This is a genomic window from Kribbella sp. NPDC051936, assembly GCF_040680955.1.
Lineage (GTDB): Bacteria > Actinomycetota > Actinomycetes > Propionibacteriales > Kribbellaceae > Kribbella.
This window is the reverse complement of record NZ_JBFAXS010000002.1, coordinates 397326-454680: the sequence shown is the minus strand read 5'-3', so window position 1 is coordinate 454680 and position 57355 is coordinate 397326. Positions and strand designations below refer to the sequence as shown.

The following is a 57355-nucleotide window of genomic DNA, read 5'->3' as shown; positions in this document are numbered from 1 at the left end:
CACGCCGTCCCTGCCGTAGAGCTCCCGACTGACCTCGCTCATGCGACCTCCTGCCGACCGGCCGGCAGTCTGCCGGCTCCACACGAGTAGTTGGTGTCGGCGGGCGCTGGAGTGCTTACGCCCTCCGGCGCCAGCAATCGTTGCTCCGTCCCGATAAGCTCTTTGCGTGCCCGAGACTGTGAACGAGCTCGATCGCCGGCTGACCGCCCGCGGTGCGGCCACGCGAGCCCGCATCGTCGCCGCGGCCGATGAGCTGATGTCTCTCAAAGGCGCCGCAGCGACCACGCTCGACGAGGTGACCGCGGCGAGCGGCACGAGCAAGTCACAGTTCTACCGGCACTTCAGCGACAAGAGCGCCTTGGTCCAGGCGGTGATCGCGCTGCGGGGCGGGCGTGTCCTCGAGCGCGAGGAGCAGTACCTCCGCAGGGTCGACTCGTTCAACGGGCTCGACCGATGGTGCAGGGCCATCCTCCAGCGGGTCACAGCACGCCGTGGAGCGCTGGGCTGCGAACTCGGATCCCTGTCGACCGAGCTCTCCGACCAGGACGAGGCGGCGCGCATCGATCTCGAGGCGCACCTGACATCGTGGATCTCCCTACTGACCGCCGCGCTCGAGCGGATGAAGGCCAACGACACGCTGTCCGAGGACGCCGACCCGGCGACGCTGGCGACGGGCATCATGGCCGCACTCCAGGGCGGCTACGTCCTTGCCCAGGCGGCCCGTGATCCCGCCCCGATGCGGATCGCACTCGAGCTCGCGATGGACTCGGTCCGAGCGCACGCGAAGTCGGCCGGCACCTAGATCCACGCCATGCGTCAGGCCGTCCGCGGTCTGCTGAGGATGTCGTCGTACTCAGGATTCTTCTCGACGAAACGGCGGACGACCGCGCAGTAGTTCGACACCGTCACGTCCCGCGTGCGGATGTCGTCGAGAGCGCGGCCGACCAGCACCCAGGAGAGTCCTTGTCCGCGGTACGTCGGTTCGACGACGGTATGCGTGATCGCCAGCTGCGAGCCGATCACGTGGTACACGAGCAGCCCAGCCTGGTGGCCGTCGACGAGCAGCTCGTAGTACTCGTCTTCCGGGTGGTGGACGACGATCACTGCCGGCCGGGGTGCGGGAGCTGGTTCAGCAACCGCGCCGTCGATGGTCAGCAGATCCGCCAGCGGAGCCAGCCAGCCCCGGCCGAACGCTTCGGGAGGCAGATCGGACTGCCAGGTGAGGCCCGATCCGGCCCGATCCCGGAAGCGGAGGACGAGCCGCCAGGCACCGTCGGCGTCCAGGGGTAGCGCTGCGGCGCGCGCTCTAATACGCACGCTGCTCGGAAGCGAGTTGAGCATCGCCGGCTGCGTCTGCACCGGCAGGGTCACCCGCCCGTCCTGCGAGCGTAGGCAACTCGTCTCTGTGCTGCTCCAGCTGGCCAGCACCACATCCAGGCCGTCACCACCGAACAGGCTCGCCGTGACACTCAAGTCGACTGGCCGGCCGATCGCGGGCACCGACAACTCGCCGTCGGCGAGGTGGTAGCCCGTTCCGTCGGGTCGCATCGCTACTTCCTCCTTGCTTCGCACTCAGTAGAGGACTATATCGTCCACTGATGAGTCTGTGTCACCAGGGGCCACGGGGATGTCTAGTTCTGAAGTGGACCGATGAGGCCTCTTCAGTCGGTGACTGGACCTCTGGTTGGACAAGATGCTGCATGTCGACGAGCCGGGAGGACGAATGGCGCGATTGGTGATCCGCAACGTGTCCGTGCTGGTCGTTCCCGAGGAGGGGGAGTGCCGCGTCGACGAGGCGCAGGACATCCTTGTCGAGGACGACCGGATCGTGGCCGTCGCACCGACGGGAACTCACGCTGTGCAGACGACCGACCCTGCAGCACCGTCCGAGGTCCTGGACGGGACCGGGTTGCTGGCGGTACCTGGGTTGGTGAACTCGCATACGCACAGTCCGATGGTGATGATGCGCGGGGCGGCCGAGGATCTGGCGATCGAGGACTGGTTCAACCAGCGGATCTGGCCGATGGAGGTGAACCTGACCCCCGAACGGGTGCGGGTCGGGGCTCGGCTGGCGTGTGCGGAGATGTTGCTGGGTGGGGTGACGACCTTTGTCGATCACTACTTCCACACCGACCAGATCGCCGAGGCCACGGTCGAGTCCGGGATCCGCGCGGACCTCGCGCCGACGTTCTTCTCCTCGGCGGGTGAGCAGGCCGTCAGCAATGCGTTCGAGACGACACGAGAGCTCGCGCAGCGGCATCCGCGGATCACCGCGAGCCTCGGCCCGCACGCGACGTACACGGTCACCGACGACGACCTCCGGCGTACGGCGGACTTCGCGCGGGCGGAAGGGCTGCGGATCCACTTGCATGCCGCCGAGACGGACGACCAGACGCAGGCCTCGCTCGACAAGCACGGCGTCACACCGATCCAGGTGCTCGAACGGACCGGTGTCCTCGACGCAGGTGCCCTCGTCGCGCACGGCTGCGGGATTGACGCGGACGACCTGCCGATCCTGGAGCGGTACGCCGGGACGGCCGTCGCGTCCTGCCCGAAGGTGTACCTGAAGCTCGCGATGGGCGAGGTCACCCCGATCAAGGCCTTGCGCGCAGTAGGCGTCGACGTCGGCATCGGCACCGACGGCGCCGCAGTGCACAACACCCTCGACGTGTGGGAAGCGATCCGCATGGTCGCCCTCACCCAGAAGCAACGTGAACACGACGCCGAGTGGATGACGCTGTCCGACACCCTCCGTCTGGCCACCCGGGGCAGTGCCGCGGCCGCCGGCCTCGCCGACCGCATCGGCGTACTCGAGCCGGGCCGACAGGCCGACATCGTCCTCGTCGATCTGAGCGCACCCCACAACCAGCCGCTGCACGACCCCCGCGCAGCGCTCGTGTACTCGGTCCGAGCTTCCGACGTGGTCACTGTCCTCGTCGCCGGTCAGGTCGTGGTGCGCAACCGCCGGCTGACGACCATGGACCTGGCCGGGGTCCTGGCCGATGCGAGATCCCTCGCCCACACGCTCGTGGACCTGTCCGCGGGCGGCGCCGTGCAACACTACGCGCCATGACCGCGGATCTGGCCTCCTGGCGGAGGGCGCCGTTCGCCGGTGCCGGCCTGACCTACGACTGCTTCGAGAAGGGCGAGGGGCCCGGTGTCGTCCTGATCCCCGAGATCCCCGGGCTGACCCCGGAGGTGGCCGCGTTCGGCGAGCATCTGGTGCGCGAGGGGTTCACCGTCGTGATCCCGTCGCCGTTCGGTACGCCGGGACGCGCCGAGACCCCTGGTTACACGCTCGGCGTGATCGCCCGGTTGTGCGTCTCGAAGGAGTTCCGGTGCTTCGCGGCGAACGCGGAGCGCCCGATCACGAGGTACCTGCGGGCCGTCGCGACCGATCTGGCCGCGCGGACACCGGGCCGCGGCGTCGGTGTGGTCGGGATGTGCTTCTCCGGCGGGTTCGCGCTCGCGACCGCGGTCGAGGACGTGGTGACCGCGCCGGTGCTGAGCCAGCCGTCGACGCCGTTCGCGGTGACGCCGAAGCTGCGGCGGGATCCCGGCCTGTCGCCGCAAGAACTCGACAAGGTCAAGGAGCGGACCCGGGCCGGCGGGCTCTGCGTCCTCGGGCTGCGCTTCAGCCGGGACCGGATGTCGCCGGCCGAGAGGTTCGTCACGTTGCGTGCGCAGCTCGGCGACGCGTTCGAGGTGATCGAACTGGACTCGGCGCCCGGCAACCCCGACGGGTACGGGCGGTCCGCGCACTCGGTGCTCACCCGGGAGCTGCGCGAGGATCCGCCGAACTCGGCGTACCACGCCCGGACCCGAACCGTGGACTTCCTCCGTCGGCAGCTGACAGCGACCATGTGACGACGCTCCGTACGGAAATGCAAAGATCGCGTTCGGTAACACGAACGGTGTGATTCAGTGGCCCTCCGGCGGGGAATCCTCGGTTTTGCTGGGGGTGTTCGTTGCTGTCTGCGAAAGTGGGGGAGCGGTGGGTCACGCTGTCGTTTTTCCTCTGGTCCTGGGTACCGGACGCATGGCACGATCGGCCACCGAGGCACCACAGGGGACTGGGACGAGTGAGGCTCTATGAACGGGCGGACAGCGCAGGAAAGCCGGCTCCCGAAGAGCGGGGGCGCAGCGGCGAACGGCACCAACGGTCACGCTCCGCAATCAGCTCCTCACAGTGAACCGGCGTCCGAGTGGCAGCCTGGGCAGCAGGTCGGTGAGATCCAGCTAGGTCGGCCGGACGACGTCGTACGGCGTTCGGAGTGGCTGTCGGAGGTGCGCGACCGGCCGCGGGACACGTCCGGCACGACGCTGCGGCAGTTCAACACGCCGGTCCGGGTCGACGAGATCGCGGTCGCGGCGATGACGCTCGCCGAAGACCTGCACGCCGCGACGCAGAACATGCCCGAGTCGGTCGAGCTGCGCAGGTTCCGGCAGGACCTCGACCAGGCCGCGACCACCTTCCGCGACCTGGCGAGCAGGCTGGAGGTCACCGCCGGCAAACTCGTCCGCCTGGCCGCGAACGAGGGACAGGCCTGTGGCGTCGGCTGGGGTGTCTGCCCCGAGCACGGCCTGACGCTGATGAACGTCGGCGAGACCGTCACCTGCCATGTCCTCGGCTGCGGCCGTGAGAACGAGGGTGAGGTCGAGCGCTGCGAGCACCCGGTCGCGTACCGGGTCGTCGACGCCGCCGGGCCGGCCCTGCTCACCTGCACCGGCCACGCGATCGCCTGCCGCCTCTACTTCGACAACCCGGTCATCACGGCCACCGCCGACAGCATGGAGCTGTTCTAGGAGATCCGGCAGGACGATGGTCGTTCGCGTTCGGCGTCAGCGCGACGAAGTTCGGCGTGTCCGCGGTCCGTTGCCCTTGGCAAGTACGGCGCCGGCCGCGCCGCGGTGGTCCACGCGCTCGTAGAAGATCACGCCGGCGCCCGGTGCGGGCATCGGTACGGTCGAGCGCGTCGCGGTCAGCGGCGCCTGCCGTGAGGTTGTAGTACTGGCGCCACATCAGGTGAACCGCTGCAACGCGGCCGTGTCGCAGCCGTTCTGCTGCATCCACTGGAAATGCGTGTTCACCGTCTGCTGGTCGTACGACGAGAACAGCCGCGCCGGCTGCCCGTTGCCGAGGTTGGGGTACGCCGTCTGGTACGTCGCCGTGAAATCGCGGACGTCGGGCCAGCTGACGATCGCGGTGTTCGTCGGCGACGGCGGCTGGCCCCAGTTCTGGCTCCAGTGCCACCAGCCGTTGATCGGGGCACCGTCGCCGGCGCAGGCGAACCAGCCCTGGTAGCCGACGGCGACTTTGCCGACGACGACGGGTGAACTTCATGGGCGGGCTCCTGGCGGGGGCGGGCAGGAGAAAGCTCCGCGAGCGTACAAAACCCTACAAAGCGCTGCAAGAACTCGACTGTTACGAACTCTTGACGATGAAAAGGCGTGGACTTAGTTTGTTGGATCAACAGACAAAGTCTGCACAGTCTGCACAGGGGGTGCTCGCATGACCTTGACCGACGGCCGCCGCCCGGGAAGCCGGGGCGTTGCCGCCGATCACGTGTCGCTGCGGCGCAACAACCTCTCGGTGGTCCTGCGGCACGTCCGCGACCTCGGCCCGCGGTCCCGCGCCCGGATCGCCGAGGAGACCGGCCTGAACAAGGCGACCGTCAGCAGCCTGGTCGCCGAACTCGTCGAGCGCGGCCTGCTTCGCGAAGGCTCGGCCGACTCCAGTCGCGCCCTGGGCCGCCCGGGCCAGCTCGTCGAGCTCGACGGCACCGGCGTCTGCGGTGTCGGCGCCGAGATCAACGTCGACTACCTGGCGGTCGCGGCGCTCGACCTTGCCGGCCGCGTGGTCCTGGAGAAGCGCGTGCCTCTGGACGTCGCGCATCTCGAGCCGGCGACGACACTCGACCGGCTGGCCGACCTGGTCCGGGAGGCGCTCGCGGCGATGGATGCCCGGGGTGGGCAGCTCGCCGGCGTGACGCTGGCGGTACCAGGTCTGGTCGAGGGCGAGACCGGCGAGCTGAAGCTCGCACCGAACCTGGGCTGGGGCGAGGTCTCGGTCGCCCAGGAGATGCGTACCCGGCTGGGCGACCCCGGCTATCCGCTGCACGTCGACAACGAGGCGAACCTGGCGGCGCTCGCCGCGTACGCCGAGCTCCAGCACGCCGCGGACGCGGGCCAAGGTGGAGACAGCCCGCCCCACGACCTCGTCCTGCTCACCGGCGCGGTCGGTGTCGGCGGCGGCATGGTGTCGAACGGGCACCTCCTGCGCGGCGGCCGCGGGTACAGCGGCGAGGTCGGGCACATGCCGGTCGCCCCGCCCGGGCGGACCTGCGGGTGCGGGCGGACCGGGTGCTGGGAGACCGTCGTCGGGCTGACCGCACTGTTGCACAAGGCAACGGACAGGGACGACCCGGTGCGGGACCCGTCGCTGGACGTGGAGCAACGGCTGGCCGGGATCACCCGGCGCGCCGAAGCGGGGGACACGCGGACGCTGTCCGCGTTGAAGGACGTCGGCACCTGGCTGGGGATTGGGGGAGCGATCCTGGTGAACATCCTGAACCCGGACGTGCTCGTGCTGGGCGGCTACTTCGCCGTCCTCGGGCCGTGGCTGAAGGAACCTCTGGAGAAGGCGATCCGCGACCGCGTGATCGCACCGGACGGCGGCGGCTGCCGGGTCGTCCGGTCGGAGCTCGGTTTCGCGGCGGCCGTCCGCGGCGGGGCGCAGATCTCGCTCGACCAGATCTTCGTCGACCCGACCCGGATCGGGGTCGCGGCATGACCGATCTGCTGACCATGACGGGGATCGTCAAGGAGTTCCCCGGCGTCCGTGCGCTGGACGGCGTGGACCTCGACGTCCGCGCGGGTGAGGTGCACTGCCTGCTCGGACAGAACGGCGCCGGCAAGTCCACGCTGATCCGGGTGCTGACCGGCGCCCACCAGCCGGACGCGGGCACGATCCGGATCAACGACGAGCCGGTGCAGCTGAACAGCCCGACCGCGGCGATCCAGCGGGGCATCGCCGCGATCTACCAGGAGCTCGACCTGGTGCCCGAGCTGACCGTCGCCGAGAACGTCTTCCTCGGCCACGAACCGTCCCGCTACGGCTTCAGCCGGACCCACGAGGCGAACGCGAAGGCACGCACGATCCTGCAGGGTCTCGGCCACGCCGAGATCCCGGTGCACCGCACGGTCGGCTCGTTGCCGGCCGCCGGGCAGCAGATCGTCAGCATGGCCCGCGCACTGTCCCGTGACGCCCGCCTGATCGTGATGGACGAGCCGTCGGCCGTGCTCGACCCGGAAGAGGTGTCGAACCTGTTCCGGGTGATCCGCGGCCTGACCGACCGCGGGGTCGCGGTCGTCTACATCTCGCACCGGCTCGAGGAGATCCGGGAGATCGGCGACCGGGTCACGGTGCTGAAGGACGGCGCCACCGTCGCGACCGGCCTGGACGCCCGCGAGACGCCGACCAAGGAACTCATCCAGCTGATGACCGGGCGGTCGATCGAGTACGTCTTCCCGCCGCGCACCGAGGTCCCGGCCGCAGCGCCCGTCCTCCTGGAGGTCGTCGGCCTGAGCCGGCCGGGTGAGTTCTCGGGCATCGACTTCGAGGTCCGCGCGGGAGAGATCGTCGGCCTGGCCGGCCTGGTCGGCTCCGGGCGTTCCGAAGTACTCGAGACCGTCTACGGCGCCCGCCGGCCGGCGACCGGATTCGTGCGGGTCGACGGGGCCACGCTCCGGCCGGGCACGGTCCAGGCCGCCGTCAAGGCCGGGGTCGGGCTGGCCCCGGAGGAACGCAAGAGCCAGGCGTTGCTGCTCGACGAGGCGGTGTTCAAGAACATCACCGTGTCGACGCTGGGGCGGTTCGCCAGCACCGGATTCCTGAACAATCGGGCCGAGCGGGATGCGGCGGGGAAGCTGGCCAAGGCCCTGGACGTCCGCCCGGCCGGTGTCGATCACCCGGTGCGCAACCTGTCCGGCGGCAACCAGCAGAAGGTCGTGCTCGCACGCTGGTTGCTGCGGAACTGCCGGGTGCTGCTGCTCGACGAGCCGACCCGGGGAGTCGACGTCGGGGCCCGCTCGGAGATCTACGCGTTGATCCGGCAGCTGGCGTCCAACGGGGTCGCGATCGTGCTGGTCTCCAGCGAGGTCGAGGAAGTGCTCGGTCTGTCCGACCGGGTCGTCGTACTGCGGGAGGGGCGTGCCGTCCACACGGGGCCCGCGCAAGACATCGACGAGCACCAGGTGCTCGACCTGGTGATGGAAGGAAGTGCGAGGTGATGAGTGAGGACATCACGACAGAGGAGAGCGGCACTACGCAGTCCAGGCAGGACACCGTGTCCCAGCCGGCGGCGCAACGCTCGACGGGCCTGCTGAGGTCCGGCGCCGGGCGCAACCTCGGGCTCGTGGTTGCCCTGGTGCTGCTGTGCATCGTCGGCGTCGTCACCGCCGGCGACACGTTCGCGACCGGAGCGAACGTGCTGACGATCCTGCGACTGGCCGCGGTCATCGGCGTGGTCAGCGTCGGGATGACGTTCGTCATCACCGGCGGGGGGATCGACCTGAGCGTCGGCGCGATGGTCGCGCTGGCGTCGGTCTGGGCGACCACGCTTGCCACCCAGCAGCTGGCCGCCGACTACCACTGGATCTTGATGGTCACCACGGCGCTGGCGGTCGGCGCCGCGTGCGGCCTGGTCAACGGCCTGCTGGTTGCCTACGGCAAGATCGTGCCGTTCATCGCCACGCTGGCGATGCTCGCGGCGGCCCGCGGCCTGGCCGAGATCATCTCCGACCGGAAGACCCAGATCATCACGGTCGACTCGTTCGTCGACTTCTTCGGCGGCTCGCTGATCGGCGTGCCGGTGCTGGTCTGGATCTTCCTGCTGGTGGCCGCGGCCGGCTGGGTCGTGCTCAACCGCACCACGTTCGGCCGCCGTACCTTCGCCGTCGGCGGGAACGCCGAGGCGGCCCGCCTCGCGGGCATCAAGGTCCAGCGTCACACCGTGGCGCTGTACGTCCTGGCCGGACTCTGCTGCGGGATCGCCGCGGTGATGCTGATGGCCCGGACGACCACGGGAAGCTCCACCCACGGTCAGTTGTACGAACTGGACGCGATCGCGGCGGTGGTGATCGGCGGGACGCTGCTGTCCGGCGGCCGCGGCACGATCGTCGGCACCGTGTTCGGCGTACTGATCTTCACGACGTTGAACAACGTCTTCACCCTCAACAACCTGAGCATCTCCGCCCAGTCGGTGGCGAAGGGCGCGATCATCGTGATCGCCGTCCTCCTCCAGCAGCGTCTGGCGCGACGTTCCACAGGATCGTAGAAGGAGGACAACGATGTCCCGAAGTTCCGCCCGAACTCTCGTGATCGCAGGCCTGAGTGTGTTCGCACTGGCGGCCTGCACCAGCAACACCCCGAAGGCCGAGGAGGACACCGGCAACAAGCCGGCCGAGCAGGCCGCGGTGAAGAACGACGAGCCCGGCAAGAAGGTCAAGATCGGGTTCTCCGCGCCGGCGGCCGACCACGGCTGGATGGGTGCGATCACCAAGGCCACCCAGGCCGAGGCGAAGAAGTACTCCGACGTCGAGCTGATCGTCGCCGAGGGCACCAACGACGTGAACCTGCAGATCAGCCAGGTCGAGACGTTCATCAACCAGAAGGTCGACGCCATCGTCCTGCTGCCGTTCGACGGGGCCGCGCTCACCCCGGTCGCGACGAAGGCGATGGAGGCCGGTATCACGGTGGTGAACGTGGACCGTGAGTTCGACAGCCCGTTCGCGGCTCGTACGACGGTGCTCGGCGACAACCACGGGATGGGCGTGTCGGCCGGTACGTACGTCTGCCAGCAGCTGAAGGGCAAGAAGGACGCGGTGGTCGCGGAGATCGCCGGGATCGACTCGCTGCCGTTGACTCAGGACCGCAGCAAGGGGTTCAAGGAGGCGCTCGCCGACTGCGGGCTGAAGGTCAGCAACCGGGTGGCCGCCGAGTTCACCGTCGAGTCCGGTGAGAAGGCCGCCGCCAACCTGCTGCAGGCCGCGCCGAAGATCGACGCGATCTGGAACCACGACGACGACCAGGGCGTCGGCGTGATGGCCGCGATCAAGAACTCCGGCCGCAAGGAGTTCTTCGTGGTCGGCGGGGCCGGTTCGGCGAACGTGATGCGGGACATCAAGTCCGGCAACTCGTTGCTCAAGGCCACCGTCATCTACCCGTCCACGCAGGGGGCCGACGGTGTCCGCCTGGCCCGGCTGCTGGTGCAGAAGAAGGCCCTCGGCGACCTGGTGGAGGTGGAGGTGCCGCGGACCGTCCAGCTGTACGCGCCGGTGGTCACGAAGGAGAACGTGGACCAGTACCTGCCGACAGCATTCGAGAGCTGACAAGGAGAGTCATGACGAACCTGGGCATCGGCCTGATCGGCTATGCGTTCATGGGAGCGGCCCATTCGCAGGCCTGGCGGAGCGCGCCGCGCTTCTTCGACCTGCCGCTGGACCCGGCCATGAACGTGCTGGGCGGTCGCAACGCCGAGGCTGTGCGAGCGGCGGCGGCGAAGCTCGGCTGGAAGGAGACCGAGACCGATTGGCGCAAGCTGATCGCTCGCGACGACGTCCAACTGGTCGACGTGTGCACGCCGGGCGACAGCCACGCCGAGATCGCGATCGCCGCCTTGGAGGCCGGAAAGCACGTCCTGTGCGAGAAGCCGCTGGCCAACACCGTCGAGGAGGCCGAGGCGATGACCGCGGCCGCCGAGGCGGCCAAGGCCAAGGGGATCAGGTCGATGGTCGGGTTCACGTACCGCCGGGTGCCGGCCATCGGGCTGGCCCGGCAGCTGGTGGCCGAAGGCAAGCTGGGCACGATCCGGCACGTCCGCGCGCAGTACCTCCAGGACTGGATCGCCGATCCGGAGGCGCCGCTGTCGTGGCGGCTGGACAAGGAGAAGGCCGGATCGGGTGCGCTCGGCGACATCGGCGCGCACATCATCGACCTCACGGAGTTCATCACCGGCGACACCATCGGTGAGGTGAGCGCGCGGCTCGAGACGTTCGTGAAGGAGCGCCCGGTCGCCGCCGAGCACTCCGGTCTGGCCGGGACGGCGGGCACCGAACGCGGACCGGTGACGGTCGACGACGCGGCTGTGTTCCTGGCCACCTTCCGCTCCGGCGCGCTGGGCGTCTTCGAGGCGACCCGCTTCGCCACCGGCCGGAAGAACGCGATCCGGATCGAGATCAACGGAAGCCTCGGCAGTCTGGCGTTCGACTTCGAGGACATGAATCTCCTGCACTTCTACGACGCCACCGAAGACCCGAGGACGGCGGGTTTCCGCCGCATCCTCGCCACCGAACCCGCCCACCCGTACGTCGCCGCGTGGTGGCCGCCAGGCCACCTGCTCGGCTACGAGCACGGGTTCACCCATCAGGTCGTCGACCTGGTCACCGCGATCGCCGAAGGCGCCGATCCGGAACCGTCGTTCGCCGACGGGCTGCGAGTCCAGCGCGTGCTGGCCGCGGTCGAGGCCAGCTCGGCATCCCGACAATGGCAGGAGATTCCGGAATGAGTAAGTACACCCCGACCAAGGACGACAAGTTCTCCTTCGGTCTGTGGACCGTCGGCTGGCAGGGCGTCGACGTGTTCGGGACGGCGGTACGCCCGGCGATGGACCCGGTGCACGCCGTCGAGAAGCTCGCGGAGCTGGGCGCCGCGGCGGTCACGTTCCACGACGACGACGTCGTACCGGACGACAGCACCCGGGGCCGCACGCTCGAGCGCTTCACGAAGTCGCTGGCCGACACCGGCATGGTCGTCGAGATGATGACCACGAACCTGTTCGCGCACCCGGTGTTCAAGGACGGCGGCCTGACCGCGAACGACCGTCAGGTCCGGCGGTACGCGCTGGCGAAGGTGCTGCGCAACGTCGACCTGGCGGCCGAGCTGGGCGCGACGACGTACGTGCTCTGGGGCGGCCGGGAGGGCGCGGAGTCCGGCGGCTCGAAGGACGTCCGGGCGGCGCTCGACCGGTACAAGGAGTCGATGGACATCCTGTGCGCCTACGTCCGCGCGCAGGGCTACGACATCCGGTTCGCGCTGGAGCCGAAGCCGAACGAGCCGCGCGGTGACATCCTGCTGCCGTCGATCGGGCACGCGATCGCGTTCATCAACGACCTCGCCGACCCCGACCTGGTCGGGATCAACCCTGAGGTCGGGCACGAGCAGATGGCGTCGCTGAACTACGCGCACGGGATCGCGCAGGCGCTGTGGCACGGGAAGCTGTACCACATCGACCTCAACGGACAGCACGGTCCGCGGTTCGACCAGGACCTGCGGTTCGGGGCCGGCAACCTGCGCGAGGCGTTCTGGACGGTCGACGTGCTGCAGGGCGCCGGCAGCTACCCGGCGTACGAGGGCTACATCCACTTCGACTACAAGCCGCCGCGCACCGAGGACGAGGAAGGCGTCTGGGAGACCGCGCGGGGCTGTATGCGGAACTACCTGATCCTGCGCGACAAGGTGCAGGCGTTCCGCGCCGACCCCGAGGTCGCGGAGGCACTCGCCGCCGCACGCGTCGCGGAGATGTCCGAGCCCACCCTGGCCGAGGGTGAGTCGCTGGACGATCTCCGCAACGCGACGTACGACCGGGACGCGCTGGCCGAGCGCGGTCTCGGGTTCGAACGGCTGGACCAGCTGGCGATGGAGCACCTGCTCGGCGTCCGTTGATCCGGTAGCAGTGCATCCCGCGCAGGGCAGAGCACGGGATTTGTAGTTGATGGAGCGCGCATCCTTGTCCGACCCATGAGGAGCTCCGCATGATCCAGCTACGTAGACACGGCACGTTGGTGTGCTTTCTCGTGCTCGCCCTGTTCGCGGCGTTGCTGACTCCGTTGCCCGCCCGGGCCCATCCCGGCCATGGTGACGAGACCTTCAACGCCCTGATCTTCACCAAGACCGCCGGATTCCGGCACGACTCGATCCCGGCCGGCATCCAGGCGGTCAAGGACCTGGCGACCGCGAACGGCTTCACGGTCACCGCGACCGAGGACGCCACGATGTTCAACGACACCGAGCTCGCGAAGTACGAGGTGGTGATCTGGCTGTCCACCACCGGTGACGTGCTGAACGCCGACCAGCAGGCCGCGTTCGAGCGCTACATCCGGGGCGGCGGCGGGTACGCCGGTATCCACGCCGCGTCCGACACCGAGTACGACTGGCCCTGGTACGGCAAGCTCGTCGGCAGCTACTTCGACAGCCATCCCGCCGGTACGCCGAACGCGACGGTGAAGGTGGAGGACCACGCGCACCCGTCGACCAAGGACGCGCCGACGCTGTGGCCGCGGACCGACGAGTGGTACAACTACCGGACCAATCCGCGCGGCACCGTGCACGTCCTCGCGTCGCTCGACGAGTCGTCGTACAGCGGCGGGAACATGGGCCCCGAGCACCCGATCACGTGGTGCCAGGACTACGACGGCGGCCGCGCCTGGTACACGGGCATGGGCCACACGATCGAGTCGTACGCCGACCCGACGTTCCGCAAGCAGCTGCTCGGCGGTATCCGGACCGCGGCCGGGGCCGAGCCCGCGGACTGCGGCGCGTCGCTCAGCGACAGCTACGAGAAGGTGACGCTCGACGACGACACGTCGAACCCGATGGAACTGGCCGTGGCTCAGGACGGCCGGGTGTTCTACATCGACCGGAACGGCGCGGTGAAGATCGTCAAGACCGACGGCTCGGTCCTCACCGCCGGCACGCTGAACGTCTACACCGGCCAGGAATTCGGCCTTCTCGGGATCGCGCTCGACCCCGCGTTCGCGTCCAACGGCTTCATCTACCTGTACTACTCGCCGGTGAGCGCGGAGCCGTACGACCGGGTCTCGCGGTTCACGGTGACTGGTGACACCGTCGACCTCGCGAGCGAGAAGCAGGTCCTGCGGATCGACACCCAGCGCGACCAGTGCTGCCACGCCGGCGGCGCGCTCGAGTTCGACGGCAACGGGAACCTGTACGTCGCGACCGGCGACAACAGCAACCCGTTCGACTCCGACGGCTACGCGCCGATCGACGAGCGCGCCGGGCGGGCCGCCTGGGACGCGCAACGGTCGGCGGCCAACAGCAACGCGCTGAACGGCAAGGTGCTCCGGATCCACCCGGAGACCGACGGCACGTACACGATCCCGGCCGGCAACCTGTTCCCTCCGAGCACGGCGAAGACACGGCCCGAGATCTACGCGATGGGCTTCCGCAACCCGTTCCGGATCGGGATCGACCCGACCACCAACCACCTGTTCGTCGCGGATTACGGGCCGGACGCCGGCTCCGTCTCGCCGACGCGCGGCCCGGACGGTCGCGTCGAGTGGAACATCCTGTCCAAGCCGGGCTTCTACGGCTGGCCGTACTGCGTCGGCGCCAACACGCCGTACAACGACTACGACTTCGCGACCGCTACGTCGGGGCCGACGTTCGACTGCGCCGCTCCGGTGAACGAGTCGCCGAACAACACCGGCCTGACGCAGTTGCCGGCCGCGATCCCCGCGACGATGTGGCAGGGCAAGTCGACGACCGGCGTCCCCGAGATCGGCGGCAGCGGTGCGCCGATGACGAGCGGGGCGTACAAGTACGACGCCGCGAACCCGTCGGACCGGAAGTGGCCGGAGTACTTCGACGGCAAGGCCGTGTGGGCGGACTGGAACGACAGCCGGCTGTTCTCGGTGCAGCTGAACGACGACCGCAGCGGGGTGGCGGACGTGTCGCGGATGCTGCAGAAGCTGAGCTTCATCCGGCCGCACGCGCTGCAGTTCGGGCCCGACGGCGCCCTGTACGTGATCGAGTGGGGGAGCGGCTTCGGCGGCAACAACGCGGACTCGGGTCTCTACCGGATCGACTACATCCAGGGGAACCGGGCGCCGATCGCGCAGTTCAGCACCGACAAGACCTCCGGCCCGGTGCCGCTGACGGTCGCCTTCGACTCGACCGGTTCCCGCGATCCGGACGGCCAGCCGGTCACGTTCGCCTGGGACTTCGACGGCAACGGTACGACGGACAGCGCCGACGCCAAGCCGACGTACACGTACACGACGGCCGGGGTCTTCACCGCGCGGTTGACCGTGACGGATCCGGACGGCCGGACGGCGGTGTCCAACCGGACCATCACGGCCGGGAACACCGCGCCGACGATCACCGTGCAGGCGCCGGTCGACGGCGGGTTCTTCGAATTCGGCGACACGATCCGCTACCGGGTGACGGTCACCGATCCCGAGGACGGCACGGTCGACTGCAACGACGTCGTCACCCAGCCGGCGCTCGGCCACGACGAGCACGCCCACGGGTACGAGCAGTACCACGGGTGTGAGGGGACGTTCCCGCTGCCCGGCGACCAGGGCCACGTCGGCGCGAACATCTTCGGCATCGTCACCGTGACCTACACCGACAAGGGCGCGCCGGGGACCGGCAGGATCACGACGCAGAAGGTCGTCCAGCTCCAGCCGAAGACCCGGGAGGCGGAGTTCTTCGACGAGACCGGCGGGCCCGGATCGGCTCCCGGCGTACAGGTCGAGGACACCGGCGACACCGCGGGCGGCGGGAAGAACATCGGGTTCATCGAGGACGGCGACTGGTGGGGCTGGAAGCCGACCAACCTGACGAACATCGACCAGATCCAATTGCGCGCGGCGTCCCCGGACGCGGGTGCGACGGTGCAGGTCCGGCAGGGATCGCCGACCGACGGCCCGGTGGTCGCGACGATCCAGGTGCCGCCGACCGGCGCCTGGCAGACGTACGGCGACTTCACCGGCGCGGTCAGCGGTGCGTCGGCCGCGAGCGGCCCGCTGTACTTCGTGAAGACGACCGGGCAGCTGAACGTGAACTGGGTCAAGTTCATCGGCAAGGGCGTCACGGAGAACCAACGCCCCGCGGTCACGGTCACGGCTTCGGCTACCCAAGGCAAGGCGCCGCTGGCTGTCGACTTCACGGCGTCGGCCACCGACCCGGAAGGCGATCTCCCGCTCAGCTACGCCTGGACCTTCGGCGACGGAGGCACCGCCACCGGACCGGATGCCTCGCACACGTTCACAGTCCCGGGCAAACACACGGTGACCGCGGCGGTCACCGATTCGCGCGGGGCGACGGGAACGGCGAGGGTCGAGGTGACCGTCGACTCGCCGTCGGCGCCGACCTGCCTGACAGGCCGCTCGGACGGCTTCGACGGCACCGCACTCGACACCGCGCGCTGGTCGTCAGTTGTCCGCGGCAACCAAGAGCTGTCCGTCGGCAACGGCGCGTTGTCGATCCCGCTGACCGCCACGGACATCTACGGCACGGGGAACACCGGCACACCGAACCTCGTGCTCCAGCCGCTCCCGGCGGGCGCTTGGTCGGCAACGGCCAAGGTCACGCTGCCGGCTCGGCTGGCCTACCAGCAGGCCGGCCTGATCGTGTACGGCGACGACGACAACTACGCCAAGATGGTGCTGCAGGGCCGCTCCACCGGCGCACCGTCGGCGGCGGACCGGATCTTCCAGTTCATCCGCGAGGAGAACGGCGTACCGAACGAGGTAGCCGCGTCGAACACGACGAACCTCGGTGCGGCCTATCCGGACACGGTGTGGGTCCGGTTCACGTCCGACGGCGCGAACTTGAAGGCGGCGTACAGTGCCGACGGCGCGACGTTCACCGAGATGCCGGAGACGAAGCAGCTGGCCGGTATCACGAACCCGCGGATCGGCCTGTTCGGGTTGACGAACCGGACCGAGGCGCTGCCGATCACGGCCTCGTTCGACTACTTCTCGATCACGCCCGACGACACCGCCGAGCGGCCTGCACCGGACGACGAGTTCGCCGGTACGACGCTCGACGCGTGCCGCTGGTCCGACGTCGTACGGCCGGATCCTGCCGCCTACCGGGTGACCGGCGGCGGGCTGGAGATCGACACCAGCAAGGGGGACATCTACGGCGGTACGGCGACCGACCCGCGCAACCTGATGCTGCAGCCGGCGCCGGACGGTGACTGGACGATCGAGACGAAGGTCGACGCGTCGTCGTTCGACGAGGCGTTCCAGCAGGCAGGTCTGCTGGTCTACGCCGACGACGCGAACTACGTCAAGCTCGACTACCTGACGACGAACGCCGCAGGCAGCGCAGTCACCCGAGCGTTGGAGCTGCGCAGCGAGGTCGCCAACGTCGTCCAATCGCCCCAACCCAACGCTCCGACGCCAGCTCAGGGTGTTTGGTACCTGCGCATCTCGAAGTCCGACTCCACCTTCACCGGTTCCTACAGCTCGGACGGCGTCACGTGGTCCGATCTGCCGCCGGTGACGAACACCGCGCTGGCGGCGGCGAAGTTCGGCGTCTACGCGTTCGGGGTGGATCAGTCCGCCTCGAAGACCGCGAAGTTCGACTACTTCCGGCGCATCACCGATACCACGGCACCGACTGTCAGCCTGGGACTCGACCCGTCGACCGCGTCGGGTCAAGCGGGCTGGTGGACGGGGCCGGTGACCGCGACGGCGATGGGTGTGGACGATCGGCCGGGGCAGGTGTACCTGGAGCAGAAGGTTGGCGACGGCAACTGGTCGGAGTACACCGCGCCCTTGACCCTGACTGCTGACGGGACCCACACGGTCGCGGTCCGGGGGAGTGACACCGCCGGCAACGTCTCGGAGCCTTCGTCGGTCACGGTGAAGATCGATCAGACAGCACCTACGGCGACCGTGACCGGGCTGCCGGCGAGTCTGGGCGTTGCCTCGACCGCCTCGGTGCAAGCGGCTGTGACGGATGCGCTGTCCGGGCCGGGGACTGTAGTGATGGCCCTGGACGGCAAACCAACGACAGGGGCGCTTGACGGAGTCCTGCTCGGGTTGGGTGCGCATGCTCTGACGGCTACGGCAACCGATGTCGCCGGGAACACCTCGGTGAAGAACATGCCGTTCTCGGTGGTCGTGTCTTACGCCGAGGCGGTCAAGCTCGTCGACCGCTACCGCGCCGCCGGAAAGGTGCCGCTGGCGACCGCCACGGTACTGAAGGCGCACCTCGGAACCGCCGAACGAGCCGCGGCCCGGAACCAGACCGTGGCCGCGAACGTCGCGCTCACCTTGTATCTGGCCACGGCCGGCACGGTCGCCGACGGACCGGCCCGGACCCTGCTGACCGCGGTCGGCCAGGACCTGAAGGCGCGGCTCGGCTGATGACGTCGCCGTGGGATCTCGCTGCCGTACACCTGCCGCCGCCCCGGCTGGTTCGGCCCCGGACGGGCGACGGCCCGGCGAGTCCCGCGGTGACCGTCCCCGGCGGCGTACACGCGCTCCGGACGCCGCCGGGGACACCCCTGCAGTACCACCCGACAAGGAGAGAAAGATGGCACGACCGATCACGTTGTTCACCGGCCAGTGGGCCGACCTGCCGTTCGAGGAGGTGGCGCGGCTGGCGTCCTCGTGGGGGTACGACGGGCTGGAGATCGCCTGCTGGGGAGACCACCTCGACGTCCGCCGCGCCGCCGAGGACCCGGCGTACGTGCAGGACCGGCTGGACATCTTGGCCAAGCACAACCTGAAGGTGTGGACGATCTCCAACCACCTGCTCGGGCAGGCGGTCTGCGACGACCCGATCGACCAGCGGCACCAGGCGATCCTGCCCGCGCACATCTGGGGCGACGGCGACCCGGAAGGGGTCCGGCAGCGCGCCGCCGAGGAAATGAAGACCACCGCGCGGGCGGCCCGGGCGCTCGGCGTCGACGTGGTCGTCGGCTTCACCGGGTCGTCGATCTGGAAGACGGTCGCGATGTTCCCGCCGGTGCCGCCGGCGATGCTCGAGGCCGGCTACCAGGACTTCGCGGACCGGTGGAACCCGATCCTCGACGTGTTCGACGAGGTCGGGGTGAAGTTCGCGCACGAGGTGCACCCGTCGGAGATCGCCTACGACTACTGGTCGACGACCGCGACGCTGGAGGCGATCGGGCACCGGGAGGCGTTCGGGCTGAACTGGGACCCGTCGCACTTCGTCTGGCAGGACCTGGACCCGGTCGGCTTCCTGTGGGACTTCAAGGACCGGATCTACCACGTCGACTGCAAGGACGCGAAGCGCCAGGTCGGCAACGGGCGGAACGGCCGGATGGGCTCCCACCTCGCCTGGGGCGACCCGCGGCGCGGCTGGGACTTCGTCTCCACCGGCCACGGCGACGTCCCGTGGGAGGCGTGCTTCCGGATGCTCAACTCGATCGGCTACGCCGGCCCGATCTCGGTCGAGTGGGAGGACGCCGGCATGGACCGCCTGGTCGGCGCCGCCGAGGCGCTCCAGTTCGTGAAGTCGCTCGCCTTCGACCCACCGACCGCGTCGTTCGACGCCGCGTTCTCGTCCTAGAACTTCCCGAAGAAGTCCCGGAGGTCCCCGGCCACGAGCTCGGGGACCTCCAGGGCGGCGAAGTGCCCGCCACGGTCGAACTCGCTGTGGTGCACGACGTCGAACTCCCGCTCCACCAGCCGCCGGACCGTGCTGTCGCCCGGAAACACCGCCAGCCCGGTCGGCACCGGGCAGTAGTCGACGTCGGCGCCCCACGAGGCCTGTGCCTCGCGGTAGATCTGCCCTGACGAACCGCCCGTCCCGGTGCACCACGTCAACGTCACCGAGTCCAGGATCCGGTCGTTGCCAATGGCACCTACTCGGTGCCCGTAGTCGTCGTACCACTCGAGATTCCACGCGAGCTGGCCGACCGGGGAGTCCACCAGCGCGTACGCCAGCGTCTGCGGGCGCGTGCTCTGGATCGAGGCGTACCCGGACCGCTCCTGCTGCCATCGTTCCAGCCCGCTCAGGCGCTGTTGCTCGTCCTCGCTCAGCTGCTCACCCTGCGGGAACGCGAGGTAGCCGTCGAGATGCAACCCGAGCACCCGTTCCGGCGCCCTCCGCGCGAGCGCGGCCCCGACCCGCCCACCCCAGTCGTACCCATGCACCCCGTACCGCTCGTACCCCAGCCCTTCCATCAACGTGATCCACGCGCGCGCAATCCGCTCGACGCCCCACCCGGTGGTCAGGGTCGGCCCGGAGAACCCGAACCCCGGCATCGTCGGCACCACGACGGTGAAGTCCTGGGCCAGCGCGTCGATCACGTCCAAGTAGTCAGATCCGGAGCCTGGCCACCCGTGCAGCAGCAACAACGGCGTGCCGGCCGAGCCGGCCCGCAGGCAATGGACCCGCTGGCCGTCGATCTCGGTCACGAACTGGTGGTGCACGTTCAACCGATCCTCGAAGCGCCGCCAGTCGTACGACGTCTGCCAGTGGTCGGTCACCTCCCGCAGTCGCCCGAGTTCCACGCCGTACGACCAGCCGGCGTCCGGCAACTGGTCCGGCCACCGGGTCGCGTCCAGTCGGCGGTGGAGATCGGACAGGTCCTTCGGGGGAACCTCGGCGCGGAAATCTTCGAAGTTCATGCGTCTGACCCTAGACTCCGATCATGAGCAAGTACGTAGCTCGCATCGTCGAGGTGGCTGACCACGGCATCAAGTTCGAGCCGGGGGAGGGGACCACGGTGCCGGACAAGCCGACCGAGGTGAACCTGCTCGGGATGGCGATCGCGCTGGCGTTGGGTGCGGCCGGATACCGGCATCATGCGGAGCAGCGGGACCCGGAGCTGCAGACGCTCGACGCGTTGCTCGCGGGTGACGCGGTGATGCCGTGGAAGCCCGCCGAGCCCGGCACACCGGCGTACCTCGTGTGTGAACTGAACGACGGCAGGCCGACGTGCGAGGTCAGACCGTCGGCGCAGTGAGCTGGCCGGAGGCGCCGGAGCTGCCGCGGCCGCGGATCCTGCGGCAGCGGTGGCTGGATCTGACCTTCGTGCATTGGGCCTTCGCGCCGGACGAGGTCGCGCACTTCTTCCCGCCGGGCACCCGGCCGGACACGTTCGAGGGACGCACGTACGTCGGCCTGGTCCCGTTCCGGATGGTCGGCACCGGGCTCCCGTACGGCCCCGGCGTTCCGTACTTCGGCTCGTTCCTGGAAACGAACATCCGCCTGTACTCCGTGGACGAGACGGGCCGGCGCGGTGTCGTGTTCCTCAGCCTCGACGCGAACCGGCTGGCCGTGGTGGCGGCCGCGCGGACGGTCTTCGGGCTGCCGTACCGCTGGGCACGGATGTGCCACGAACGTCACGGCAACCACCACACGTACACGTCGACCGTCCGCAGCTCCGGCGCCGAGGCGGTCGTCGGCGTCGAAATGGGCGACCGCCTACCTGCCGGCCCACTCGAGGACTTCCTCACCGCACGCTGGGGCCTGCACGTCCATCGCGCCGGCCGAACCTGGTACCTGCCGAACCGCCACCCGCCGTGGATCCTGAACGCCGCGACCCTCACCGCCTTGGAGACCGACGCCCTGCTCAGCTCAGTCGGCCTCGTCCCACCGAAGCGAGACCCCGATCACGTGGCGTTCAGCGCCGGCGTTCCGGCGGAGTTCGCTCGGTGGACTGCGTGATCAGCGCGCTGCGTTCGCGTCGGGGACCCGGTGCAGCTGTCAACGACTCGGCGTCATCAGATCAGCCGTCTGCTGGACGATCCCGGGGATCGGCACCTGGCGTGCCCACCGGTTGACCTCGGTCGCGACCGCTCGTGATCCGGCGGCGTCGCCCTCGTCGCGCAGCAGCATGGCCAGCAAGGTCTGCTGCGCCAACGCGCCCAGCAGGTGGCCGGTCTGCTGCCGCTGCTCGGTGGAGCGTTCCCAGTGCTGCCGGGCGAGGGGGAGATCGCCGGCGGTGTGGGCGTGGTCGCCGAGGTGCCGGAGCGCGTAGGACATCAGCAACGGGTCGTCGGTCTTCTCGCCGAGCCGGAGCGCCGTCGTGTAGTGGGTGAACGCCTCGTCCGGCCGGTCGAGGAGGTTGTCCGCCATGACACCGGCATAGAAGCTGACAGCCCCGCGGCGCCGGTCGTCCGGCGCCTGGTCGATCAGCCGCGCGGCCCGCTCTGCCAACTCGTCGGCGTCGCACTCTGATCCGAACAGTGCGTTCGCGTAGTCCTTGCGAACCTTCAGCATCTCGACGTCCCACGCGATGCTGTCGTCGGCGACCTCATCGACAGCGGTCAACGCGGCCGAGGCGTGATCCGTCTGCTGCGCGAAGTCCCGGTCGACCGCGACTTCGGCCAGTGCCAAGGCCAAGGTACGGCGTTCGCCCGGATCGTCGGCGCGGGTGGCGGTCAGCAGGTCGGTTGCGGCGGCCCATTCGCCGGCGCGCATCAGCTCGGCAGCGGCGGCGACAATGTCGGCGGCGGTGAGTTGGCTCATGCCGGCACCGCCATCAGGTCGGCGGTCCGCTGGGCGATGAACGGGACGTCCAGCTGCCGCGCCCAGCGGTTCGTCTCGGCCGCGAGTGCTCGTGATCCCGCAAGGTCGCCCTCATCGCGGAGCAGAACCGCGAGCGACGCCTGCTGGGCGAGCGCAGGGCGCAGGTGACCGGCCTTCTGGAAGAGCTCGATCGACCGCTCCCACTGGCTTCGCGCGAGCGCCAGGTCGCCGGCCGCGTGTGCGTGATGGCCCAGATGGCGAAGGGCCTGCGCCACCAGCAACTCGTCGCCGCACTTCTCGCCGAGCTCCAACGCGACCTCGTAGTGCGTGCACGCCTCCGCGGGCAGTTCGTACACGTTGTCGGCCACCGCGCCCGCCCAGAAGCTGGCCGTCCCTCGTCGCACGTCGTCGGGCGCCTGCTCGATGAGCGTGCGAGCGCGGTCCCGGAGGTCCGGGTCGCCTGCGTGGAACAGGGCGTTCGCGTAGTCCTTGCGGAACGTCAGCATCGCGAGGTCCCAGGAGTCACCGGGGACCCCCGCGAGTGCGGCTGTGGCGTGGTCGGTTGTCCGGCCGAAGTCCTGGTCGACCGCGACCTCGGCCCGGGTCAGCGCGAGCAGCTCGCGCTCGTCGGGATCGTCGGGGGTGGCCGCGGTCAGCAGGTCGGCTGCGGCGGCCCAGCGGCCGGCGCGCATCAGCTGGACAGCGGCGGCGGCGATGTCGGTGGCTGCGAGGTGGCTCATGGCGGCACAATATTTCGACATCGAAATATTTGACAACTAACCTTCAGTCGCTGAAAAGTTGGACGGGTGAAGGATTTCGTGGACGCCCATGTCGATCTCTGGGCGGGACAGCTGGACGACCTGGATCGCGACGTGGAGGGCATCACGGTGCGGCTGCAGGTGCTGACCCGCTACCTCGAGCGCCGGCGCGAGGCCGTGCTCGCGGCGTACGGGTTGCAGTTGTGGGAGTTCAAGACGCTGCACATGCTCAGGCGCGCGGGCGCGCCGTACCGCGCGACACCGGGCCAACTGGCCCGGCAGCTCGGGATGTCGGCGGCCGCCCTGACCAACCGGCTGGACGCGCTCGAGCGCCGCGGGTACGTCGAGCGCGCGCACGACCGCGACGACCGCCGCAAGGTCGTCGCGACGCTGACGCCGGCGGGGAACGAGCTCTGGCAGCGCGGGATCGGCGACATCCAGCGGGTCGAGGAGGAGCTGGTCCACCACCTGCCCGAGGCCGATCGGACCCGGCTCGACGGCCTGCTGCGGCACCTGGTGCTGGTGACCGAGAAGAATTCCTGACCGCCGATGTCGAGTTCGGCCGATCTGATCCGACCTCCGGGTGTAAGCGCCGAAGAACCCGGAGGACAGACCGATGGAACCGCTGAACCTGATGGTGTCGCTGAGCCACTTCGCGAACGCCGAGCGTGAGAACAAGCACGGACTGAGCCAGCCCGCCGGCCGCCGCCGCGCTCCGAAGGTTCGGGTGACCCGAAATGTGCGGCGGATCTGGGCAAGTCGTGTCAGAGTCACCCCGTGACAGATGCCTCGAAGAACGATTTGCTCGCCGCGTACGACGACCAGCTGCGCGGGACGAGTGAGACCGCCGACGTTCCGACCAGTACCGACGGGCCGGTGATCCGGGTCGAGTACCCGAGCCGCGGGTTCGTCAGCTACCGCTCGCTCGACGGCCTCGACAGCGGCGAGATCGACGCGCTGATCGCCCGCCAGCGTGACTTCTTCGCGGCCAAGGGCCAGGCCGTCGAGTGGAAGCTCCGCGGCCACGATCAGCCGGCCGATCTCCCCGACCGGCTGAAGGCCGCCGGGTTCGAGCCCGAGGAGCAGGAGACCGTACTCGTCGCCGAGAGCGCGGCCGTCGTCGAGCGCCTGCAGGGCCGCGACATGGTCGACGGCATCACGATCCGCCTGGTCGGCGAGCGCGCCGACGTCGAGCGCATCGCCGCGATGGAGTCGACGGTCTGGGGCGAGGACTGGTCCTGGCTGGCCGACGATCTGGTCCGCCGGCAGGCGAGCGGCACCGACGTCTACGTCGCCGAGGCCGGCGGCGAGGTGGTCTCCGCCGCCTGGGCCGTGTACAAGAAGGGCACCCAGTTCACCGGCCTCTGGGGCGGCTCGACCCTTGCCGAGTGGCGCGGCAAGGGCATCTACAAGGCCCTCGTCGCGGTCCGCGCGGCCCGCGCCGCCGAGCTCGGCTACAAATACCTCCACGTCGACGCCTCCGACGACAGCTCCCCGATCCTCCAGCGCCTCGGCTTCGTAGCAGTCACCACCACCACGCCGTACGTCTACACGCCCGCGAAGTAGGGCACGCGTTCAGTCCCGCAGCGTCGCGAGGATCAGCTCGGCGACGGCCTGCATGCCGGCCGCGTTCGGGTGGTACGGGACGAAGCCGCCGAGGGTGGGCGGGAGCATTGTGAAGCCGGTGGTCCACGGCTCGGTCGAGCCGATCGCGTGGTCCCGGCTCGCCGCCGATGCCGCCACGAGGTCGACTCCGGTCGCGGCGGCTGCCTTCGCGAAGGCAGCCGCCAGGCCGTCGGCCATCAGCGCGATGCTCGGCAGTTGCTCCTCGTTCAGCGGTACGTCGAGACGCGGCCGGGTCGCCGGTCCGACCAGGCTGAGGTAGTCGACGAGCAGGATCCGCGCCTCGGGGGATCGCTGCCCGGCCTGCTCGACCACGGCGGTCAGCGAATCCGTGACGGCCTGGTACGCCGCGTCGTCGGTGAGGTAGCTGACCCGCGCACGGATCCGGTTCGCGACCCGGCGGCCGAGGATCGTCGCGGGTTTCGCGATCGTGTTCAGGAAACTCCCGCGCAGGAACCTGCCGACGTACTCGAGGTCGTTGCCGCCGGCCGTGATCGTGACGAGGGCCGTGTCCGGCGTGAGCGCTTCCAGTTGCGGCGGCGCGTCGTCCTGCCGGGTGTCGAGCAGGTGCGCGGTCGTGGCGCCGGAGTACGAGACGTCGATCAGGTCGAGGCCGAGCTCGCGCGCGACCAGGTGCGCGTAGTTGTTGCCCGAGCGGCCTGCCGGCGGGTGCTCGATCGGGCTGATCCCCGGGCCGGCCGCGAACGAGCTGCCGAGTGCGACGTACCGACTGCCGGATGTGATCACCGCACCACGATAGATGATGGCTCCCACCCCTCCACCGGACGAAGAAACCCGGTGCCCGGCGGTACGGCATACTGCGTCGGTGACTGACGACGCCTTCGGTACGACGGGAATCCGCGAACGGGTGCTGGCCGGGTGGGCAGCGGCCCCCGTACGGTTCCGCGAGGACGCCAACGCCGAGGAGGAACTCGCCCTCGGCGGGTACGTCGACCGGCTGGTCGTCGAACTGGCCCAGAACGCCGCCGACGCAGCTGCCCGCGCCGGCACTCCCGGCCGAGTGCTGTACGAGTTCCGCAACAACACCCTCGTCGTGGCCAACACCGGCGCTCCGCTCGACGCAGCAGGCGTCGAGTCGCTCGCAACCCTGCGCGCGTCGGCGAAGCGCGAGGTGCTGACAACCGGGCCGGACGACGCGGGGGAGCCCGTGGGGCGGTTCGGGGTCGGGTTCTCTGCCGTGCTGGCGGTGACGGACGAGCCGGTGGTGTTGTCCCGGACCGGCGGGGTGCGGTTCTCGAAGCCGGACACCGCGGCAGCGATCGCCGACCTCGGCAGCGCGTCCCTCGACACCGAACTCCGCCGTCGCGACGGGCAGGTGCCGGTTCTGCGGCTGCCGTTCGCGACCGAAGGCGAACCTCCCGCCGGGTACGACACCGCCGTCATCCTCCCGCTCCGCGACGAGGCCGCCGCCGCCCTGGTCCGCCGCCTGCTTGCCGAAGCCGACGATGCTCTCCTCCTCGCTCTCCCCGGCCTGGAACGCATCGAGATCGAGACCGAGGACGGCCACCGGATCCTGGAGAACGTCAATGCCCGCTGGCACATCCACCGGACCGCCGGCACTCTCGACCCGGCTCTTCTCGCCGACCGCCCCACCGAAGAGCGGAGCCGGCCGAACTGGTCCGTCGTGTGGGCCCTCCCACGCGGACCGCTCACCGAACTGCCCGGAGTCGTCCACGCGCCGACCCCGACCGATGAGCCGTTGGCACTACCCGCGTTGCTGTTGGCAACCTTCCCGCTCGACTCCACCCGGCGGCACGTGGCGAAAGGCCCGCTGACGGATCGGCTCGTCGAGGAGGCGGCGACAGCGTACGCACAACTGCTGCAGGAGCGAGCCGCGGAGGGCGACGACGTACTGCGGCTCGTGCCCACCGGTCTCGCGGCGGGTGCACTCGATCGAATGCTCCGCGACGAGATCCTCACAACCCTGCCCCGGACCCCGATGATCCAGGGCGTCGACGGCGCCGTACTGCGGCCGTCGGAGGCGGTGCTGGTGGAGGGCGCCGACGAGGCGTTCAACGCTGTACTCGCACCACTCGTCCCGGGGTTGATCCACGCTCGCCGTGAGGACCGGATCGCGCTGGAGGCCTTGCAGGTAAAGCGTCTCGAGCTCGCCGAGGTGGTGGACCAACTAGGGGGAGAAGAGCCGCCGGACTGGTGGCGCGCGCTCTACACCAGCCTCGCGACGATGACCACCGACCCGCTGATCCGCGAATCGCTCGGCACCGTCCCGGTCCCGCTCGCCGACGGCCGGCTCGTCCGCGGCGCCCGCGGACTGCTGCTGCCCGGGCCCGAGATCCCGGTCGGTACGCTCGCCGCCTTCGGTGCGTACGGCGTTCGCGTCGTCCACCCGGACGCCGTCGACCCGGTCCTCGAACGTCTCGGCGCGATCCCCGCGACACCCCGCTCGCTCCTCGAGGACGGCGCGGTCCGGGCCGCGGTCGAGCACTCCGCCGACGCCGACGATCCGGGCGCGATCGCGGATGCCGTGCTCAGCCTGATCGCCGCCGACCCGGCGCAGGCCGACGGACTCTGGTGGCTGTCCGACCTCGTCCTGCGCGACGCCGACGGCGACCTCGTGCCCGCGAACGCCTTGGTGGTCGAGGGTTCCGACGCGCACGCGGTCCTCGACGCCGAGGAAGTCGCACCGATCGCGCGCGACGTCCTCGACCGCTACGGACTGCCCGCGCTGGAGGCCGTCGGCGTCCTCGCGTCGCTCGGTGTGGTCGCGGCGTCCGACGTCACGCTCGACCGGTTGCCCGAGGCCCTCCAGGATCTCGACGGCATCGAGGACTGGGCGTACGACGTCGCCCCGGACGGATCCCGCTTCGGTGCGACCGTCGGTGAACTCGAGGCGATCCGCGACCTCGACTGGATCACCGAGGACAGCTGGCCGAAAGTCCTGCAGCTGCTGGGATCCGACCCGGCGCTGCGCCGCGCGCTCGTCACTCAGGTACGGGTCGTCGGCCCGGACGACCGGCCGCTCGGCGTACCGTCGTACGCGGCCTGGTGGATCCGTGAGCACGTCCTGCTCGACGACGGCGAACCGCTGGCCGGGCGGGCCGACCCCGACGCCGAACCGGTGCTCGCGACCTTCCTCGACCCAGCGCCCGCCTGGACCGCCGGGCTCGATCCCGAGGTCCGGACGGCGGCCGGCCTGGTCCGTGACGTCACCGACCTCGACGCCGACGGCCTCGCCCTGGTGCTCGACCGGCTGGCGGACACCGAGCGCGAGGTGGACGAGGCGTCGATCCTTCGGCTGTGGAACCGGCTCGGGACGCTCGCGCTGTTCCCCGGCGACGCCCCGGCCCGGGTCCGGGTGCTCGACGCCGACGGGACGACCCGGGTGACCGACGCGGAGCACGCCGTGGTGGTCGACGGTCCGATGTGGGTCCAGCGGGACGACCTCGGCGGGTTCGTGATCGGATCCGGCGCGGCGGCGGACGGGCTCAGCGACCTGTTCGACGTCCCGCTCGCCCAGGAAGTTGCCGAGGGCAAGCTTGGCACCGCCGGGACGGAGGCCGACGTCCCGGCGCTGGTCGGTGAGCTGGTGCCCGAGGTGCCGGCGACCTGGTGGGAGCACGAGGAGCTCACCGTCGACGGCGTCGAGGTGTCGTGGTGGGTGGACGCCGACGGCGCCCCGCACGCGGCCACCTTCGACGGGCTGGCGAAGGCGCTCGCCTGGGCCGCCGGGCGCTGGGACCGGCGGCATGTGATCCGCGCGGTTCTCAACGAACCGGACCGATCCGTGGAACTTCTGGTCGACGCCGTCTACGACTGACCGGAACCGGCCGCAGGGCCTGAAAATACACTCCGCGTGACCGTCGCTGGAAGCGTTTCCGCGTACGGCGTCACGGAGAGCGAGCCAACGTTGTCATCGGTTGGTATATCGACTGATCTGCGGATATAACCTCACGGTTTCAACGTGGGAATGAACTCTTGCCAACGTTGTCAGGCCTACTTATAGTCCGTGGCACCTCTCGGTCGGTGATCAGCTCGTCCGCGCAACGGAAACGGAGGTGACTTTCGTCATGAACGAAGCACCGCGGCCCCAGTTCGAAGACGTCAACGACGTCGTCCGCTATCAACTGAGTCGGCGAAGCCTGGTCGGAGGAGGTGCCGCGGCCGCGATGACCGCCTTCCTGGCGGCCTGCTCCGGCGGTGGCTCCTCGTACTCCGACAAACCGGCGAACAACAACAAGCCCGTCGCCACCAAGTCGATCCAGATCGGCAAGGCCAACATCCCGGTGCCGCGGGACCAGGCGGTCATCGTGGGCCAGGTCGAGTACACGGTCTTCGACAGCTTCAACGGGATGATCCCGAACGGCTCGCCCGGCGGCGCCGGCGTCGAGCTCAGCACCGAGCCGCTGTTCTACCTCAGCTTCGCCACCGGCGAGATGAAGCCGTGGCTGGCCACCGAGTACAAGTACAACGACGACTTCACCGAGGTCACGTTCAAGTTCGACCCGAAGGCGCACTGGAACGACGGCAAGCCGCTCGGCGCCGCCGACTTCAAGTTCACGATCATGCTGCTGAAGGACCGGCCGGACCTGTTCGGCGGCGGCGGTGAGCTCAAGGAGTTCGTCAAGGCCATCGACGTTCCGGACGCGCAGACCGCGGTCGTCAAGATGCTCAAGCCCGCGCCCCGGTTCCACTACAACTTCATCTCCGCGATCGCCGGTCCGCCGCTCGGCATCATGCCCGAGCACATCTGGAAGACCCAGGACCCGACCAAGTACAAGGACAACCCGCCGGTGCACAGCGGGCCGTACAAGCTGAAGCAGGCGATCCGGAACCAGAAGATGTTCGTCTGGGAGAAGGACCCGAACTACTGGAACAAGGACAAGCTCGACGTCAAGCCGCAGTACGTCGTGTTCCAGAGCACGTCGAAGCAGCTCGACCAGGCGTCGCTGGCCTTCGAGCGCGCGGAGTTCGACGTCGGCTCGGTGGACGAGCAGCACGCCAAGCAGCTGCGCAACACCGGCTACCCGAACCTGCAGACCACGCAGTTCCACGACCCGAACCCGCGGGTGATGTGGCTGAACTGCGACCCGGCGCGGGGCGTGATCTCGGAGCCGAAGATGCGCTGGGCGATCAACTACTGCCTGGACCGGGAGAAGATCGGCAAGTCCATCTGGCCGGTTCCGGTGCCGCCGGCCCAGTACCCGTGGGCGGACTACCCGACCAACGACAAGTGGAAGGACGACGAGATCGCGAACAAGTACAAGTTCGAGTTCTCGCCGCAGAAGGCCACCCAGTTGCTCGACGAGATCGCCCCGAAGAACGCCGCCGGCAAGCGGACGTACAAGGGCAAGGAGATCAATCTCGAGATCATCACGCCGTCGCCGGTCGACGGTGGTGAGTACGCGATCGCGAACGTGCTGAAGACCGAGCTCGCGAAGGTCGGCGTCCCGGCCACGCTGCGCAGCCTGGCCGGCAACGTGCACGACGAGAAGTTCCAGCGCGGCGAGTACGACATCGACTCCAGCTGGGCCGGGATCGCGATCGACCCGGAGCAGCTCTACACCGACTGGACCAGCGACAAGTACCAGCCGATCGGCAAGAACGCGGCCGGCAAGAACAAGCTGCGGTTCCGGAACGCGAAGTTCGACGAGGTGTCCAAGAAGCTGGCCGGGCTGAACCCGGAGAGCGAGGAGGCCAAGCCGCTGCTGAAGGAGGCGCTGGAGATCTACTTCCAGGAGCTCCCGATGCTGTCGGTGATCCAGACCGGCTACCCGTCGTACTTCAACACCACCTTCTGGAAGGGCTGGCCGACCGACGACGACCTGTACGAGGTGCCGCTGAACTGGTGGCAGCACTTCATCTTCGTCCTCGGCAAGATCGAGCCCACCGGGCAGAAGGGCCCGGCGTGACGGCGGAAGCCCCGCCGGTGGTAGCTGTCGACAAGAGCCAGGCCTCCGCACCCCGATCGGGGGTGCGGGCCTGGCTGTCGCGGCATCCGCTGGCGGCGTATGCCCTGCGCAGGCTCGGGTTGTACGTGGTCGAGCTGTGGGGCGCCCTGACCATCGCGTTCTTCTTCTTCCGGCTGATGCCGGGTGACCCGATCAACACGCTGATCCAGACCCTGCAGCAGAACTACATCTACAACCAGACCGCGAGTGCGGAGATCATCGCCCGCTACAAGCACGAGTTCGGCCTGGACGGGAACCTGCTGACGCAGTACGTGACGTACATGCAGAAGCTGGTGCTGCACGGCGACCTCGGCCCGAGCCTGATCAACTACCCGACGCCGGCCCAGACCGTCATCCTCCGGTCGTTGCCCTGGACCATCGGTCTGCTCGGCATCTCGGCGGTGCTGGCCTGGATCCTCGGCGTCGTGATCGGCGCGATCGCCGGCTGGCGGCGCGGCAAGCTCGGCTCCGCGATCGCCACCAACCTGTCGATCGCGCTGTCGCACGTGCCGTACTTCTTCGTCGCGCTGATCCTGGTGTACGTCTTCGCGTACTCGATGGGCGTGTTGCCTGCGAGATCGGCGTACGACTCCAACATCAATCCCGGGATCACGCCGGAGTTCATCGGCAGCGTGCTCAAGTACGGACTGCTGCCCGGTCTGTCGATCGTGATCATCGGGACGTTCAGCTGGATCCTGTCCACCCGGATGCTGATGATCCCCGTGCTCGGCGAGGACTACCTGGTGTACGCCGAGGCGAAGGGCCTGAAGGGCTGGCGGATCCTGACCCGGTACGCGCTGCGCAACTGCTACCTCCCGCAGATCACCGCGTTCGGCATCTCGCTCGGCTTCATCTTCAACGGCAACGTGCTGGTCGAGCAGCTGTTCAACTACCCGGGGCTCGGCACCACGCTGGTCACCGCGATCCAGCAGCTCGACTTCAACACGATCCTCGGCGTCACCGACATCGCGATCTTCTCGGTGCTGACCGCTGTCCTGCTCCTCGACCTCTTGCTCCCGCTGCTCGACCCGCGGGTCAAGTACTGGAAGTGATGGCGATGAGAATCCTGACCGCGGTACTGCGGACGATCCGGCACAGCAGGCGCCTCGCGACCGGACTGGTGATCCTCGGGGCGCTGGTGCTGATCGCGCTGTTCAGCCCGCTGATCAGCAAGGCCATCGGTGGTGGCCAGGACCCGATCGAGCTGGCGGCGTACGACAAGTGGCTGGTCCCCGGACCCGATCACCTGCTGGGCACCGACCAGTTCGGCCGCGACGTGTTCGCGATGGTGGTGAAGGCGCTCTCGGTCTCACTGCAGATCGGCGCGATCGCCGGTGTCATCTCGACGGTCGCCGGTGTCGTCGTCGCGTTCGTCGCCGGCTACAAGGGCGGCTGGATCGACAACGTGCTCTCGACGTTCACCGGGATCCTGCTCGTCATCCCGACGTTCCCGCTGCTGATCGCGCTGTCGGCGTACGCGAAGAACGTCAGCCTGTTCCAGGTCGGCGTGATGATCTCGATCTTCTCCTGGCCGTTCGCGGCCAAGACGATCCGGTCCCAGGTGCTCAGCCTGCGCACCCGGCCGTACGTCGACCTGGCGCGGGTCAGCAAGTCGCGCGACCTGGAGATCATCGTCACCGAACTGCTGCCGAACCTGCTGCCGTTCATCGGCGTCGGGTTCGCGTCGTCGGCGCTGGGCGCGATCTTCGGCCTGGTCGGACTCGAGATCATCGGCCTCGGGCCGGGCGGCGTGATCGACCTCGGCCAGATCATCTTCAACGCGATCGGCACCGGTGCGCTGACGCTCGGAGCGTGGCCGATGTTCGTCGTACCGATCGCGCTGCTGACGCTGCTGTTCGCGGCGCTGAACATGGTGAACATCGGGTTGGAAGAGGTCTACAACCCGCGGCTGAGGGGAGTGGCCGGTGAGTGACGTGTCCGGGAACGTCCTGGAGGTCAAGGGACTCGAGGTCGCCTACTCCACCAACCGCGGCGACGTGCAGGCGGTCCGCGGGATCGACCTCGACGTCCGCCGCGGCGAGATCCTCGGGATCGCGGGGGAGTCGGGCAGCGGGAAGAGTACCCTCGCGGTCGCGCTGCTGCGGCTCCTGAAGGCGCCCGGCAAGGTGACGGGCGGTTCGGCGATGTTCCATCCGGCCGGCCGATCGCCGGTCGACCTGCTGAAGGTGCAGGGCGAGGAACTGCGGGTGCTGCGGTGGTCGGCGCTGTCCTATCTCCCGCAGGGCTCGATGAGCTCGCTGAACCCGGTGATGCGCGTCGAGGACCAGTTCAAGGACGTCATCCTCGAACACGCGCCGCAGCGCAGGGACTCCTTGGGCGAGCTGATTCCGCGGCTACTGGCGCAGGTGGGTCTCGAGCCGCGGGTGGCCCGGATGTACCCGCACGAGCTGTCCGGTGGGATGAAGCAGCGGATTCTGATGGCGATCGCGGTCGCGCTGGAGCCCGACCTGGTGATCGCCGACGAGCCGACCACCGCGCTGGACGTGACGATCCAGCGGGTGATCCTGCAGTCGCTCGCCGATCTGCGCACCGACTTCGGCGTCACGCTGATGGTGATCTCGCACGACATGGGCGTGCACGCACAGCTCGCCGACCGGGTCGCGGTGATGTACGAGGGCCGGCTGGTCGAGGTGGGCGGCGTACGGCAGGTGTTCAAGGATCCGCAGGACCCGTACACCCGGCAGCTGATCGATTCGATCCCGCAGGTCGGACGGAGGGCTTCATGAAGTCGGAACTCGAACTCCGTGGCGTACAGCAACGGTTCCACGCCCGCGGGGTCGCGGAAGGGTACGTGACCGCGGTCGACGACGTCAGCTTCACGCTGGCCGCGTCGCCGCCGCAGATCGTCAGCCTGGTCGGCCAGAGCGGCAGCGGGAAGAGCACGATCGCCCGCAACGTGCTCGGCCTGCAGAAGCCCACGGCCGGATCGGTGCTGTACGGCGGGAAGGACATCTTCAAGCTGAGCCGGGCCGAGTACGACGAGTACCGGCGCGACGTGCAGCCGGTCTTCCAGGACCCGTACGCGATCTTCAACCCGTTCTACCGGGTGGATCGCGTGCTCTGGAAGGCGGTGAAGAAGTTCAAGCTCGCGGACACCCGCGCCAAGGGCCTCGAGCTGATCGAGGAGTCGCTGCGCGCCGTCCGGCTGGAGCCGGAGAACGTGCTCGGGCGGTACCCGCACCAGTTGTCCGGCGGTCAGCGGCAGCGCATCATGCTGGCCCGCGTGCACATGCTGCGGCCGTCGTTCATCATCGCCGACGAGCCGGTGTCGATGCTGGACGCCCAGGTGCGCCGGCACTTCCTGGACATCCTGCTCGACTTCCAGCGCGAGCACGGCATGACGACGCTGTTCATCACCCACGACCTGTCCACGGTCTACTACCTCGGCGGCGAGGTCATGGTCATCACCAAGGGCCAGATCGTCGAACGCGGCCCGGTCTCCGAGGTGATGCACGAGCCGTCGCACGCGTACACGAAGCTCCTCCTGGACTCCATCCCGCAACCCGACCCCGACCAGCGCTGGACCAGCCGCATCGCGGTCGACGAACTCGACCAGGTCGACGACAACACCCCGGCCGACACGACAAAACCGGAAGCCCCGATCCTCTGACGTTTCAGGGGTTCACCGTCCGCGTTGCCCCTTCACCCCTCGCATGCAGCGGGTGAAGGGGCAAGCGGCGAGGTGAACCCCTCGAACGATCCCGGATCAGACGGTCTTGATCGCGGGGTCGCTCACGCCCGCGGCGCCGGTTTCGACGTGGCCGGCGAAGCGGCGCAGGTAGGCGGTGTCGGCGGTGGTGGTGACGGAGACGTCGTACCAGCGGTTCGTGGTGGTGACGGTGTAGGTGGTCTTGCCCGTGCGGAGGGCGATCTGCTTCGGCGTGCCGCCGTAGGAGTTGGTGAGGGTGACCGTGCGGGCGGCGTCGGAGGTGAAGGTGAGGTCGACGTTGCCGGTGGCCGGGTTCTCGCGGGCGGTGATCTCCAGGCCGGTGGCGGGCTTGCCCTTGAAGGTGCGGAGGAAGCCGTTCGGGCCGTGCACCGTGAGGTCGGTGACGCCGCCCGAGTAGATCGGGTTCCAGCTGTCGGCGACCGTCTTGCCGGCCTCGGTGGTGTACGTCCACGGACCGTCGGTGCGGTTCGCGGACGTGATCAGGAACTGCGCGCCGGCGCGTGCCCCGGACCCGAACGTCAGCCGGTACTTGCCGTCGGCAACGGCCCCGTCGACGACCGGTGCGTACGGCAGCGGACGGGTACGACGGGAGCCGCGCTCCTGGGCCGGAAGCTGACCGACCGCGGGCGGCGTCGGGACGTAGTCCGGGTGCCGCTTGTTGTCCGGCGGCTCATAGGCGCTGGTGTCCGGCAGCTGCGCCGGGCGCGTGGCCGACGTACCGAAGTCGAACGCCGAGGTCAGGTCGCCGCAGATCGCGCGGCGCCACGGCGAGATGTTCGGCTCGTGGACGCCGAACCGCGTCTCCATGAACCGGATGATCGACGTGTGGTCGAACACCTCCGAGCACGTGTAGCCGCCGGTGCTCCACGGTGACACAACCAGCATCGGGACGCGCTGACCGAGACCGTACTGGCCGTGCGCGGCCTTGCTGCCGGTGTAGAGGTCCGGGTTCGGGTCGACGGTCGACAGGCCCTGGTTGGCGTCCATCGGCGGGTACGGCGGTACGACATGGTCGAAGAAGCCGTCGTTCTCGTCATAGGTGATGAACAGCGCGGTCTTGCTCCACACTTCGGGGTTCGCGGTGAGCGCGTCGAGGACCTGGGAGATGTACCAGGCGCCGTAGTTGGCCGGCCAGTTCGGGTGCTCGGTGAACGCCTCCGGCGCCGCGATCCAGGAGATCTTCGGCAGCCGGTTGTTCTGCACGTCCGCGGCGAGCTGGGCGAACAGGCTCTCGCCGGCCTTCGCGTTCGTGCCGGTGCGCGCCTTGTCGTACAAGGGGTTCCCGGGCTGCGCGTTGCGGTAGTTGTTGAAGTACAGCAGCGAGTTGTCGCCGTAGTTGCCGCGGTAGGCGTCGTTGATCCAGCCCCAGCTGCCTCCCGCGTCCAGGCCGTCGCCGATGTCCTGGTAGATCTTCCACGAGACACCGGCCTGCTCGAGCCGTTCCGGGTACGTCGTCCAGCCGTAGCCGGCCTCGTCGTTGCCGAGGACCGGGCCGCCGCCGGTGCCGTCGTTGCCCGTGTAGCCGGTCCACATGTAGTACCGGTTCGGGTCGGTGGAGCCCATGAACGAGGTGTGGTAGGCGTCGCACACGGTGAACTTGTCCGCGAGCGCGTAATGGAACGGGATGTCCTCGCGGGTCAGGTACGCCATCGTCGTCGGGCTCTTCGCCGGGATCCATTGGTCGTACTTGCCGTTGTTGAACGCCTGGTGCGCGTCCGGCCAGCTGTGCGCGAGGTCCTGGATGAACTGCAGACCGAGGTTGTCCGCCTCCGGCCGGAACGGCAGGATCTCCTTGCCGAGCGCGTTCTTCTGGTAGAACGTCGGCTTCCCGCTCGGCAGTGTGACCGGCCGCGGGTCACCGAAACCGCGGACGCCGTTCATGGTGCCGAAGTAGTGGTCGAAGGACCGGTTCTCCTGCATCAGCACGACGATGTGCTCGACGTCCTGGATGCTGCCGAAGCGGCGGTGCGCCGGGATCGCGGCGGCCTGCTCGATACTGTCCGCCATCGCGGCGAACGCGGCCGACGCACCGGCCAGCTGCAGGAATCTCCGGCGATTGATGTCTGGCATGCGGGTCTCCTTGTCGGGGCGGGTGGAGCCTCCCGGCACCTTAGTCTGAACGTTTAACTGACGGAAGGTGAACCGTGCTGTTCAGTTGCAGTGAGTTTCAAACTATTGTGAGCGGGCAGCTGGTGGCCGGCTCACGGAGGTGCGGTGGATCGCGTCTGGTACGTCGCCTACGGCTCCAACCTCGCCCTCGCACGATTCCGCTGCTACCTGTCCGGCGGACGGCCACACGGTGGCGCCCGGGTGTACCCCGGTTGCCGTGATCGCTCCGATCCCGCCCGCTCCGAAGGTGTGCTGGCCCCAGGTGGTCTGGTCTTCGCCGGCGCCTCCAAGGTCTGGGGCGGCGGCTCCGCCTTCTACGACGCTTCCGCGCCCGGTCAGGTCGCCGCGCGCGCGTACCTGCTGACGCCCGGCCAGGTCGGTGACGTCGTCGCGCAGGAGATGCGTCGCGATCCCGGCGGCGAGTTCGCGTGCGACGTGGCGGCGCTGCTGCCCGACGTCGACGCGATCCACACCATAGGCCCCGGCCGGTACGAGACCGTGGTCCGCCTGGGGGAGCGCGACGGCGTACCGATGTTCACCGTCACCCACGACAGCGCCGCGGACCTCGAACCGGTCGCGCCCACCGCGCCGTACCTGCGCTGGATCGCGACCGGCCTGATCGAGGCCCACGGCTGGGCGCTCACGCGCGTGATCGACTACCTGCACGCGGCGCCGGGCGTCGGTCTGGCGTGGACGCCCGGCGCGCTGCGGTCAGCGCTTGACGGCGATGCAGGTGGCGGTCGCTGACTTCGTCGGATCGCTTTCGGAGGTGGCGGTCAGGGTGATCTTGGCGAGCGGACCGGTACCGGCCTTGGTGTGGACGGGGACGGTCACCTGCTGGCCCGCGTTCGCGGTGGCGAGTGCGTTCGGCAGGGAGATCGGCCAGCCGTCGGACTTGGCGGACAGGCGGTAGACGTCGCCCTTCACGTACTGCGTGATGTCCTCGGGGCCTGACGTCGTACCCGCCTTGCCGGTGTTGGTGAGGCTGAAGCTACAGGTCTGGACGCCGCTGCGGTCCGGCTTCGCGACGGTCGGCAGCAGCCGTACGCCGCGCTGCTGGGCGCCCGACCCGTCGAGGGAGCGGATCGCGACGGTGTAGGACAGGATGCCCTGGCGGTCGCGGTGCACGTTGGTGACGTAGAAGTGCAGACGGTTCGCGGTGTCGGTGTACTCGTACTCGCTGCCGGAGTTCGTGCCGGCGTGGAACAGCGCGTCGGACAGCTGCCGGTAGTCGCCGATCGTGATCGGGACCTTCGTGCCGTCGGGCAGCACATAGTCGGTCATGTTGATGTTCTGCGGGTTGGCGTCGATGACCCACTCGAACGGCGCGCGGTCCTGGTTCTTGGTCTTCGCGAGCAGGACCCCGGCGTCGGGCGTGAACGAGTCCGTGCCCATCCGGTCCACCACCTCGACCGTGTAGTTCTGATAGCCGCGGCCGTCGCACATCGGGTCGGTCGCGGTGCTGCACGGTGCGTCGAGATCGCCGGCGCCGCCGAGCTCGATGTTGATCCCGGACAGGTCCTTCGCGCCCGGGTTCACGCTGCGGGCTTTCACGTTCGCGATCACCACTCCCGACGACGCGAGCGCCTCGCGGGACAGCCGCAGCACGTTCTGCTCGTCGACCATCTGCAGCTTGATCTTGTTGCGCAGCATGTGTTGCGCGCCCATCGACGCGCCGCCGGTGGCCGGGATCATCCAGCGGCTGTGCGGTCCGCCGGGGCCGTTGAAGCTGCCCCGGCTGAGCATCTCCCAGATGCCCGTGTACGCGCGCCGGGGCGGGACGCCGTACGGATTGTTGTAGTTGTCGCCGATGCCGAGGATGTGGCTGAACTCGTGCGCGAACACGGCCATCCCGGAGCTCTCCGCCTGGGTCGACGAGCCGCCGCCGGCGTTCGGCCAGATCGACGCGCCCGCGGCCCACGACGTCCAGTCGACGTAGCGGGTGTCGGACCAGTTCGGCAGCGCCGGGTCCGGCGGGCCGAAGTCGTCGGTGACGTCCTCCTTGGTCGGGAACTTCATCATCCCGAACTCCTGCCAGGTGGACGACTCGTCCTGGCCGGCGCTGAGGAAGAACACGAAGTCGTAGCCGGCCGGTACGTCGGGACCCTGGTCGGCGACCCAGGCGGCGCGGCCGTCGGTGCGGATGTCGCGGTCGCAGGTGTCGCCGGCGGGGCAGGCCGTCGGGCCCTGGAACTCCATCGCGTACTCGTGGGACTTGCCCGGCATCCGGTACGGGCCGAACGCGGTGAGGTCGACGCCGTACCGGCCGCCGGAGTCCTCCATCCAGTACTCGTGCAGCGTGTGGCCGTGGTTCAGCGGCTCGGGCTTGTTGAGGAAGTCGTGGTAGAAGCTCGCGACCTGGTCCCGTGGTACGCCGCTCGCGGCGGCGCTCGGGTTGCCGAACACGGTCGAGCCCTTCGGCTGGGTGACCACGAAGTCCTGGTTCGGGTAGTCGAGCAGCACGAGCGCGCCCTTGAAGGTGCGCTGGGATCCCAAGACCTTTGGGTCGGCCCAGTTGGTCCCCGGCGGTTTGACGTAGTCGTCCCACGTCATGTGATCCGGGTTCTCCCAGTTCTGCGGGTCGATCGGCCCCGGCAGACCGCTCGACAGCGTCTTCGCGACGCGCGAGTCCGGCCCCGACTCCTGCCAGGGCTGCTTCTGCGGCCAGTGCGGATACTGCCAGGCGTTCACCGGATCCGGCGGCGCCGCGGGCGCGGCAAGCGCCATCGAGGGCACCGAAACAGCAGCCAGTACGGCGACCAACTGCACAACACGACGAAACTTCCGTTGCTCAGACACGGGCGGGCATCCGATCAATGAGGCGGGACAACGGGCAGCCACGAGCATGCCCCCAAGACACAACTGACACAACACGACCCGGCGCGCTGCACCGCGACTTTGAGCACCCACCAACCAGTTCGCGGCGTCCGAAACGGTTGATGGATGCTCAAAGCAGGATTGCATACAGTATGGTGGCTCTTTGGCTTCTGGATGGAGGTTGCCCATGTACTCGGTTGTCGATCCGGCGCGCGGGGTGCTGGTGGAGGAAGTGGCGAACTCGACGGAGGAGGAGGTGCGGGCGGCGATCGGGCGGGTGCATGCGGCGTACCCGGACTGGCGGCGGCGTGGTGTGGAGGCGCGGGCGGGGATTGTCGCGCGGGCGGCGAAGTTGTTCGCGGAGCGGGCCGACGAGCTCGCCGCGACGATGACGCTGGAGATGGGCAAGCGGGTCAGCGAAGGGCTCGGCGAGGTCGGGATCGTCGTCGACATCTTCCGGTACTACGCGGAGCACGGACCCGCGTTGCTCGCCGACGAGCCGATCGACATCAGGGGCGGGCAGGCGGTCATCACCAAGGGGCCGATCGGCGCGCTGCTGGGGATCATGCCGTGGAACTTCCCGTGCTACCAGGTCGCCCGGTTCGTCGCGCCGAACCTGGTGCTCGGGAACACGATCCTGCTCAAACACGCCTCGATCTGCCCGCGGTCGGCGCGCGCGATCGAGGAGATCCTGCACGCGGCCGGCGTCCCGGCCGACGTGTACGTGAACACGTTCGCCTCGAGCCGGCAGATCCCCGCGATCCTCGCCGACCCGCGGATCGCCGGCGTCTCGCTGACCGGCAGCGAACAGGCCGGCATCTCGGTCGCCGCCGAGGCCGGGAAGAACCTGAAGAAGACCGTGCTCGAGCTCGGCGGCTCCGACCCGCTGATCGTCCTCGACACCGACGACCTGGACGAGACCGTCAACGCCACCGCGACCGCGCGGATGCGGAACTGCGGGCAGTCCTGCAACGCGCCGAAGCGGATGATCGTGCTGGCCGATATCTACGACGAGTACGTCGACCGGCTGACCAAGCGCGTCACGGAGTACTACCTGCCCGGCGACCCGGCCGATCCCGCGACCAAGCTCCCGCCGCTCGCCTCGGCCGCCGCCGCGGACGAGGTCGCCGCACAGGTCGCGAAGGCGGTCGAGCAAGGCGCCACGCTGCGCGCCGGCGGGAACCGGATCACCCCCGGCGCCTACCTCGAGGCCACCGTGCTCACCGACGTCACGCCGGACATGGACGCGTACTACGAGGAGATCTTCGGCCCGGTCGTGATCGTCTTCGCAGCAAGGGACGAGGACCACGCGGTAGAGCTCGCCAACGACACGCCCTTCGGCCTCGGCGCCTCGGTGTGGGGTACCGACCCCGACCGCAACCGCCGCGTCGCCGACCGGATCGACGCCGGCATGGTGTACCTCAACCGGGCCGGCGGCTCGCAGGCGGACCTGCCGTTCGGCGGCATCAAGCGCTCCGGCCTCGGCCGCGAGCTCGGCCCGGCCGGCATCGAGGAGTTCATGAACAAGAAGTCCATCCGGCTCGGCTGACAGGCGGCGCTCCGTCCGGTCGGCGTCGGTGCGTGAACGGGCGCATACTGACGGCACCAGGGAGCTCGTCGCGAGGGGGCCGCGGATGACCGTGCCGGGTGGTTACGCCATCAAGACCTATCGGTACCTGCGGATGGCGATGGTGGCCATGATCGCCCTGCTCGCCGTGTCGCTGGTGATCGAGTGGTCCACGACTGATCCGCACTGCCTGCAGACCTCGATCAGCGCGTACTACTACACGCCGGTGCGGGCGATCTTCGTCGGCTCGTTGATCACCATCGGCGTCTGCATGGTGGTGCTGAAGGGCAACACCGAGCCGGAGGACATCCTGCTCAACGTGGCCGGCATCCTCGCGCCGGGCGTCGCGCTGGTGCCGACGCCGGGGCAGGGCCGGTGCCACTCGGTGCCGGTCGTGCTCGGTGACGCGGCCGCGAACGTCACCAACAACATGCTCGCGGTCTTCGTGGTCGGCGTACCGTGCCTGCTGCTGGCCGGCGTCTTCATCGTCCGGGACCGGATCCGGCAGCCCGCCGGCTGGACGCCGATGTACGTGCTCGGTCTCGCGGTCGCGGCGCTGATCTTCGGCGGCGGGCTGGCCTGGTTCCTGGTCGACCGGTCCGGGTTCATCGGCGACGCGCACTACGCGGCCGCGATCGTGATGTTCGGGTGCATCGTGGCGGTCGTCCTGCTGAACGCCGAGCAGTTCCGGCGCAAGCAGCGCACGCACGCGGTCCGGCACTCACCGGCCAACCGGTACTCCGTGATCGCGGCGGCGATGGTCGTCGTACCGCTGCTGATGGTCGGCTGGAAGAAGGTCTTCGGCTGGGAGCATGCCGTGCTGTGGATCGAGGGCACGCTGATCGTGCTGTTCGCCGCCTTCTGGATCAGCCAGACGCAGGAGCTGTGGAACGAGGGCCTGCGTCAGGAGTTGCCGCGGTCGCAGGCCACGCCGTCGCCGTTGCGGTCGAGCGCCGCCGAGTAGCCGGGATCGCCGCGGTGCAGCGGTGCCGCGCCGGCCGCGCGCGCCTCGGCGCAGCTCTTGTACACGGCCGCCCCGGTGGTGACCGGGACCGTGGTCGGCGTCGGCTCCGTCCGCGAGTTCGTCGGTGACGGCTCGGCCGGCTTCGGCGTCACACTCGGCGTCCGGCTTTCCGACGGCTCCGCTGACGGCGTCGTCGTCGGCGTCGGTACCGAGCTCGGCTCGGTCGAGCGCAGAGTCGACGGCTCGGTGGTCGCGGTCGGCCCGGTGGTCGACGGCTCCGTGACCGGCGTGCTGGTCGGCGCCGACGTGGGCTCCGAGGTCCGCACGGGCGCCGTGCTCGCGGACTCGTCGCCGTTGCCGAACGGGTTGAGCAGCACCAGCGTGATCAGCGCAAGCGGTACGGCCGCGATCGCGCCGACCTTGATCCTGCCCGGTCCGCCGTATCTGCCGATCGGGCCGCGAACCCGCTTGCCGGACTCGTCGACCCAGAAGGCCCATCCTGCCGGTGCGGGCGGCCACGACTCGGGCGGCTGCCAGCGTTTCGGTGGTCTCCAGCGTGCGGTCGGCGGGTCGGGCCAACCGGGCGGTGCGTTGAACTGCCTCACTCTTCCTCCCCCAGTACCCGCAGAAGACTAGCGAGTGACGGGTCACAGGGAGACATCAGGGCCGAAAATCCCTGTAAATTAGGCGCTTGCCCGTCGGCGGGCGCCCGGACCCGGTCGCGGTACGGCGTCGCGCGGTGACACCACGCGATGGCCCGACGCGCAGCGGATCTCGGTCTGGACCGAGGCGCCGCAGTCGCGGTGTTCGATGCTGAGCGGCGAGCCCTCGGGGCCGGCGAGGTACTTGTCGCCCCAGTCGCGGATCGCGATCAGCACCGGGTACAGGTCGAGCCCCTGCTCGGTGAGGCGATACTCGTACCGCTGCCGCGCGCCCGGTTCGCGGTACGGCGTCCGTCGCAGGATGCCGTGCTCGACGAGTGTGGCGAGCCGGTTGGACAGCACCTGCCGCGGGATGTCGGTGCGGACCCGGAGGTCGTCGAACCGGCGGATGCCGTTGAACACCTCGCGCAGCACGACCACGGTCCAGCGTTCCCCGATGATCTCCATGGCGCGGCCGATCGGGCAATTCGCGACCGACCAGTCCAGCGCGTTGTACGTCGTACCAGTCATACCCGCATCGTAGTGAGGTCTAGGTCTCGTTGACAGACCCAGGTGGGCGGTGTGAGGCTCGGTCCATGACGGAGACCCAGGAAGCGACCCAGGAAGCGGCGCAGCAGGCGACCCGGAGCCGCACGTTCTCGTGGTCGGACCCGGCACAGACCGCGGCCCGGGTCGGCCGGTCGTCGGGGCTGGAGATGTTGCGGGCGATGCGCGACGGGGACCTTCCGGCGCCGCCGATCCTGCACCTGGTCGGCGGGTCCGGCATCGAGGTCGAGGAAGGCAAGGTCACGGTGCTGATGCCGGTGGCCGAGTTCCACTACAACCCGCTCGGCACGGTGCACGGCGGCGTGATCGCCACCCTGCTCGACACCGCCGCCGGGTGCACCGTCCACTCGACGCTGCCGCCCGGCGTCGGCTACACCTCGCTCGACCTGATGACCCGCTTCGTCAGGCCGGTCACGATCGACTCAGGCCTGCTCCGCTGCGAGGGCGGGATCATCAGCCGCGGTCGTCGTACGGCGGTCGCCGAGGCGCACCTGTACGACGAACGCGGCAAGCTCCTCGCCCACGCGACGTCCAACTGCCTGATCTTCGACCTGCCTCAGGCCTGACGGTCCTGGTCGGCGAGCAGCTTCTCGCTCGCCACCAGCCGGACGCAGGTCGCCAGGCCCGCGATCGCCGTCTCGACCTCGGGCAGCTCCGGGTACGTCGGGGCGATCCGGATGGTCTGGTCGGTCGGGTCGTCGCCGTACGGATGCGTGGCGCCGGCGGGCGTGATCGCGATCCCGGCGGCCTTCGCCTTCGCGACCACCTCGCGCGCGCAGCCCTCGGGGACCTGCAGGCTGACGAAGTAGCCGCCGGCCGGAGCGGTCCAGGAGGCCAGGCCGGTGCCGCCGAGCTCGGCGGTGAGGATCTTGTCGACCGCGTCGAACTTCGGCCGGATGAGCTCCGCCAGTGTCCGCATGTGCTCGTGCAGGCCGTCGGCGTCGCGGAGGAACTGCACGTGCCGCAGCTGGTTGATCTTGTCCGGGCCGATGCTCCGCTTGACCGTGTGGCCGAGCCACCACTCGATGTTCGCCGGCGAGGCCCCGAAGAACGCGACGCCGGCGCCGGCGAAGGTGATCTTCGAGCTCGAGCCGAACACGAACGGCCGGTCCGGGTGCCCGTGCTCGGCGCTCAGCGCGAGGATGTCGGCGAGCTGCGCGGGGGAGTCGGTCAGGTGGTGGACGGCGTACGCGTTGTCCCAGAAGATCCGGAAGTCCGGCGCCGCGGTCTCCATCGCGGCCAGCCGCCGGACCGTCTCGTCGGAGTACACGGTGCCGTCCGGGTTGCTGTACTTCGGCACGCACCAGATGCCCTTGATCGCGGCGTCCTCGGCGACCAGCCGCTCGACCACGTCCATGTCCGGGCCCTCGGGCGTCATCGGCACCGGGACCATCTTGATGCCGTACCGCTCGCAGATCCCGAAGTGCCGGTCGTACCCCGGGACCGGGCACAGGAACGTCAAACCCTCCACGTCGGCCCACCGCTGCTCGGCGCCCGGCACCTTGCCGAGCAGCGCGAACACGACCGCGTCGTGCATCAGCTCGAGGCTCGAGTTCCCGGCCGCGAGCAGCTGCTCCACCGGCACCTGCAGGTCCGCGGCGAAGATCGCCCGCACCTCGGGCAGGCCGTTCAGCCCGCCGTAGTTGCGCAGGTCCGTGCCGTCCGCGCTCACCGGCTCACCGCTCAGGCCGAGCACCCCGTTGGCCGCGTCGAGCTGCTTCGGCGACGGCTTCCCCCGCGTCAGATCCAGCTTGAGCCCCTTCGCCACCAGCGCTTCGTAGTCCTGGCGCGCACGCTCGACCTGGGCAGTCAGCTCATCCACACTCACGGGGGGTCCTTTCACAAGTACTAGGTGTTGGACCCCAGCCTAGTCAGCGGCGATTGCACTTGGGGTAGCGCGGGTCCCATGGTGGGCAGGTGGGCCAGCCCGGCGGGGGTTTGATGGTCGGCGGCGGGGTGCCCGGCGGGACCGGCGGGGTGACCGGGGGCGTCGGGGGCTGGGCCTTGCTTCCATTGGAGATGTAGAGCAGGACCGTGGAGCCTTCGGGGGCGCCGTCCTCCTGCCGCGGGGTCGTCCACGCCACCGTGCCGGCCGGAGCGTCCGAGTCGACCTGGGGCCCGTGGCTCATCTGGACCTTGAAGCCCATCGACAGCAGCTTCGCGGCCGCGTCCGCGGGCGTCATGCCCTTCAGGTACGGCAGGTCCTTCACGTTGCCGCGGATGATCTTGTCGTCCGGCTTCACGAACTTGCTCGTCGGCAGGCCCTGCAACGCTGCCTGCATCGCGGCTTGCCAGATCGGGCCGGCGGTGCCGGAACCCGAGGCGTCCTTGAGCTTCTGGCCGTTGAAGACCTGGCCGATCAGGTTCTTCGCCGGCGGGTCGGCGTCGGCGACCACGGACGCGGCCGCGAGCTTCGACGAGTACCCGGCGAACCAGACCGCCATGTTCTCGTCGATCGTGCCGGTCTTGCCGGCCAGGTCGCTCTTGCCGAACTTCAGCTTGGCGCCGGTGCCGCCCTTGGCCATCACCTGCTGCAGGACGTAGTTGACACCGTCCGCGACGCCCGGCGACAGCACCCGGTGGCAGTTCGGGCCGGGGGTCGGGATCGCCTTTCCGGTCTTCAGCGAGGCGATCGCCGTGATGATCTGCGGGGTGCAGTACATCCCGCGGGCGGCGAACGTCGCGTACGCGTTGGACAGCATCAGCGGCGTGATCAGACCTGCCGAGCCGAGCGTGAACGACACCACCTGATCGAGCGGCTTGAGCGTCTGCGCGTTGTACATGCCGAGCTTGGAGGCGATCGTGGCGATCGGGCAGATGCCGATCTGCTGCGAGAGCTGCAGGAAGTATGTGTTGGTGGAGGCGCGGGCCGCGTCGACCATCGAGGGGTCGAGGACGGTCTTCGTGGAGTTCTTCGGGTTGTACGAGTCGTCGGCCACCGGGCCGTTGCAGGTGCTGAAGTTCTGTCCGCTGAGGTCGATCGTCTGCGGCGAGCGGATCCGGTACGTGGTCGGCACGCCCTTGGCGATCGCGGCGGCGATTGTGAACGCCTTCATCGTCGACCCGTTCTGGAACCCGCCGAACCCGCCGGGGTAGGTCTTCTCGACGTTGTAGTTGTACGCCGTCTGGCCCTTCTTCGCGCCGTACTGCCGGCTCTGCGCCATCGCCTTCACCAGGCCGGTGCCCGGCTCGACCATCGTGATCGCGGCGACCGCCTGGTCGCCGGCCTTCGAATGCTGCGCGATCGCGGTCTGAGCGGCGGTCTGCATCTTCCGGTCGAGCGAGGTCTTGATCACCAGGCCCGAGGTCTCGATGTAGTTCTCCCGCTCTTCCGGGGTCTTGCCGAACGCGTTGTTCGCCTTCAGCTTGGACACGACGTACTCGCAGAAGAACGGGTACGTCGAGTTCGCGCAGCCGCTCGGGATCACGCGGACCTTGGCCGGGTCGATCACCGGTGTCTTGATCGCGTCCGCGGCCTGCTTGGCGGTGATGACGTTCAGCTCCTGCATGCGGCGCAGGACGACGTCGCGGCGGGCCTTGGCGCGCTTCGGGTTGTCGATCGGGTCGTAGCCGGTCGGGTTCTTCACCAGGCCGGCCAGCATCGCGGCCTGCGGCAGTGTCAGCTTGGCGGCGTGCACGCCGAAGTAGTGCATGGCCGCGGCCTCGACGCCGTACGACCGGTCGCCGAAGAAGGCCAGGTTCAGGTAGCGGTTCAGGATCTCGCTCTTGCTGACCTCCTTCTCGACCGCGATCGCGTAGCGCAGCTCGGCGACCTTCCGCTCGTAGGTCTCGGCGGTGGCCTGCTTGACCTCTTCCGGCGTCCGGGCCTTGTTGATCAGGCTCAGCTTCACGTACTGCTGGGTGATGCTCGAGCCGCCCTGCTGGACGCCGCCGGAGGACTGGTTGCGCAGCAGCGCGCGCAGGGTGCCCTTGAAGTCGAGTGCGCCGTGCTCGTAGAAGCGGTCGTCCTCGATCGCGACGATCGCCTGCAGCATCACCGGGCTGATCTGCTTCAGCGTCACCGGCGTCCGGTTCTGCTGGTACAGCGTCGCGATGACCTTGCCGTCGCTGTCCTGGATGATCGACTTCTGCGCCAGCGGTGCCGTCTGCAGGTCCTGGGGCAGGTACTGCACGCTGTCGTGCGCCGCGGACGTGGTCACACCGGCCAGACCGGCGAACGGAAGGGCCAGTCCGGCGGTCAGCGCGCCGGCGAGCGCACTGACCGCGAGGAACACGAACACGGACCACACGACATTGGGCCGCTTGGCCCGCCGCTCGCCTCTGTGCATGGTTGGGCAGAGTACGTGAGGGAAGGGGTTCCCGGCAGCTCAGGTGTCACGGAATTTACTCACTTGAATGACAATCTCACCCTCAGTGACGAATTCCTCACTGTTCGCCGATCGTCAGGGCTCGATGAGAACCTTCAGCGCCATGCGCTCGTCCATCGCGCGGTAGCCGGCCGGGATCTCGTCGAAGCCGACGGTCCGGTCGAACACCTTGCCGGGCGCAACGGAGCCGTCGAGGACGCCGGGGAGCAACCGCTCGATGTACGCGCGGGCCGGCGCCGGGCCGCCGGTGAGCGTGAGGTTCGGCAGGAAGAGCGTGCCGAAGCCGATCGGCGCCTCGTCGTACTGCGGCACGCCGACGCGACTGATCACCCCGCCCGCGCGGACCACGCCCAGCGCCTGCTCGTACGCCGGCAAATGGCCGACCGCCTCGAGGACCACGTGCGTACCGTCGCCGCCGGTCAGTTCGCGGACCTTCGCGATCCCTTCCGCGCCGCGCTCGGCGACCACATCGGTCGCGCCGAACTCGACCCCGAGATCCGTGCGGTCCTTGTGCCGGCCCATCAGTACGATCCGCTCCGCCCCGAACTGCTTCGCGGCGAGGACGGCGAGCAGCCCGACCGCGCCGTCGCCGATCACGGTGACCGTGGTCCTCGCCGAGACGCCGCCCTTGAGCGCCGCGTGGTACCCGGTGCCATAGACATCGGACAGTGTCAGCAGCGACGGCAGCAGCGCGGGGTCCTCACCGCCGGGCACCTTGACCAGCGTGCCGTCCGCCAGCGGTACCCGGACCGCTTCGGCCTGTCCGCCGTCGACGCCGTTCGCGTTCCAGAAGCCGCCGTGGCGGCAGGAGGTCTGCAGTCCCTCCCGGCAGAAGTCGCAGGTCCCGTCCGACCACGCGAACGGCGCGATCACGAAGTCGCCCTTGCGCAGCGTGGTCACGTCCCGCCCGACGTCCTCGATCACGCCCACGAACTCGTGGCCCATGGTCTTGCCGACCGGTGTCGCGGGCAGGTTGTGGAACGGGTGCAGGTCGCTGCCGCAGATACAGGACCTGACGACGCGTACCAGCGCGTCTGTTGGTTGCTGGATCACCGGATCTGGTACGTCGATGACACGCACATCACCGGCGCCGTACAGATAAGTAGCTCGCATGGCTCCAGTGAAGGACGCCGTACGGCGACGTGGCAGTGCCTGTCGTTCCAGGTAACGCCAGTGCCTCCTTCGGGTCCCGCGCGGTCCGTAGGCTGGACGACATGGACCACCGAGCGGAGATCAAGGAGTTCCTCAGTTCCCGCCGCGCCCGCCTCAGCCCCGCGCAGGCAGGCCTGCCGGCGTACGGCGGCAACCGCCGCGTGAAAGGGCTGCGGCGCGAGGAGGTCGCCCTGCTCGCCGGTGTCTCGGTGGACTACTACGTCCGGATGGAGCGCGGGAACCTTGCCGGCGCCTCCGACAGCGTGCTGGAGGCGCTCGCCCGGGCACTTCAGCTGGACGAGGCCGAGCGCGATCACCTGTTCACGCTCGCCCACGAGTCGGACGCGACCCCTGTCCGCCGGCGCGCTCCGAGCCGGGGTGTCCGCCCGGCCCTGCAGCAGGTCCTCGACGCGATCACCGACTCGCCGGCGTGGATCCGCAACGGCCACCTGGACATCCTGGCGGCGAACCGGATGTCGCGGGCCCTGTACACGTCGATGTTCGCCGATCCGCACCGGCCGCCGAACACCGCCCGCTTCACGTTCCTCGACGCGGCCTCGCAGGAGTTCTTCGTGGACTGGGACCGGGCCGCCGACGACATCGCCGCGGTCCTGCGATTGCAGGCCGGCAAGAACCCGCACGACAAGGCGCTCAGCGATCTGATCGGTGAGCTGTCGACCCGCAGCGAGACGTTCCGGACCCGCTGGGCGGACCACAACGTCCGCTTCCACCGCTCCGGGCGCAAGAAGCTGCACCACCCGGTGGTCGGCGACCTCGAGATCGACTTCGAGGCGATGGACTTCCCGTCCGACCCAGGGCTCGCCATGGTCGTCTACACCGCGCCGGCCGGCTCGCCGACCGCGGACGCGCTGAAGCTGCTGGCCAGCTGGGCGGCCACCCAGGAAACCGTTGCTCACGACAAGGAATAGCTGTGCAGATCCTTCCCAAACCGCCGACCGCCAAGGGACCCGCGGAGTGGTTCACCGGTGACGTCTGGTTCGACGTGATCATCCGCGGCGAGGCCCCGTCGCGCGTCCGGGTGAACACCGTCCGGTTCGCTCCGGGCGCCCGGACCGCCTGGCACCGGCACGCCAACGGCCAGACCTTGCACGTCACCGACGGCGTCGGCCTGATCCAGTCCCGCGGCGGTCCGGTCACCGTGATCCGCCCCGGCGACGTCATCTACACGCCGCCGGGGGAGTGGCACTGGCACGGTGGCTGCCCGGACAACTTCATGGTTCACACCGCGATCTGGGAAGGCGTCGACAGCGACGAGCCCGAGACCGAGTGGGGCGAGCACGTCACCGACGCGGAGTACGTCGTACCTGAGTGAGCACCTCCGGGAGGTCGCCGAGGACGACCAGTCGTTTGGTTGCGCGGGTGATCGCGACGTAGAGGTCGGACAGGCCGCGGTCGGACTCGGCGACGATGCCGGCCGGGTCGGCGATCAGGACCGCGTCGAACTCCAGGCCCTTGGACTGCGCTACGCCGAGCAGCGCGACCGGGCCGTCGAGAACCGACGGGTCGTGGCCGTGGGCAACAGCCGGGAGGGCGGCGGCGAACTCGTCGTACCGGCCCGCCGGGACGATCACCGCCAGTCGGCCGTCGCCGATCTCGCTCCGTTCGAACTTGACCGCGGTGCGGACCGAATCGGTGAGGCACGTGGCCGGGACCGGGTCGAGGATGGGCTCGGTGCCGGTCTCGCGGACCGACGTCGGCGGGGTCAGTGCCGGGTCGATCGCGCCGAGGACGTCGGCGGCGACGGTCATGATCTCGGACGGGGTGCGGTAGTTGACGGTGAGCTCGGCGGTGCGCCAGCGGCGCGGGGCGTAGTGGTCGAGGAGCTCCGCCCAGGACCGGACGCCGGCCGCGGATCCGGTCTGCGCGATGTCGCCGACGATCGTCATCGACCGCCGCGGGCAGCGGCGCATCAGCATCCGCCAGTCCATCGCGGACAGCTCCTGGGCCTCGTCGACGATCACGTGCCCGAACACCCAGCTGCGGTCGTACACGACGCTGTCGGTGCGGCCCGCGGGATCGTCGAAGACGCGCGTGCGCTGGGCGACCAGGTCCTTGAACTGCTCGATCTCCCAGGGTTCGATCGTGATCCGCTCGGCGGTCAGTTCGAGGTCGACGATGCCGTGCGCGTACACCCGGCTCGCCTCCGCCGCGGCGGATTCCTCGGCCGCCCGGCGTTTGCGTCCGACCACGACCTCCGCGGTCTCGCCGAGCAGCTCGGCCGCCTCGTCGAGCAGGGCGGCGTCCGACGGAGCCCAGCCCGCGGTGAGTGGTCGCAGTACGGCGGCACGCTCCGCCCCGGTGAGATGCGGCGCCGCGGCGGCCAGTCGATCGTCGGAGGAGAGCAGGACGGAAACGAGGAGCTGTGGCGTGAGCTCGGGCCACAAGCGGTCGAGCAGCTGCAGCACCCGCTCGTCCTCGAACAGTTCCCGCTGGATGTCCTCGATGTCCGCCTCCCCGACGTACTGCCGGCCGATGCGGTCGACGACCTGGTTGGTCAGGGTCTTGAGGATGCGCCGGACGAAGAGCGGCCGGGCCCGGTTGTGCAGCGGTTGCGCCGCGAGCGCTGCCTGCTGCGCCGTGCGGATCGCGGCGGGCCGGAGCACCAGCTCGTCCTGGTCGACCTTCAGCCGGATCGGCTCGGCAGGAACCACCCGGAAGCCGGCGATCGCCTGGGCGATCACCTCCGCCATGGCCGGGTTGCCCTTGATCCGCGCCGCGTCGGCCGGCTCCGGCGCGGAGGCGACGACGCCCGGGAACATCTCGCTGATCGTCGCGAGCACGACGTCGTTCTCGCCGAGCGATGGCAGCACCTGGTCGATGTAGCGCAGGAACGTGCTGTTCGGGCCGACGACCAGGACGCCGCTCCGCCCGAGCTGCTCGCGATGCGTGTAGAGCAGGTACGCCGCCCGGTGCAGCGCGACCACGGTCTTGCCGGTCCCCGGGCCGCCCTGCACCACCAGCACCCCGGGCAGTCCGGAGCGGATGATCTCGTCCTGCTCGGACTGGATGGTCGCGACGATCTCGTTCATCCGCCCGGTGCGGCTCGCGCCGAGCGACGACAGCAGCGCCGCCTCGCCGATCAGCGTGCCGCGTTCGCCGTCTCCCAGTGCTTCGGCGTCCAGGAGGTCGTCGTCGATCCCGGCCACGGTCCGGCCGTGCAGGCGGATGTGCCGCCGGCGTTTGACGCCGAGCGGCTCGGCGGCGGTGGCCTGGTAGAACACCTGCGCCACCGGCGTCCGCCAGTCGATCAGCAGCGGGTTGTAGTCGTCGTCGAACAGGCCGATCCGCCCGATGTGGAACCGTTCGCCGGCGGTCTCGTCGATCCGCCCGAAACACAATCCGCGTTCGACCGACGACAATTGCGAAAACCGCCCGGAGAACAGGTCCGTGAACGATTCGCGCTCCGACCAGGCCTGATCCGTCCCGGTGGTTTCCTCGACCTGAACGCGGCCGAGTTCGCCGCGGGCCTTTTCTCGCAGCACGTCGAGCCGCTTGTACATGATGGTCACTTCGCCTTGCTCAGCAGCGATCTCCTGCTCCAGCACCCCTGCCCCCGATCGATTCTTGCTTTGCCCGGAAAGCTCTGATATTCTGAACTCAGAAGCCCGAAGAGGGCTTCTTTTTTGTTTTTCGGCAGAAACACTCAACGATATCTATTTCCGTGCCGGCCGGCAACCGCCGGCGCCAAACGGGCGCTTCACAGCCGACTCACAGGCAAGCCGAAGGACGCACTCAGCCGGCGCCGCGACACTGGCGTGCATGCGGTCTCGTAACGACAGCGCCGTACGGCTCGGCGCGCTGGCAGCTCTGTGGCTGAGCCTGCTGCTCGTCATGTACTGGTGGGTCGCCGACGGCGGTGTGCAGGAGCTCGGCGGCTGGGCGACCGGCCTGACCTCGGCCGGGCGGATCACCGGACTCGCCGCGTCGGTGCTGCTGCTCGCGCAGGTCGTGCTGATGGCCCGCGTACCGGTGCTGGAATCGGCCTTCGGGCAGGACCGCCTCGCGCGGATCCACCGCGTCACCGGCTTCACGTCCTTCAACCTGATGCTGGCGCATGTCGTCACGATCACCTGGGGCTACGCGGCGGGGGAGTTGCACCGGACTCCTTCGACGCTGTGGGACCTGACGGTCGACTACCCGGGTATGCTGCTCGCGGTCGGCGGCACGATCTGTTTGTGCCTGAGTGTGCTGACGAGCATCAGGGTGGCCCGTCGCCGGATCCGGTACGAGTCGTGGCATCTCCTGCACCTCTACGCGTACCTCGGAGTCGGGATCGCGCTCCCGCACCAGTTGTGGACCGGCCAGGAGTTCCTGTCGTCGACCGGGCGGACCGTGTTCTGGTGGACGGCCTGGGCGGTCGCCGCCGCGGCCGTGCTCGCCTTCCGGGTCGGCGTACCGATCCACCGCAACGTGCGGCATCGGCTCCGGGTGACCGCCGTCGTACCGGAGGGCGCGGGGATCGTGTCCGTGTACGTCGCCGGGCGCCGGCTGGACCGTTTGCGGGCCGAGGCCGGGCAGTTCTTCTCGTGGCGGTTCCTCGGGCGGCCCGGCTGGACGCGGGCGAACCCGTACTCGCTGTCCGCCGCGCCTGACGGTCGAGGTCTGCGCATCACGGTGCAGGACGCGGGGGACGGTAGCGCGGCCGTCAATTCGCTGCTGCCGGGAACGCGGGTGCTGATCGAAGGACCGTACGGGCGGATGAGCCCGCGGGCCCGGACCCGGCGCAAGGTCGCGCTGATCGGCGCGGGTGTCGGCGTGACGCCGCTGCGGGCGCTCGCCGAGGGACTCGACTACGCGCCGGGCGACGCGGTGCTGGTGCAGCGGTACACGGACCAGCAACTCTTCCACGACGAGTTCCAGGCGTTGTGGCGGGACCGTGGCCTGTCGTTGCTGACGCTGCCGGGATCGCGGCGGCGCCCGGACTCGTGGTTCGGCGCCGGCGTGCGGGAGTACGACGACGTACAGGCGCTTCTGCAGTGGATCCCGGACATCGCCGAGCGCGACGTGTACCTGTGCGGACCCGAGGCGTGGACCGCGTTGGTCAGCTCCAGCCTCACCGCCGCCGGCCTGCCGGCCGAGCGGCTCCATCTCGAGACCTTCAAGTGGTGACCGCCGTGAAACGAATCGTCCTGTGGCTCCTCGGCACCGTCTCGGCGGTCGTCCTGATGTTCGGCTACCACACCTCGACGTCCGGCCCGGAGGCCGCGGTCACGCCGATCGCCGGGGGCGAGGGCGCCGACAGCAACAGCATTCCGAACACGCCGACCACCTCGCCGACAACGACGCCGTCCACCTCGCCGTCCACCTCACCGTCGGCGACGCCGTCGGCCTCGTCGGGATCGTCGACGGTCACCGGGGACGTCGCGCAGACGCAGTGGGGTCCGGTGCAGGTGCAGCTCACCGTGCAGGGCGGCAAGATCACCGGGGTCAACGTCCTGCAGTACCCGAACGGGAACCACCGCGACGTCGAGATCAACGACTACGCACTGCCGATCCTGATCGACGAGACCGTCAAGGCCCAGAACGCGCAGATCGACATGGTCAGCGGCGCGACCGTCACCAGCGACGGCTACATCCGGTCCCTGCAGAGCGCCCTGGACCAGACGAGGTGAAGCGGTACGTCGAGCACGTGATGGGCATGCCGATCAGCCTCGCGCTGCGCGGCCGGCACACCGACGACGAACTCGCCGCCCACGCCTGGGCCGACGCCTTGGAGATCCTGCACACCGCCGACCGGATCTTCAGCACGTACCGCGCCGACTCGCACATCTCCCGCCTGAACCGCGGCGAGCTGACCGTCGTCGACTGCCCGCCCGAGGTCGCCGAGGTCCTCCGGCTGGGCGAGCGGGCCCGGCTCGAGTCCGGCGGCGCCTTCGACGTACGACGCGCCGGTGTACTCGACCCGAGCGGCGTCGTGAAGGGCTGGGCGGTTGAGCGGGCCGCGGCTGCCTTCGAGCGGCTGGCCGGCACCGACTACTGCCTTTCCGCGGGCGGTGACCTGATCTGCCACGTCGCCGGACCCGAGTCCGAGGCCTGGCGGATCGGTATCGAGGACCCGTTCGACCCCGAGAAGATCGCGGCGATCGTGCCGATCCACAACGGCGCCGTCGCCACGTCCGGCCTGCACCGCCGCGGCCCGCACATCAAGGACGCCCGCAACGGCGAGACACCGACTGCGCTCGCGTCGGTCACCGTCATCCACCGGTCGCTCACCCACGCCGACATCGACGCCACCACCGCCTTCGCCCTCGGCCCCGACGGCCCCGCCTGGCTCCACTCCCGCCCCAACCGCACCGGTCTCGCCATCCTCGTCGACGGAACCCGCCAGATCATCGGACAGACTGCCCGGCTCAGCTCCCGTTCCAGATGACCGCGTCGAAAGTGGTGTGGGTGTCGATGCTGGTCTCGCCGAGTTTGGAAACCTTGAGCCTGACGACGTTCCCGGCACTGGTCCGCACACAGAGCACGGTCTTCTTCGAGAGCTTCACGTTGTCGCGGCTCCCGAGCGCGTCGATCGCATCCGAGCATTCCTGGTAGCCGGGCAGGGCGCCGGAATCCCCCGCCCACTGCGCGATCCGCGTGCTGTTCTGACTGCCGAACTCGTAGTTGAGCACCATGAACACGTCGCCCTGGTCGTCGGCGCCATCGGGGTCCGGCAACGCGTCCAGATCCTTGGGCTCGGCGTCGACCAGCAGCGCTCCCTTCCACCGCTGGCTCCCGGCGGGCGAGCCGTTGGAGCTCGGCGACTCGTTCTCGCCGGGCGTCGGCGTCGGCGTACTCGTCGGTGCCGACGCCGTCGACGACGTGGAAGGCGAGGACGTGGGTACGGCGGCCGGGCCGCCCGCCGTGTCCTTGTCGTCACCGGAGTTGGCGAAGATCGGCACCAACGTGGCGATCAGAGCGGTGGCGATCGACGCCGCGGCAGCGATCCACGCACTCCTCTGGTGCCTGTCGAACCAGCTGTTCGTCTCGGGCTTGTCATCCACCAACGTACTCATCACCCCACTGGCCAGACCGAGCGTCGAGGCTAGCAGTCCGTGAGGCCACGAACACGGCCCGGATTCAGCACCCTCGCGATGACATCGGTGACCATCCGGCGGGGGATGGGGCGGTGGGCGACGAAGTGACGGTAGAAGAACGGACTGGTGAGCAGATCCGTGGTGAGCTCAGGATCGGTGTCGGCAGGAAGTTCGCCGCGGTCCCGGCCACGCTGCAGGACCGTGAGCAGCGGTTCGCGGCGCCGGTTGGTCAGATCGGTGTGGAGCTTCGAGAGAGCGGGATCGCGTTCGGCGGCATCGATGAACGCCGCCAGCAGCCGCGGGAACGGTGTCCGTTCGAGCAGCAACACGAACGCGGTCAGGATCTCCGCGACGTCTTTGGTCACCGACCCGGTGTCCGGCGTGGGAAACGGCCGGTAGGTCGCATCCATCGCGTCCACCAGCAACGCGCCGGTGGTCGGCCACCGCCGGTACAGCGTGGCTTTGCTCGCACCGGCCCGCCGCGCCACGGCCTCCATGGTGAATCCCGCCAGCCCGGATTCGTCCAGTACGTCGAGCGCGGCGGTCAGCATCCGCTGCCGCGCGCCATCTCCCCGCGAGACCATTGATCCACCTCCATCGAAACGCTATCGTACCGTTAGCGAAGAGTACGGGTCCGTTTCGATAGAAGGTGATCGCGATGAGGACCGCGACGTACTGGACGGCGACCTCGATCGTCGTGGCGGAGTGTGCGGTCGGCGGTGCGATGGACCTGTTCCGGATGGCGCCGTTCTACCCGATGCTGATCGATCTCGGGTATCCGAGCTACCTGGCCACGATCCTCGGTACGGCGAAACTCGCTGCCGCGGTGGTGATCGCCGTACCGCGGTTGCCGCGGCTGAAGGAATGGGCGTACGCCGGCGTGCTGATCAACATGACCGGCGCGGCGGCCTCGAACGCCGCCGCACACGAGTACGCCGGGATGATCGCCCCCGCCGCGTTCGCCGTCCTGGCGCTCGCGTCGTGGGCGACCCGTCCCCGGAGCAGAAGAATCTAGCGGCTGAAGCCTGCGGTGAGGCCGCTGAGGAGTTGGCGGCGGCTGACGGCGTAGAGGATGACGATGGGCAGGGTGGTAAGGACGACGGAGGCGAGGACGGCCGGGACGTTCACGCTGTACTGGCCTTGGAAGGTCCACAGTGCGAGGGGCAGGGTGCGCTTGTCGGGGCTCTGGGTCAGGATCAGCGGGAGCAGGAAACCGTTCCAGACGCCGAGTCCGTTGTAGATGCTGACCGTGACGAGCGCCGGCCGGGTGAGCGGCAGGGCGAGTTTGGTCATCATGCCCCATTCGGTCGCGCCGTCGACCCGCATCGACTCGAAGAGCTCCTTCGGGACGTCGCGGATGAAGTTCGACAGCACCAGCACCGACAGCGGGATCGCGAACGCGACCGACGGCAGGATCAGCGCGAGCAGACTGTCGTACAGCTGCATCCGGATGATCAGCAGGTAGACCGGGATGATGGTCGCCTGCAGCGGGATTGCCAGTCCCATCAGGAACATGCCGTTGACGCCGGCCAGGAAACGGCTGCCAGCCCCGCGGATGATCGCGTACGACGCCATGAACGAGATCGCGACCGCGGGCAGGATCGTGCCGATGGTGACGATCACGCTGTTCAGGAAGTACCGCGGGAAGTCGGACTCGATGACCAGCTTGTAGTTGTTCGTCGTCGGCGCGGACGGCAGCGCGAACGGGTTCTGGCTGAAGTACGCGCTCTGGTCCTTGAAGCTGGTGACGACGATCCAGTACAGCGGGACCAGCACGATCCCGAGCCAGATCCAGCCCGCGAGGCCGCCGAACCAGTTCAGTCGGAGCAGCTTGTGGGCAGGGCTCGGGCGCCGGCTCACCGGCCGCGCGGTCGTACTGGTGCTGCTCGTTGCCACTGCCATCT

General features: G+C 69.2%; 52 protein-coding genes (2 of these 52 only partly in view). 34 read left to right on the top strand and 18 right to left on the bottom strand.

The window, feature by feature from the left end; translation table 11 throughout:
• Positions 1–42 carry the 5' end (the start) of a GNAT family N-acetyltransferase gene (locus AB0L64_RS07725; RefSeq protein WP_363708883.1) on the bottom strand. 975 nt of this gene lie to the left of the window's left edge, so 42 of the gene's 1017 nt are visible here — the first part of the coding sequence; its start codon is at positions 40–42; its stop codon lies beyond the left edge, outside the window.
• 124 nt (positions 43–166) lie between these two features.
• Between AB0L64_RS07725 and AB0L64_RS07720 the strand changes: the two genes are divergently transcribed.
• Entirely contained in the window at positions 167–802 is a 636-nt protein-coding gene (locus tag AB0L64_RS07720; RefSeq protein WP_363708881.1) for a TetR/AcrR family transcriptional regulator, read from the top strand.
• Positions 803–816: 14 nt separating this feature from the next.
• Here the strand turns inward: AB0L64_RS07720 and AB0L64_RS07715 are convergent, their stop codons facing one another.
• Complete coding sequence (locus tag AB0L64_RS07715) at positions 817–1548, bottom strand: GNAT family N-acetyltransferase (RefSeq protein WP_363708878.1); 732 nt, start codon at positions 1546–1548, stop codon at positions 817–819.
• A 175-nt stretch (positions 1549–1723) separates the two neighbouring features.
• Here AB0L64_RS07715 and AB0L64_RS07710 point away from each other — a divergent pair, with 175 nt between their 5' ends.
• From AB0L64_RS07710 to AB0L64_RS07655, 12 genes are all read left to right on the top strand, one after another.
• The gene (locus AB0L64_RS07710) at positions 1724–3073 is read left to right on the top strand and encodes an amidohydrolase (protein ID WP_363708876.1); all 1350 of its coding nucleotides are present in this window, start codon (positions 1724–1726) and stop codon (positions 3071–3073) included.
• Positions 3070–3867: a dienelactone hydrolase family protein gene (locus AB0L64_RS07705; protein ID WP_363708874.1), complete on the top strand. Its 798-nt coding sequence runs from the start codon at positions 3070–3072 to the stop codon at positions 3865–3867. Before AB0L64_RS07710 ends, AB0L64_RS07705 begins: the two co-directional genes overlap by 4 nt.
• Positions 3868–4092: 225 nt before the next feature.
• The gene (locus AB0L64_RS07700) at positions 4093–4806 is read left to right on the top strand and encodes a hypothetical protein (RefSeq protein ID WP_363708872.1); all 714 of its coding nucleotides are present in this window, start codon (positions 4093–4095) and stop codon (positions 4804–4806) included.
• Positions 4807–5047: 241 nt separating this feature from the next.
• The gene (locus AB0L64_RS07695; protein ID WP_363708870.1) at positions 5048–5305 is read left to right on the top strand and encodes a hypothetical protein; all 258 of its coding nucleotides are present in this window, start codon (positions 5048–5050) and stop codon (positions 5303–5305) included.
• Between the two features lie 207 nt (positions 5306–5512).
• A complete protein-coding gene (locus tag AB0L64_RS07690) occupies positions 5513–6793 on the top strand; it encodes an ROK family transcriptional regulator (protein WP_363708868.1) in 1281 nt (426 codons plus the stop codon).
• The gene (locus tag AB0L64_RS07685; RefSeq protein ID WP_363708866.1) at positions 6790–8292 is read left to right on the top strand and encodes a sugar ABC transporter ATP-binding protein; all 1503 of its coding nucleotides are present in this window, start codon (positions 6790–6792) and stop codon (positions 8290–8292) included. Before AB0L64_RS07690 ends, AB0L64_RS07685 begins: the two co-directional genes overlap by 4 nt.
• Positions 8292–9338 carry an ABC transporter permease gene (locus tag AB0L64_RS07680; protein WP_363708864.1) on the top strand — a complete coding sequence of 349 codons (1047 nt, stop codon included), beginning with the start codon at positions 8292–8294 and terminating at the stop codon, positions 9336–9338. The genes AB0L64_RS07685 and AB0L64_RS07680 overlap by 1 nt, the downstream gene beginning before the upstream one ends.
• 13 nt (positions 9339–9351) lie before the next feature.
• Positions 9352–10392: a substrate-binding domain-containing protein gene (locus AB0L64_RS07675; protein ID WP_363708862.1), complete on the top strand. Its 1041-nt coding sequence runs from the start codon at positions 9352–9354 to the stop codon at positions 10390–10392.
• Between the two features lie 11 nt (positions 10393–10403).
• Positions 10404–11567, top strand: a complete 1164-nt coding sequence (locus AB0L64_RS07670; RefSeq protein WP_363708860.1) for a Gfo/Idh/MocA family oxidoreductase — start codon at positions 10404–10406, stop codon at positions 11565–11567.
• Entirely contained in the window at positions 11564–12724 is a 1161-nt protein-coding gene (xylA, locus tag AB0L64_RS07665) for a xylose isomerase (RefSeq protein WP_359923718.1), read from the top strand. The genes AB0L64_RS07670 and xylA overlap by 4 nt, the downstream gene beginning before the upstream one ends.
• Before the next feature lie 89 nt (positions 12725–12813).
• Positions 12814–18183 carry a ThuA domain-containing protein gene (locus AB0L64_RS07660; protein WP_363708858.1) on the top strand — a complete coding sequence of 1790 codons (5370 nt, stop codon included), beginning with the start codon at positions 12814–12816 and terminating at the stop codon, positions 18181–18183.
• A gap of 169 nt (positions 18184–18352) precedes the next feature.
• On the top strand, positions 18353–19354 hold the full coding sequence (locus tag AB0L64_RS07655; protein ID WP_363708857.1) for a sugar phosphate isomerase/epimerase family protein: 1002 nt from the start codon (positions 18353–18355) through the stop codon (positions 19352–19354).
• On the opposite strand, the gene AB0L64_RS07650 is transcribed toward AB0L64_RS07655, so the two are convergent.
• Positions 19351–20418 (bottom strand): epoxide hydrolase family protein, encoded by a 1068-nt coding sequence (locus AB0L64_RS07650; RefSeq protein WP_363708855.1) that lies wholly within the window; start codon positions 20416–20418, stop codon positions 19351–19353. The genes AB0L64_RS07655 and AB0L64_RS07650 overlap by 4 nt on opposite strands.
• A 23-nt stretch (positions 20419–20441) precedes the next feature.
• Here AB0L64_RS07650 and AB0L64_RS07645 point away from each other — a divergent pair, with 23 nt between their 5' ends.
• Together AB0L64_RS07645 and AB0L64_RS07640 are read left to right on the top strand one after the other, a co-directional pair.
• The gene (locus tag AB0L64_RS07645) at positions 20442–20756 is read left to right on the top strand and encodes a hypothetical protein (RefSeq protein WP_359923729.1); all 315 of its coding nucleotides are present in this window, start codon (positions 20442–20444) and stop codon (positions 20754–20756) included.
• Positions 20753–21460: a DUF2071 domain-containing protein gene (locus AB0L64_RS07640; RefSeq protein WP_363708853.1), complete on the top strand. Its 708-nt coding sequence runs from the start codon at positions 20753–20755 to the stop codon at positions 21458–21460. Before AB0L64_RS07645 ends, AB0L64_RS07640 begins: the two co-directional genes overlap by 4 nt.
• 39 nt (positions 21461–21499) lie before the next feature.
• Here AB0L64_RS07640 and AB0L64_RS07635 read toward each other — a convergent pair whose 3' ends face one another.
• Entirely contained in the window at positions 21500–22264 is a 765-nt protein-coding gene (locus AB0L64_RS07635) for a hypothetical protein (RefSeq protein ID WP_363708851.1), read from the bottom strand.
• Complete coding sequence (locus AB0L64_RS07630; protein ID WP_363708849.1) at positions 22261–23004, bottom strand: hypothetical protein; 744 nt, start codon at positions 23002–23004, stop codon at positions 22261–22263. The genes AB0L64_RS07635 and AB0L64_RS07630 overlap by 4 nt, the downstream gene beginning before the upstream one ends.
• A 66-nt stretch (positions 23005–23070) precedes the next feature.
• On the opposite strand from AB0L64_RS07630, the gene AB0L64_RS07625 reads away from it, so the two are divergent.
• The 3 genes from AB0L64_RS07625 to AB0L64_RS07615 all read left to right on the top strand — a co-directional run bounded on the left by AB0L64_RS07625 (position 23071) and on the right by AB0L64_RS07615 (position 24588).
• Positions 23071–23565, top strand: coding sequence for a MarR family transcriptional regulator (locus tag AB0L64_RS07625; protein ID WP_363708847.1), 495 nt, complete (start codon positions 23071–23073; stop codon positions 23563–23565).
• A 73-nt stretch (positions 23566–23638) separates the two neighbouring features.
• Positions 23639–23803: a hypothetical protein gene (locus tag AB0L64_RS07620; RefSeq protein WP_363708845.1), complete on the top strand. Its 165-nt coding sequence runs from the start codon at positions 23639–23641 to the stop codon at positions 23801–23803.
• Positions 23800–24588, top strand: a complete 789-nt coding sequence (locus AB0L64_RS07615; protein ID WP_363708843.1) for a GNAT family N-acetyltransferase — start codon at positions 23800–23802, stop codon at positions 24586–24588. The genes AB0L64_RS07620 and AB0L64_RS07615 overlap by 4 nt, the downstream gene beginning before the upstream one ends.
• A gap of 9 nt (positions 24589–24597) precedes the next feature.
• On the opposite strand, the gene AB0L64_RS07610 is transcribed toward AB0L64_RS07615, so the two are convergent.
• On the bottom strand, positions 24598–25392 hold the full coding sequence (locus tag AB0L64_RS07610) for an SGNH/GDSL hydrolase family protein (RefSeq protein ID WP_363708841.1): 795 nt from the start codon (positions 25390–25392) through the stop codon (positions 24598–24600).
• A 79-nt stretch (positions 25393–25471) separates the two neighbouring features.
• On the opposite strand from AB0L64_RS07610, the gene AB0L64_RS07605 reads away from it, so the two are divergent.
• The 6 genes from AB0L64_RS07605 (at position 25472) to AB0L64_RS07580 (ending at position 34206) form a co-directional block, all read left to right on the top strand.
• Positions 25472–28444, top strand: coding sequence for a hypothetical protein (locus tag AB0L64_RS07605; RefSeq protein WP_363708839.1), 2973 nt, complete (start codon positions 25472–25474; stop codon positions 28442–28444).
• A 250-nt stretch (positions 28445–28694) separates the two neighbouring features.
• The gene (locus AB0L64_RS07600; RefSeq protein ID WP_363708837.1) at positions 28695–30536 is read left to right on the top strand and encodes an ABC transporter substrate-binding protein; all 1842 of its coding nucleotides are present in this window, start codon (positions 28695–28697) and stop codon (positions 30534–30536) included.
• Complete coding sequence (locus AB0L64_RS07595; protein WP_363708835.1) at positions 30533–31627, top strand: ABC transporter permease; 1095 nt, start codon at positions 30533–30535, stop codon at positions 31625–31627. Before AB0L64_RS07600 ends, AB0L64_RS07595 begins: the two co-directional genes overlap by 4 nt.
• Before the next feature lie 5 nt (positions 31628–31632).
• Positions 31633–32508, top strand: a complete 876-nt coding sequence (locus AB0L64_RS07590) for an ABC transporter permease (RefSeq protein WP_363708833.1) — start codon at positions 31633–31635, stop codon at positions 32506–32508.
• Positions 32501–33322, top strand: coding sequence for an ABC transporter ATP-binding protein (locus AB0L64_RS07585; protein WP_363708831.1), 822 nt, complete (start codon positions 32501–32503; stop codon positions 33320–33322). The genes AB0L64_RS07590 and AB0L64_RS07585 overlap by 8 nt, the downstream gene beginning before the upstream one ends.
• The gene (locus tag AB0L64_RS07580; RefSeq protein WP_363708829.1) at positions 33319–34206 is read left to right on the top strand and encodes an ATP-binding cassette domain-containing protein; all 888 of its coding nucleotides are present in this window, start codon (positions 33319–33321) and stop codon (positions 34204–34206) included. The genes AB0L64_RS07585 and AB0L64_RS07580 overlap by 4 nt, the downstream gene beginning before the upstream one ends.
• Before the next feature lie 96 nt (positions 34207–34302).
• On the opposite strand, the gene AB0L64_RS07575 is transcribed toward AB0L64_RS07580, so the two are convergent.
• Entirely contained in the window at positions 34303–36336 is a 2034-nt protein-coding gene (locus AB0L64_RS07575; protein WP_363708827.1) for a phosphocholine-specific phospholipase C, read from the bottom strand.
• 144 nt (positions 36337–36480) lie between these two features.
• On the opposite strand from AB0L64_RS07575, the gene AB0L64_RS07570 reads away from it, so the two are divergent.
• Positions 36481–37122 carry a histone deacetylase gene (locus tag AB0L64_RS07570; protein ID WP_363708825.1) on the top strand — a complete coding sequence of 214 codons (642 nt, stop codon included), beginning with the start codon at positions 36481–36483 and terminating at the stop codon, positions 37120–37122.
• Here the strand turns inward: AB0L64_RS07570 and AB0L64_RS07565 are convergent.
• Complete coding sequence (locus AB0L64_RS07565) at positions 37087–39144, bottom strand: M6 family metalloprotease domain-containing protein (protein WP_363708823.1); 2058 nt, start codon at positions 39142–39144, stop codon at positions 37087–37089. The two genes, AB0L64_RS07570 and AB0L64_RS07565, sit on opposite strands and share 36 nt — an antisense overlap.
• A gap of 235 nt (positions 39145–39379) precedes the next feature.
• On the opposite strand from AB0L64_RS07565, the gene AB0L64_RS07560 reads away from it, so the two are divergent.
• Positions 39380–40741 carry an NAD-dependent succinate-semialdehyde dehydrogenase gene (locus AB0L64_RS07560; RefSeq protein ID WP_363708821.1) on the top strand — a complete coding sequence of 454 codons (1362 nt, stop codon included), beginning with the start codon at positions 39380–39382 and terminating at the stop codon, positions 40739–40741.
• An 85-nt stretch (positions 40742–40826) separates the two neighbouring features.
• Positions 40827–41723, top strand: a complete 897-nt coding sequence (locus AB0L64_RS07555; protein ID WP_363708819.1) for a hypothetical protein — start codon at positions 40827–40829, stop codon at positions 41721–41723.
• On the opposite strand, the gene AB0L64_RS07550 is transcribed toward AB0L64_RS07555, so the two are convergent.
• Both AB0L64_RS07550 and AB0L64_RS07545 read right to left on the bottom strand, forming a co-directional pair.
• Positions 41663–42328, bottom strand: a complete 666-nt coding sequence (locus tag AB0L64_RS07550; RefSeq protein ID WP_363708817.1) for an excalibur calcium-binding domain-containing protein — start codon at positions 42326–42328, stop codon at positions 41663–41665. The genes AB0L64_RS07555 and AB0L64_RS07550 overlap by 61 nt on opposite strands.
• A gap of 78 nt (positions 42329–42406) precedes the next feature.
• Entirely contained in the window at positions 42407–42895 is a 489-nt protein-coding gene (locus AB0L64_RS07545) for a helix-turn-helix domain-containing protein (protein ID WP_363708815.1), read from the bottom strand.
• A gap of 65 nt (positions 42896–42960) precedes the next feature.
• On the opposite strand from AB0L64_RS07545, the gene AB0L64_RS07540 reads away from it, so the two are divergent.
• The gene (locus AB0L64_RS07540; RefSeq protein WP_363708813.1) at positions 42961–43497 is read left to right on the top strand and encodes a PaaI family thioesterase; all 537 of its coding nucleotides are present in this window, start codon (positions 42961–42963) and stop codon (positions 43495–43497) included.
• Here the strand turns inward: AB0L64_RS07540 and AB0L64_RS07535 are convergent.
• From AB0L64_RS07535 to AB0L64_RS07525, 3 genes are all read right to left on the bottom strand, one after another.
• Complete coding sequence (locus tag AB0L64_RS07535) at positions 43488–44759, bottom strand: aminotransferase class I/II-fold pyridoxal phosphate-dependent enzyme (protein WP_363708811.1); 1272 nt, start codon at positions 44757–44759, stop codon at positions 43488–43490. The two genes, AB0L64_RS07540 and AB0L64_RS07535, sit on opposite strands and share 10 nt — an antisense overlap.
• Positions 44760–44802: 43 nt before the next feature.
• The gene (locus AB0L64_RS07530; protein WP_363708809.1) at positions 44803–47220 is read right to left on the bottom strand and encodes a transglycosylase domain-containing protein; all 2418 of its coding nucleotides are present in this window, start codon (positions 47218–47220) and stop codon (positions 44803–44805) included.
• A 114-nt stretch (positions 47221–47334) separates the two neighbouring features.
• Positions 47335–48372 (bottom strand): alcohol dehydrogenase catalytic domain-containing protein, encoded by a 1038-nt coding sequence (locus AB0L64_RS07525; RefSeq protein WP_363708807.1) that lies wholly within the window; start codon positions 48370–48372, stop codon positions 47335–47337.
• Between the two features lie 101 nt (positions 48373–48473).
• On the opposite strand from AB0L64_RS07525, the gene AB0L64_RS07520 reads away from it, so the two are divergent.
• Positions 48474–49340 (top strand): helix-turn-helix transcriptional regulator, encoded by an 867-nt coding sequence (locus AB0L64_RS07520; protein WP_363708805.1) that lies wholly within the window; start codon positions 48474–48476, stop codon positions 49338–49340.
• Positions 49341–49342: 2 nt separating this feature from the next.
• Complete coding sequence (locus tag AB0L64_RS07515; RefSeq protein WP_363708803.1) at positions 49343–49744, top strand: cupin domain-containing protein; 402 nt, start codon at positions 49343–49345, stop codon at positions 49742–49744.
• Here the strand turns inward: AB0L64_RS07515 and AB0L64_RS07510 are convergent.
• On the bottom strand, positions 49713–51932 hold the full coding sequence (locus AB0L64_RS07510) for an ATP-binding domain-containing protein (RefSeq protein ID WP_363708801.1): 2220 nt from the start codon (positions 51930–51932) through the stop codon (positions 49713–49715). The genes AB0L64_RS07515 and AB0L64_RS07510 overlap by 32 nt on opposite strands.
• Positions 51933–52191: 259 nt before the next feature.
• Between AB0L64_RS07510 and AB0L64_RS07505 the strand changes: the two genes are divergently transcribed.
• From AB0L64_RS07505 to AB0L64_RS07495, 3 genes are read left to right on the top strand one after another with little or no spacing between them, the layout of a single operon-like run.
• The gene (locus tag AB0L64_RS07505; RefSeq protein ID WP_363708799.1) at positions 52192–53541 is read left to right on the top strand and encodes a ferredoxin reductase family protein; all 1350 of its coding nucleotides are present in this window, start codon (positions 52192–52194) and stop codon (positions 53539–53541) included.
• 5 nt (positions 53542–53546) lie between these two features.
• Positions 53547–54044 carry an FMN-binding protein gene (locus AB0L64_RS07500; RefSeq protein WP_363708797.1) on the top strand — a complete coding sequence of 166 codons (498 nt, stop codon included), beginning with the start codon at positions 53547–53549 and terminating at the stop codon, positions 54042–54044.
• Positions 54041–54802, top strand: a complete 762-nt coding sequence (locus AB0L64_RS07495) for an FAD:protein FMN transferase (protein ID WP_363708795.1) — start codon at positions 54041–54043, stop codon at positions 54800–54802. The genes AB0L64_RS07500 and AB0L64_RS07495 overlap by 4 nt, the downstream gene beginning before the upstream one ends.
• On the opposite strand, the gene AB0L64_RS07490 is transcribed toward AB0L64_RS07495, so the two are convergent.
• On the bottom strand, positions 54783–55430 hold the full coding sequence (locus AB0L64_RS07490; RefSeq protein WP_363708793.1) for a hypothetical protein: 648 nt from the start codon (positions 55428–55430) through the stop codon (positions 54783–54785). The two genes, AB0L64_RS07495 and AB0L64_RS07490, sit on opposite strands and share 20 nt — an antisense overlap.
• 29 nt (positions 55431–55459) lie before the next feature.
• Positions 55460–56035: a TetR/AcrR family transcriptional regulator gene (locus AB0L64_RS07485; RefSeq protein WP_359923812.1), complete on the bottom strand. Its 576-nt coding sequence runs from the start codon at positions 56033–56035 to the stop codon at positions 55460–55462.
• Positions 56036–56109: 74 nt separating this feature from the next.
• Here AB0L64_RS07485 and AB0L64_RS07480 point away from each other — a divergent pair, with 74 nt between their 5' ends.
• Positions 56110–56466 (top strand): DoxX family protein, encoded by a 357-nt coding sequence (locus AB0L64_RS07480; protein ID WP_363708790.1) that lies wholly within the window; start codon positions 56110–56112, stop codon positions 56464–56466.
• Here AB0L64_RS07480 and AB0L64_RS07475 read toward each other — a convergent pair.
• On the bottom strand, positions 56463–57353 hold the full coding sequence (locus AB0L64_RS07475; RefSeq protein ID WP_363708789.1) for a carbohydrate ABC transporter permease: 891 nt from the start codon (positions 57351–57353) through the stop codon (positions 56463–56465). The two genes, AB0L64_RS07480 and AB0L64_RS07475, sit on opposite strands and share 4 nt — an antisense overlap.
• A gap of 1 nt (position 57354) precedes the next feature.
• A protein-coding gene (locus AB0L64_RS07470) for a sugar ABC transporter permease (protein ID WP_363709797.1) crosses the window boundary here: on the bottom strand, position 57355 shows a 1-nt sliver of it. The gene runs 842 nt beyond the window's last position; only 1 of the gene's 843 nt is visible here; the start codon falls outside the window, past its right edge — the gene reads right to left on this strand; the stop codon is cut by the window's right edge — 1 of its three bases falls inside, at position 57355.

Coding starts and splice junctions, on each gene's coding strand:
- AB0L64_RS07575 (WP_363708827.1), bottom strand. CDS start 36,336: ATGCCAGACATCAATCGCCGGAGATTCCTGCAGCTGGCCGGTGCGTCG.
- AB0L64_RS07645 (WP_359923729.1), top strand. CDS start 20,442: ATGAGCAAGTACGTAGCTCGCATCGTCGAGGTGGCTGACCACGGCATC.
- AB0L64_RS07490 (WP_363708793.1), bottom strand. CDS start 55,430: ATGAGTACGTTGGTGGATGACAAGCCCGAGACGAACAGCTGGTTCGAC.
- AB0L64_RS07480 (WP_363708790.1), top strand. CDS start 56,110: ATGAGGACCGCGACGTACTGGACGGCGACCTCGATCGTCGTGGCGGAG.
- AB0L64_RS07660 (WP_363708858.1), top strand. CDS start 12,814: ATGATCCAGCTACGTAGACACGGCACGTTGGTGTGCTTTCTCGTGCTC.
- AB0L64_RS07600 (WP_363708837.1), top strand. CDS start 28,695: ATGAACGAAGCACCGCGGCCCCAGTTCGAAGACGTCAACGACGTCGTC.
- AB0L64_RS07620 (WP_363708845.1), top strand. CDS start 23,639: ATGGAACCGCTGAACCTGATGGTGTCGCTGAGCCACTTCGCGAACGCC.
- AB0L64_RS07630 (WP_363708849.1), bottom strand. CDS start 23,004: ATGAGCCACCTCGCAGCCACCGACATCGCCGCCGCCGCTGTCCAGCTG.
- AB0L64_RS07715 (WP_363708878.1), bottom strand. CDS start 1,548: ATGCGACCCGACGGAACGGGCTACCACCTCGCCGACGGCGAGTTGTCG.
- AB0L64_RS07710 (WP_363708876.1), top strand. CDS start 1,724: ATGGCGCGATTGGTGATCCGCAACGTGTCCGTGCTGGTCGTTCCCGAG.
- AB0L64_RS07705 (WP_363708874.1), top strand. CDS start 3,070: ATGACCGCGGATCTGGCCTCCTGGCGGAGGGCGCCGTTCGCCGGTGCC.
- AB0L64_RS07580 (WP_363708829.1), top strand. CDS start 33,319: ATGAAGTCGGAACTCGAACTCCGTGGCGTACAGCAACGGTTCCACGCC.
- AB0L64_RS07530 (WP_363708809.1), bottom strand. CDS start 47,220: ATGCACAGAGGCGAGCGGCGGGCCAAGCGGCCCAATGTCGTGTGGTCC.
- AB0L64_RS07670 (WP_363708860.1), top strand. CDS start 10,404: ATGACGAACCTGGGCATCGGCCTGATCGGCTATGCGTTCATGGGAGCG.
- AB0L64_RS07680 (WP_363708864.1), top strand. CDS start 8,292: ATGAGTGAGGACATCACGACAGAGGAGAGCGGCACTACGCAGTCCAGG.
- AB0L64_RS07690 (WP_363708868.1), top strand. CDS start 5,513: ATGACCTTGACCGACGGCCGCCGCCCGGGAAGCCGGGGCGTTGCCGCC.
- AB0L64_RS07485 (WP_359923812.1), bottom strand. CDS start 56,035: ATGGTCTCGCGGGGAGATGGCGCGCGGCAGCGGATGCTGACCGCCGCG.
- AB0L64_RS07685 (WP_363708866.1), top strand. CDS start 6,790: ATGACCGATCTGCTGACCATGACGGGGATCGTCAAGGAGTTCCCCGGC.
- AB0L64_RS07525 (WP_363708807.1), bottom strand. CDS start 48,372: ATGCGAGCTACTTATCTGTACGGCGCCGGTGATGTGCGTGTCATCGAC.
- AB0L64_RS07510 (WP_363708801.1), bottom strand. CDS start 51,932: ATGTACAAGCGGCTCGACGTGCTGCGAGAAAAGGCCCGCGGCGAACTC.
- AB0L64_RS07655 (WP_363708857.1), top strand. CDS start 18,353: ATGGCACGACCGATCACGTTGTTCACCGGCCAGTGGGCCGACCTGCCG.
- AB0L64_RS07560 (WP_363708821.1), top strand. CDS start 39,380: ATGTACTCGGTTGTCGATCCGGCGCGCGGGGTGCTGGTGGAGGAAGTG.
- AB0L64_RS07675 (WP_363708862.1), top strand. CDS start 9,352: ATGTCCCGAAGTTCCGCCCGAACTCTCGTGATCGCAGGCCTGAGTGTG.
- AB0L64_RS07635 (WP_363708851.1), bottom strand. CDS start 22,264: ATGAGCCAACTCACCGCCGCCGACATTGTCGCCGCCGCTGCCGAGCTG.
- AB0L64_RS07650 (WP_363708855.1), bottom strand. CDS start 20,418: ATGAACTTCGAAGATTTCCGCGCCGAGGTTCCCCCGAAGGACCTGTCC.
- AB0L64_RS07505 (WP_363708799.1), top strand. CDS start 52,192: ATGCGGTCTCGTAACGACAGCGCCGTACGGCTCGGCGCGCTGGCAGCT.
- AB0L64_RS07700 (WP_363708872.1), top strand. CDS start 4,093: ATGAACGGGCGGACAGCGCAGGAAAGCCGGCTCCCGAAGAGCGGGGGC.
- AB0L64_RS07555 (WP_363708819.1), top strand. CDS start 40,827: ATGACCGTGCCGGGTGGTTACGCCATCAAGACCTATCGGTACCTGCGG.
- AB0L64_RS07540 (WP_363708813.1), top strand. CDS start 42,961: ATGACGGAGACCCAGGAAGCGACCCAGGAAGCGGCGCAGCAGGCGACC.
- AB0L64_RS07590 (WP_363708833.1), top strand. CDS start 31,633: ATGAGAATCCTGACCGCGGTACTGCGGACGATCCGGCACAGCAGGCGC.
- AB0L64_RS07520 (WP_363708805.1), top strand. CDS start 48,474: ATGGACCACCGAGCGGAGATCAAGGAGTTCCTCAGTTCCCGCCGCGCC.
- AB0L64_RS07475 (WP_363708789.1), bottom strand. CDS start 57,353: ATGGCAGTGGCAACGAGCAGCACCAGTACGACCGCGCGGCCGGTGAGC.
- AB0L64_RS07545 (WP_363708815.1), bottom strand. CDS start 42,895: ATGACTGGTACGACGTACAACGCGCTGGACTGGTCGGTCGCGAATTGC.
- xylA (WP_359923718.1), top strand. CDS start 11,564: ATGAGTAAGTACACCCCGACCAAGGACGACAAGTTCTCCTTCGGTCTG.